This is a genomic window from Sutcliffiella horikoshii, from assembly GCF_008180725.1.
Taxonomy (GTDB): domain Bacteria; phylum Bacillota; class Bacilli; order Bacillales; family Bacillaceae_I; genus Sutcliffiella_A; species Sutcliffiella_A horikoshii_B.
On the sequence record NZ_VTEV01000001.1, the window covers coordinates 1 to 57,671 of the forward strand.

54 protein-coding genes (1 of these 54 running past the window's edge) are annotated in these 57,671 nt (G+C 38.8%); 46 read left to right on the forward strand and 8 right to left on the reverse strand.

Translation table 11 applies throughout. The features are described from left to right. On the reverse strand, window positions 1-609 hold a 609-nt coding region (locus FZC76_RS00005), incomplete at its 3' end, for a helix-turn-helix domain-containing protein (protein WP_148986233.1). Window positions 610-1,083: 474 nt separating this feature from the next. Between FZC76_RS00005 and FZC76_RS00010 the strand changes: the two genes are divergently transcribed. Both FZC76_RS00010 and FZC76_RS00015 read left to right on the forward strand, forming a co-directional pair. Further along, complete coding sequence (locus FZC76_RS00010; protein WP_148986234.1) at window positions 1,084-1,947, forward strand: dimethylarginine dimethylaminohydrolase family protein; 864 nt, start codon at window positions 1,084-1,086, stop codon at window positions 1,945-1,947. 22 nt (window positions 1,948-1,969) lie between these two features. After that, window positions 1,970-2,830, forward strand: a complete 861-nt coding sequence (locus FZC76_RS00015) for a YihY/virulence factor BrkB family protein (RefSeq protein WP_148986235.1) — start codon at window positions 1,970-1,972, stop codon at window positions 2,828-2,830. A gap of 55 nt (window positions 2,831-2,885) precedes the next feature. Here FZC76_RS00015 and FZC76_RS00020 read toward each other — a convergent pair whose 3' ends face one another. After that, window positions 2,886-3,200, reverse strand: coding sequence for a hypothetical protein (locus tag FZC76_RS00020; protein WP_148986236.1), 315 nt, complete (start codon window positions 3,198-3,200; stop codon window positions 2,886-2,888). Window positions 3,201-3,327: 127 nt separating this feature from the next. Next, window positions 3,328-3,501, reverse strand: coding sequence for a hypothetical protein (locus tag FZC76_RS22830; RefSeq protein ID WP_169290196.1), 174 nt, complete (start codon window positions 3,499-3,501; stop codon window positions 3,328-3,330). 237 nt (window positions 3,502-3,738) lie between these two features. Here FZC76_RS22830 and FZC76_RS00025 point away from each other — a divergent pair, with 237 nt between their 5' ends. The 3 genes from FZC76_RS00025 to FZC76_RS00035 all read left to right on the forward strand — a co-directional run bounded on the left by FZC76_RS00025 (window position 3,739) and on the right by FZC76_RS00035 (window position 7,234). Next, a complete protein-coding gene (locus tag FZC76_RS00025; protein ID WP_148986237.1) occupies window positions 3,739-4,104 on the forward strand; it encodes a hypothetical protein in 366 nt (121 codons plus the stop codon). A 118-nt stretch (window positions 4,105-4,222) separates the two neighbouring features. After that, window positions 4,223-6,412, forward strand: coding sequence for a DEAD/DEAH box helicase (locus FZC76_RS00030; RefSeq protein ID WP_148986238.1), 2,190 nt, complete (start codon window positions 4,223-4,225; stop codon window positions 6,410-6,412). Between the two features lie 108 nt (window positions 6,413-6,520). Continuing rightward, window positions 6,521-7,234 (forward strand): DsbA family oxidoreductase, encoded by a 714-nt coding sequence (locus FZC76_RS00035; protein WP_148986239.1) that lies wholly within the window; start codon window positions 6,521-6,523, stop codon window positions 7,232-7,234. Between the two features lie 594 nt (window positions 7,235-7,828). On the opposite strand, the gene FZC76_RS00045 is transcribed toward FZC76_RS00035, so the two are convergent. Further along, the gene (locus FZC76_RS00045) at window positions 7,829-8,911 is read right to left on the reverse strand and encodes a citrate synthase/methylcitrate synthase (protein ID WP_148986240.1); all 1,083 of its coding nucleotides are present in this window, start codon (window positions 8,909-8,911) and stop codon (window positions 7,829-7,831) included. A gap of 111 nt (window positions 8,912-9,022) precedes the next feature. Here FZC76_RS00045 and FZC76_RS00050 point away from each other — a divergent pair, with 111 nt between their 5' ends. From FZC76_RS00050 to FZC76_RS00070, 5 genes are all read left to right on the forward strand, one after another. Continuing rightward, window positions 9,023-9,901, forward strand: a complete 879-nt coding sequence (locus tag FZC76_RS00050) for a LysR family transcriptional regulator (RefSeq protein WP_148986241.1) — start codon at window positions 9,023-9,025, stop codon at window positions 9,899-9,901. Between the two features lie 186 nt (window positions 9,902-10,087). Next, window positions 10,088-10,918 (forward strand): electron transfer flavoprotein subunit beta/FixA family protein, encoded by an 831-nt coding sequence (locus tag FZC76_RS00055; protein ID WP_148986242.1) that lies wholly within the window; start codon window positions 10,088-10,090, stop codon window positions 10,916-10,918. Then, window positions 10,915-11,937, forward strand: a complete 1,023-nt coding sequence (locus FZC76_RS00060) for an electron transfer flavoprotein subunit alpha/FixB family protein (RefSeq protein WP_148986243.1) — start codon at window positions 10,915-10,917, stop codon at window positions 11,935-11,937. The genes FZC76_RS00055 and FZC76_RS00060 overlap by 4 nt, the downstream gene beginning before the upstream one ends. Next, window positions 11,937-13,232, forward strand: coding sequence for an FAD-dependent oxidoreductase (locus FZC76_RS00065; RefSeq protein WP_148986244.1), 1,296 nt, complete (start codon window positions 11,937-11,939; stop codon window positions 13,230-13,232). The genes FZC76_RS00060 and FZC76_RS00065 overlap by 1 nt, the downstream gene beginning before the upstream one ends. Beyond that, a complete protein-coding gene (locus FZC76_RS00070; protein WP_148986245.1) occupies window positions 13,214-13,528 on the forward strand; it encodes a ferredoxin family protein in 315 nt (104 codons plus the stop codon). Before FZC76_RS00065 ends, FZC76_RS00070 begins: the two co-directional genes overlap by 19 nt. A 151-nt stretch (window positions 13,529-13,679) precedes the next feature. Here the strand turns inward: FZC76_RS00070 and FZC76_RS00075 are convergent, their stop codons facing one another. Continuing rightward, window positions 13,680-14,018: a hypothetical protein gene (locus tag FZC76_RS00075; protein WP_148986246.1), complete on the reverse strand. Its 339-nt coding sequence runs from the start codon at window positions 14,016-14,018 to the stop codon at window positions 13,680-13,682. A gap of 194 nt (window positions 14,019-14,212) precedes the next feature. Between FZC76_RS00075 and FZC76_RS00080 the strand changes: the two genes are divergently transcribed. The 3 genes from FZC76_RS00080 to dat all read left to right on the forward strand — a co-directional run bounded on the left by FZC76_RS00080 (window position 14,213) and on the right by dat (window position 16,864). Next, window positions 14,213-15,121, forward strand: a complete 909-nt coding sequence (locus FZC76_RS00080; RefSeq protein WP_262372324.1) for a DUF899 family protein — start codon at window positions 14,213-14,215, stop codon at window positions 15,119-15,121. A 97-nt stretch (window positions 15,122-15,218) separates the two neighbouring features. Beyond that, entirely contained in the window at window positions 15,219-15,983 is a 765-nt protein-coding gene (locus FZC76_RS00085; protein ID WP_148986248.1) for an exodeoxyribonuclease III, read from the forward strand. 20 nt (window positions 15,984-16,003) lie between these two features. Next, entirely contained in the window at window positions 16,004-16,864 is an 861-nt protein-coding gene (dat, locus tag FZC76_RS00090) for a D-amino-acid transaminase (protein WP_148986249.1), read from the forward strand. Between the two features lie 22 nt (window positions 16,865-16,886). On the opposite strand, the gene FZC76_RS00095 is transcribed toward dat, so the two are convergent. Continuing rightward, entirely contained in the window at window positions 16,887-17,642 is a 756-nt protein-coding gene (locus FZC76_RS00095; protein WP_148986250.1) for a helix-turn-helix domain-containing protein, read from the reverse strand. A gap of 187 nt (window positions 17,643-17,829) precedes the next feature. Between FZC76_RS00095 and FZC76_RS00100 the strand changes: the two genes are divergently transcribed. The 8 genes from FZC76_RS00100 (at window position 17,830) to FZC76_RS00135 (ending at window position 27,579) form a co-directional block, all read left to right on the forward strand. Then, complete coding sequence (locus FZC76_RS00100; RefSeq protein WP_148986251.1) at window positions 17,830-19,104, forward strand: hypothetical protein; 1,275 nt, start codon at window positions 17,830-17,832, stop codon at window positions 19,102-19,104. Between the two features lie 126 nt (window positions 19,105-19,230). Continuing rightward, complete coding sequence (locus FZC76_RS00105; RefSeq protein WP_148986252.1) at window positions 19,231-20,460, forward strand: aminopeptidase; 1,230 nt, start codon at window positions 19,231-19,233, stop codon at window positions 20,458-20,460. Between the two features lie 103 nt (window positions 20,461-20,563). After that, complete coding sequence (locus FZC76_RS00110) at window positions 20,564-20,656, forward strand: YjcZ family sporulation protein (protein WP_010199532.1); 93 nt, start codon at window positions 20,564-20,566, stop codon at window positions 20,654-20,656. 82 nt (window positions 20,657-20,738) lie between these two features. Further along, a complete protein-coding gene (locus FZC76_RS00115; RefSeq protein ID WP_148986253.1) occupies window positions 20,739-21,962 on the forward strand; it encodes an NADH:flavin oxidoreductase/NADH oxidase family protein in 1,224 nt (407 codons plus the stop codon). 127 nt (window positions 21,963-22,089) lie between these two features. After that, the gene (locus FZC76_RS00120; protein ID WP_148986254.1) at window positions 22,090-23,259 is read left to right on the forward strand and encodes a M20 family metallopeptidase; all 1,170 of its coding nucleotides are present in this window, start codon (window positions 22,090-22,092) and stop codon (window positions 23,257-23,259) included. Window positions 23,260-23,274: 15 nt separating this feature from the next. Further along, complete coding sequence (locus FZC76_RS00125) at window positions 23,275-24,279, forward strand: LLM class flavin-dependent oxidoreductase (RefSeq protein ID WP_148986255.1); 1,005 nt, start codon at window positions 23,275-23,277, stop codon at window positions 24,277-24,279. Between the two features lie 1,023 nt (window positions 24,280-25,302). Beyond that, entirely contained in the window at window positions 25,303-27,282 is a 1,980-nt protein-coding gene (locus tag FZC76_RS00130; RefSeq protein ID WP_187441908.1) for a penicillin-binding transpeptidase domain-containing protein, read from the forward strand. An 18-nt stretch (window positions 27,283-27,300) separates the two neighbouring features. Next, complete coding sequence (locus tag FZC76_RS00135; protein ID WP_148986257.1) at window positions 27,301-27,579, forward strand: DUF1871 family protein; 279 nt, start codon at window positions 27,301-27,303, stop codon at window positions 27,577-27,579. 51 nt (window positions 27,580-27,630) lie between these two features. Here FZC76_RS00135 and FZC76_RS00140 read toward each other — a convergent pair whose 3' ends face one another. Then, the gene (locus FZC76_RS00140) at window positions 27,631-28,161 is read right to left on the reverse strand and encodes a YceI family protein (protein ID WP_148986258.1); all 531 of its coding nucleotides are present in this window, start codon (window positions 28,159-28,161) and stop codon (window positions 27,631-27,633) included. Window positions 28,162-28,375: 214 nt separating this feature from the next. Here FZC76_RS00140 and FZC76_RS00145 point away from each other — a divergent pair, with 214 nt between their 5' ends. The 24 genes from FZC76_RS00145 to FZC76_RS00260 all read left to right on the forward strand — a co-directional run bounded on the left by FZC76_RS00145 (window position 28,376) and on the right by FZC76_RS00260 (window position 56,100). Next, window positions 28,376-29,149, forward strand: a complete 774-nt coding sequence (locus FZC76_RS00145) for a S1C family serine protease (RefSeq protein WP_148986259.1) — start codon at window positions 28,376-28,378, stop codon at window positions 29,147-29,149. 45 nt (window positions 29,150-29,194) lie between these two features. Continuing rightward, window positions 29,195-31,783 (forward strand): DEAD/DEAH box helicase, encoded by a 2,589-nt coding sequence (locus tag FZC76_RS00150; protein WP_148986260.1) that lies wholly within the window; start codon window positions 29,195-29,197, stop codon window positions 31,781-31,783. A gap of 117 nt (window positions 31,784-31,900) precedes the next feature. Beyond that, on the forward strand, window positions 31,901-33,388 hold the full coding sequence (locus FZC76_RS00155) for a hypothetical protein (RefSeq protein WP_148986261.1): 1,488 nt from the start codon (window positions 31,901-31,903) through the stop codon (window positions 33,386-33,388). 214 nt (window positions 33,389-33,602) lie between these two features. Next, complete coding sequence (locus tag FZC76_RS00160; RefSeq protein WP_148986262.1) at window positions 33,603-35,345, forward strand: carbon starvation CstA family protein; 1,743 nt, start codon at window positions 33,603-33,605, stop codon at window positions 35,343-35,345. A 72-nt stretch (window positions 35,346-35,417) separates the two neighbouring features. Then, on the forward strand, window positions 35,418-35,681 hold the full coding sequence (locus FZC76_RS00165; RefSeq protein WP_148986263.1) for a cory-CC-star protein: 264 nt from the start codon (window positions 35,418-35,420) through the stop codon (window positions 35,679-35,681). An 11-nt stretch (window positions 35,682-35,692) separates the two neighbouring features. Continuing rightward, complete coding sequence (locus tag FZC76_RS00170) at window positions 35,693-36,646, forward strand: ArsA family ATPase (protein WP_148986264.1); 954 nt, start codon at window positions 35,693-35,695, stop codon at window positions 36,644-36,646. 85 nt (window positions 36,647-36,731) lie between these two features. Continuing rightward, window positions 36,732-37,643 (forward strand): CBASS cGAMP-activated phospholipase, encoded by a 912-nt coding sequence (locus FZC76_RS00175; protein WP_148986265.1) that lies wholly within the window; start codon window positions 36,732-36,734, stop codon window positions 37,641-37,643. Between the two features lie 66 nt (window positions 37,644-37,709). Then, on the forward strand, window positions 37,710-38,531 hold the full coding sequence (speD, locus tag FZC76_RS00180) for an adenosylmethionine decarboxylase (RefSeq protein WP_148986266.1): 822 nt from the start codon (window positions 37,710-37,712) through the stop codon (window positions 38,529-38,531). A gap of 113 nt (window positions 38,532-38,644) precedes the next feature. Beyond that, a complete protein-coding gene (locus FZC76_RS00185) occupies window positions 38,645-39,082 on the forward strand; it encodes a YrvL family regulatory protein (protein WP_148986267.1) in 438 nt (145 codons plus the stop codon). 109 nt (window positions 39,083-39,191) lie between these two features. Beyond that, the gene (locus FZC76_RS00190; RefSeq protein WP_148986268.1) at window positions 39,192-40,694 is read left to right on the forward strand and encodes a helix-turn-helix domain-containing protein; all 1,503 of its coding nucleotides are present in this window, start codon (window positions 39,192-39,194) and stop codon (window positions 40,692-40,694) included. 161 nt (window positions 40,695-40,855) lie between these two features. Next, window positions 40,856-42,670, forward strand: coding sequence for an IucA/IucC family protein (locus tag FZC76_RS00195; RefSeq protein WP_148986269.1), 1,815 nt, complete (start codon window positions 40,856-40,858; stop codon window positions 42,668-42,670). After that, entirely contained in the window at window positions 42,648-44,360 is a 1,713-nt protein-coding gene (locus FZC76_RS00200; RefSeq protein ID WP_148986270.1) for an IucA/IucC family protein, read from the forward strand. The genes FZC76_RS00195 and FZC76_RS00200 overlap by 23 nt, the downstream gene beginning before the upstream one ends. Window positions 44,361-44,363: 3 nt before the next feature. Then, complete coding sequence (locus FZC76_RS00205) at window positions 44,364-45,602, forward strand: AMP-binding protein (protein WP_148986271.1); 1,239 nt, start codon at window positions 44,364-44,366, stop codon at window positions 45,600-45,602. Beyond that, on the forward strand, window positions 45,599-45,892 hold the full coding sequence (asbD, locus tag FZC76_RS00210; RefSeq protein WP_148986272.1) for a petrobactin biosynthesis protein AsbD: 294 nt from the start codon (window positions 45,599-45,601) through the stop codon (window positions 45,890-45,892). The genes FZC76_RS00205 and asbD overlap by 4 nt, the downstream gene beginning before the upstream one ends. Beyond that, window positions 45,889-46,860 (forward strand): DUF6005 family protein, encoded by a 972-nt coding sequence (locus FZC76_RS00215; RefSeq protein WP_148986273.1) that lies wholly within the window; start codon window positions 45,889-45,891, stop codon window positions 46,858-46,860. The genes asbD and FZC76_RS00215 overlap by 4 nt, the downstream gene beginning before the upstream one ends. A gap of 14 nt (window positions 46,861-46,874) precedes the next feature. Further along, window positions 46,875-47,711 carry a sugar phosphate isomerase/epimerase family protein gene (locus FZC76_RS00220; protein WP_148986274.1) on the forward strand — a complete coding sequence of 279 codons (837 nt, stop codon included), beginning with the start codon at window positions 46,875-46,877 and terminating at the stop codon, window positions 47,709-47,711. A gap of 226 nt (window positions 47,712-47,937) precedes the next feature. Next, a complete protein-coding gene (locus FZC76_RS00225; RefSeq protein WP_148986275.1) occupies window positions 47,938-49,275 on the forward strand; it encodes an alkaline phosphatase in 1,338 nt (445 codons plus the stop codon). A 116-nt stretch (window positions 49,276-49,391) separates the two neighbouring features. After that, entirely contained in the window at window positions 49,392-50,516 is a 1,125-nt protein-coding gene (locus FZC76_RS00230) for an NAD(P)/FAD-dependent oxidoreductase (RefSeq protein WP_148986276.1), read from the forward strand. A gap of 71 nt (window positions 50,517-50,587) precedes the next feature. After that, the gene (locus tag FZC76_RS00235; RefSeq protein ID WP_148986277.1) at window positions 50,588-50,962 is read left to right on the forward strand and encodes a nucleotide excision repair endonuclease; all 375 of its coding nucleotides are present in this window, start codon (window positions 50,588-50,590) and stop codon (window positions 50,960-50,962) included. Window positions 50,963-51,117: 155 nt separating this feature from the next. Further along, window positions 51,118-52,032, forward strand: a complete 915-nt coding sequence (locus FZC76_RS00240) for a hypothetical protein (protein WP_148986278.1) — start codon at window positions 51,118-51,120, stop codon at window positions 52,030-52,032. 36 nt (window positions 52,033-52,068) lie between these two features. Beyond that, window positions 52,069-52,704, forward strand: a complete 636-nt coding sequence (locus tag FZC76_RS00245) for a DUF4129 domain-containing protein (protein WP_148986279.1) — start codon at window positions 52,069-52,071, stop codon at window positions 52,702-52,704. Between the two features lie 18 nt (window positions 52,705-52,722). Beyond that, the gene (locus tag FZC76_RS00250; protein ID WP_148986280.1) at window positions 52,723-53,862 is read left to right on the forward strand and encodes a DUF4350 domain-containing protein; all 1,140 of its coding nucleotides are present in this window, start codon (window positions 52,723-52,725) and stop codon (window positions 53,860-53,862) included. After that, window positions 53,859-54,788 (forward strand): AAA family ATPase, encoded by a 930-nt coding sequence (locus FZC76_RS00255; protein WP_148986281.1) that lies wholly within the window; start codon window positions 53,859-53,861, stop codon window positions 54,786-54,788. The genes FZC76_RS00250 and FZC76_RS00255 overlap by 4 nt, the downstream gene beginning before the upstream one ends. Continuing rightward, window positions 54,739-56,100: a DUF58 domain-containing protein gene (locus tag FZC76_RS00260; RefSeq protein ID WP_148986282.1), complete on the forward strand. Its 1,362-nt coding sequence runs from the start codon at window positions 54,739-54,741 to the stop codon at window positions 56,098-56,100. Before FZC76_RS00255 ends, FZC76_RS00260 begins: the two co-directional genes overlap by 50 nt. Here the strand turns inward: FZC76_RS00260 and FZC76_RS00265 are convergent. Then, entirely contained in the window at window positions 56,092-57,054 is a 963-nt protein-coding gene (locus tag FZC76_RS00265; RefSeq protein WP_148986283.1) for a stage II sporulation protein M, read from the reverse strand. The two genes, FZC76_RS00260 and FZC76_RS00265, sit on opposite strands and share 9 nt — an antisense overlap. A 108-nt stretch (window positions 57,055-57,162) precedes the next feature. Between FZC76_RS00265 and FZC76_RS00270 the strand changes: the two genes are divergently transcribed. Further along, on the forward strand, window positions 57,163-57,671 hold the 5' portion of the coding sequence (locus FZC76_RS00270; RefSeq protein WP_148986284.1) for an RDD family protein. It continues 295 nt past the right edge of the window; only the first 509 of its 804 coding nucleotides appear in the window; the start codon lies at window positions 57,163-57,165; the stop codon falls past the right edge of the window.

The window sequence follows — 57,671 nt, forward strand, 5'->3', positions numbered from 1 at the left end:
ATTTTCCCTTTCCAGCCTCTGCATCTCACGTTTTATCTTCTGTTCAGGAGAAAGTTCCACTTCTTCCTTTTTCCTCCCACGTTTATCCTGGAGGGCTTCTTCGCCACCATTCTCATACTTTTTCACCCATTGATATACTTGTTGGTAAGAGACCTTGAAGGTCTCCGCTGCCTTATGAAAATCCATGCCGTTCTCTAGATAATAGTGCACTATCTCTATTCGTTCATTTAAGGTAGTTTTTCGTTTGTTAGTCATAGTGAATTTCCTTCCTTTTGAAGTATCCTTTAACTCTCTATGACTATTATAATTCTTAATCCATTTTTGGAGGACAGATTTACTTGATATTTCATACTTCCTAACAAGTTCTTTTTGAGAGTACCCCCCGTTAAGGTATTCACGGACTACCCTCAGCTTATATTCCTTCGTATACTCCTTCGAGGTAGGGTATAAACCTTTCTCCCCCAGACTCTCATACCTATCTATCCAATTATATATAGTGGAGGGACTAACATTATTTATATGGGCTAAATCTGTAATAGTGTGCGTTCGTTTTTCCCAAGCCTTTATGACATTGATCTTGACAGAGAAAGAGCTGGCATTTTTTGACATAATAAATACTCCCCTTAGCGGAAACAGATTTTTGTTTTTTTATCTGTCTACTTAAAAGGGAGCATATCATGATGAAGACCTCAGTGACGAGAAAAAAGGAGTAAAGAGGTCCTCATAGAGGTGATGAAGACCTCGGTGACGAGAAAAAAGGAGTAAAGAGGTCCTCATAGAGGTGATGAAGACCTCCGTGACGTGGAAAAAAGAGTAGAGAGGTCCTCATAGGGATGATGAAGACCTCGGTGACGAGAAAAAAGGAGTAGAGAGGTCCTCATAGAGGTGATGAAGACCTCGCTGACGAGAAAAAACGAGTAAAAAGGTCCTCATATCAGTCAAAGATGAAGCGTAAAGGCAAGATCATCCGTCCAATATTTCAAAGCATATTACCTTTTTTATTTGAAAATGTTTAAGTGATTCTCCGTTTAGGGAATAGAGTTCATAGTACAACCTACATATAACTGATCGGAGGATTACAAAATGACAATTGATTTAGAATATTCGGATAAGATGACAAGACATACATGTGAAAATGAATTTGGAGAATTGAAAAAGGTCATTGTGTGTCCGCCAACTCATATGAGCATCACAGAAGTGATTAATGAAACACAAAAACATTTCTTGGAAGACAATATCGACGAAACGTTGGCAACGAAGCAACATCGCAAGTTTGTACAAGCCATGTTAGCAAACGGTGTGGATGTGTATAGTTTACCTCCGAGTGAGCAATACCCAGAACAAGTTTTTACAAGAGATATCGGATTTACGCTTGGTGATACTGTATTCGTCTCAAATATGGGCAGCGACATTAGATCAGGTGAAGAAAAAGTTCTAAAATCGTGGCTAGATGAACAACAATTATCGTATACGCCCTTATCAGGTTATAGTGTGGAAGGCGGAGATATCATCATTGACCGTGATACCGTTTACGTTGGAATCAGTGGCAGAACAAGCAAGAAGGCCTTAGAACATATAAGCCAATCTCTTTTTGAATATACCATTCAACCTATACCGATAGACAAAACATATCTTCATTTAGACTGCGTATTTAATGTCATTTCACCCACAGAGGCACTAGTTTTTTCGCCTGCACTAAGAGAAGAAGAATTAAACTTCTTATCAAAGAGATATGAATTGATTGAAATATCTAAAGAAGAACAATTTACCATGGGAACGAATGTATTATCTATTGGTAATAATAAAATTTTCAGTCTGCCGTGCAATGAACAAGTAAATGAGCAGCTCCGCAACAGGGGTTATGACGTGATCGAAGTAGATATTTCTGAAATCATTAAGTCTGGTGGCTCGTTCAGATGTTGCACATTGCCTTTACTCAGAGGCTGAAAAGGAGAGGTGGGTGTGAAAGTTGTCGCGAATCGTTAAGTTTTTGAAAAGATTAGGACTTGAAATGAAAAAAGACCGCGCCACAGGATTGGCAGCAGAACAGGCGTATTATTACATGCTTTCATTATTTCCTTTGTTAGTACTGGCTTTATCCATCATTCCTTATTTAAATATGGATCCGCAGAAAGTAATTGAGTTCTTGCAAACCATTATGCCTCCGGAAACTGTCGCAGTATTTGAAGAAAACATCAATGAATTCGTCAATAAACCGAATGGAGGATTGCTGACCTTCGGAATACTTGGAACAATTTGGTCAGCTTCTAACGGGATGAACGCGTTTATCAGCGCGATGAATGAAGCATTTAATGTAGAAGAAAGCAGGCCGTTTTACTTGGTAAGGCTTCTTTCTATAGGGCTTACCATTGGATTGATTTTTGCTTTCCTAATTGCGTTTTTCCTGCCCGTTTTTGGGGGGATCATTATTAATCAGCTTGAATCGTTTATTTATATTCCAGGAAGTACCGCCATCATTTTAAATATCCTAAGGTTCATCATCGCTTTCTTTGTTATTTTCACTATTATTGCGGTTCTGTATCACATAGCTCCTGATATAAGCAAGTCGTTTAAAGAGCTGTTGCCAGGTGCAATAGTTGCCACCGTAATTTGGCAGCTTGTATCCTTGGGCTTTTCGTTCTATGTTAGTAATTTTGGAAACTATTCTGCAACCTATGGAAGCCTGGGTGGGGTAATTATTTTAATGTTATGGTTGTTTTTGACAGGACTTGCCCTTGTCATTGGAGGAGAAATTAACGCCATCTATCATAAAGATCGTATTACTACCAGCTCCAATAAATATCACGATGAAAAATTCACCGCACTATAATAACAAAAGCACCGTTTTCCTTTGATTGGTAACGGTGCTTTTGCTTGATGAACGCTTATATGCCGCGTTCATACTCATGAAGTATTTGTTTTGAACTACTCTTTAATGAATTGGGAAGTTTCTTTATTTCTGCAACTGTAAAAGAAAAGACTGATTTTTTCCAATCAATATCGTTTTTGATGGCTTCTTGCTTACTTTTAAGATGATTCACTTGCTCTTGAATGGCATCGTTTTCTTCCTGAAGACGTTCACCCACAGAATTTATATAGGATAGAGTGGGGTTTGCCTTTTTTCGAAAAGAGATAAAGGAAATACAAAGCAAAATGATGGATAGTACTAAAATTCCAATACTCAAATATACCAGTAGCATTTTTTTCCCTCCTTTTATTACATATAGACTAAATACCCCTCAGTAGATGATAAAAACATAATAAGTTTTTACCACAAAAAAAGAAACCTGTGCAAGGATCTGCAGGTTTCTCGAGTTCAGTTAAATATTAATAACTTTGCTTAATCTCTTCTTCGAAATAAAAGGTTTTAGGGTTTTCTTTTATGGTGTAGGAGTATCTTTTTAAATTGGGGACGTAGTTGAATTTTAAGATGGTTACTTCCTCGCCAGTGCTCTTTAAAATGACTTTTTCATTGTCTTGGAACTTGTTTTTTTGTTTCATTAATGTTCCTACTTTCGATTTGGAATTCTAATCATTCTTTCATTATCTCATAAAATAAGAAGTAATCCCACTTAATCATTAAATAAATTTTTCTCCAATCTCGTATAATTTTAGAAAATGGTGGTAGAATCTGGCATGAAAGGTTAAACTATAAAAAGAGGTAAGTTCCTTTGGTATCCTGGTGTTAAGATTCGCCGTCTAAAGGTGTGAAGCCGACACACAGAGAGGATGACCGATATGTCATATCTATTTTTCCAAGCAAAGGCTGGAGATGGATTGAAAAAAAAAGGATTGAAAAGATCTGATACTTTCCTTGAAACTGCAGAGGATGCTGTTTCAGAAGCCCTTGGTTTAAAGGAACGTATGGATAAAGCCTACAAAAATAATATTACATGGGACTATGAAGAACGGATGAAAGGCTCAACTAATAAAGTGAAAATCCTTAAAGGGTATTTAGATGGAGATAAAAATTCCAATCCTTTTTACCTTGAAATTTCAACTTTAGAAAGTGCAGATAAGATTGCCGTTGCTCCCATGAAACCAAAGACTATTTCCAAGGAAGATAAAAAAGTACTGAAAAATGTTATAAGTTTTTACAAATAAATCGAAATGTATCGCCAGGATCCCAACAAAAATTGTTGAAGGAATCTTGGCTTTTTTATTTTGATAGTGTTTATGATATAGTTTGGGAATGAAAAATGATGAGTTGAGGAAATAAAACATGAAGACGATTCAATATATTAACGAATGGAAAAAAGCATTACAAGCAGAAATACAACATTTAAAGAAATTTGGGAGCACCAAATATCTAATAAATAATGGACACCTAATATCCACCGATGAAGGTTTTACATACTTCTTTGAAACCTATACTTCTGTAAGAATTCCTGTAGGTTCACTCGTCAAAGTTGAATGGGGGGGAATTAAAACGGAAGGGAAAATTCTCTCCTCAGAGGGAAAGAATGTCATCGTTTCCTTTGAACAATCGCTCGGAGACATTATCACAGAAGCCTATCTGTTTCATGATCCTTGGGAGCTGTTGGATCAACTTTTTCAAAGGCTGGATGAACTGAAAGGAAGTAAAAAGAAGAGAGGCCGGATAAAAAGATTGATGCATCCGGAAATGAAGCCTAAGCATCCAACAGATATTATAAAAAGCAGTGTTCATGAATTGATTCTCCGGTCCAAATACAATCCCGTAACCTTTGTTTGGGGACCACCTGGTACCGGAAAAACTTATACTTTGGCAAGGGTTGCTGCTAATAAATATTTTAAAAAGAAGAAAGTTCTGTTGTTATCCCACAGTAACCAGTCTGTGGACGTATTGATGCGAGAGATTTCAACTTTTCTTTCAAAGCAACAACGCAATAGAGAAGGGGATGTACTGAGGTATGGGTCACATAACAGTGACTTATTGGCAAACCTTCCTGCCATCACATCCTCACAACTACTACAAAACCGTGACCCGTTACTTGCTAATGACAGAGACCAACTGATGGAAGAACGGAAACATTTAAAAATAGATTTATCCAAATCCTTCAGTAAGAGAGATTCGGAAACATTGCTGAAACTCGAAACTAAAGTGGCAAGAGTTCTGGAGAAAATAAGGCAGAAAGAAGTGGATTTTCTAGAGGAAGCGTACATCATTGGCACTACGCTCGCGAAAGCTGCTATGGATCCTGCCATATATGAGAAGGAATATGATGTGGTCATAGTGGATGAGGCAAGTATGGCATATGTACCTCAATCCGCTTTTGCAGCCTCAATGGGTAAACATATCATCATATGCGGAGATTTCAAGCAACTGCCGCCTATCGCCTCAGCAAGACATGAACTAGTAGAAAAATGGTTGAAAGAAGATGTGTTTCATCGGACAGGAGTAGCAGACAATGTTCATTCCTCTCGCTTGCATGCTCATTTATTCTTATTAAAAGAACAACGGAGAATGCACCCGGATATATCTGCTTTTACTAACAAATATATCTATCATTCTCTTGTAGGTGACCATCCAAGTGTTAAAAAAAATCGAGAGCATATTGCCAGGCAGCGCCCATTCCCTCATCAAGCTTCCATTATGCTTGATACGTGCTCTACCGGAGAGCATGCCTTTATTGAAAAAAGCAGCAGATCCCGCATTAATTTATGGCATCTACTCCAAGGGTTTCAACTTATTCATGAAGCTTATATAGAGGGGGGAAGATCTATCGGTTATATTTCTCCTTACCGTGCTCAAGCTCAATGGATGGATGTGTTGCTGCAAGATATATATGGACTAGAACTTGAAACAGCCGAGATCGTAACTGCTACGGTCCATCGTTTTCAAGGAAGTGAGCAGAATGTTATCATATTCGATTCTGTCGATAGTTTTCCTTTAGAGAGGCCGGGGATGTTGTTAGTTGGGAAAGAAAGCGAACGTTTATTGAATGTTGCCATCACAAGGTCTAAAGGAAAGTTCATTCACATTTGTGACAGTCAATTTATTAAAAAGAAGGTTTCTTACAATAAGATTATTAGAAAATTGGTAGACCATCAGGAAGAGTCGCAATCACATGTACAGCCCCATCAAATAGGCTCTTGGATTAAACATCAGCATCCAAAGGTCCAATGGATGCATGCTAGAAAGTGGGATAGAGTGATGGCGGACATGAAGCGTTCTAGTCAAACTATTACAGTAGGCATTCAAAACAGTAATGCACTACCTGAAGAATGGAGAACCTACCTAACTAAGTGGAAGAACAGGGTATCCATCATCACAGAGGAAGTAACGTTTCCTTTTATTATCATCGACAACCGCATTCTTTGGCTTGGAGTGCCTGTAGAGGCAACCACCAACACAAAACCACCTTATGTTAGTGTTAGGGTGGAGTCAGAGGCACTATGCCAGAAACTTATTCACCAGTTTGGGATTTAAGAGGTTTATTTGGCCAGGATTCTGGTATCCTTCCAAGACATATTAAAAGAGGTTTCTCACACATTATGGTATGATAATACATACTAGTTTAAGAAATGAGGTGCAACGATGAAAATAGAAATCTGGTCAGATTATGTTTGTCCATTCTGCTATATTGGAAAACGAAGATTGGAAAAAGCATTGGAAGATTTCCCACATAAAGATTCTGTAACAATTGAATATAAAAGCTTTGAATTAGATCCAAATGCAAAGCGTGATACGGAATTCTCTATATATGAAATACTTGCAAAAAAGTACGGCATACCTGTAGAAGAGGCGAAAAGAATGAGCGCAGGGGTTGCAAAACAAGCTGCTGAAGTCGGTTTGCAGTTTAATTTTGATACCTCTATTCCAACAAATACATTTGATGCTCATCGTTTAGGAAAATATGCCGAAACAAAGGGTAAAGCGAAAGAAATGACCGAACGTTTACTAAGATCACACTTTACAGAGTCTAAACATATTGGCAATAAAGACTTTTTAAAAGAATTAGGCATAATCCTTGGGTTGGACTCTGGGGAAGTGGAAGAAGTTTTAGCAGGAGATGCTTTTGAAAAAGATGTCCGTTTCGACCAAAGAGAAGCAAGAGAAATTGGTGTACAAGGTGTTCCATTCTTTGTATTAAACAGCAAGTATGCTATTTCTGGAGCCCAACCGCCGGAGGTTTTTGCAGAAGCTTTAGCTAAAGTTTGGGAAGAAGAAAACCAGAAGCCAAAACTGCAGAATTTCGAGTCTAAGAATAAAAGTGAGACATCCTATTGCTCTGATGATTGTTGTGAATGAATGTTGAGATGTTGATACTTGTTGGAGCCAGAACCTTTAAATTAGGTTCTGGCTTTTCTTTAAGTGATTGGGATCCATCTAATAACCAGATGGGGTTAATATAATATTATTATGTAAACACACTTCTAGAAAATCTTCAAAATGCCGTAGATAATCAAACATATACAGTAAAGATGGGGGTGTTACATCGAAATGTCCGAAGATTTTACGATTTTGTCCAAAGTTTTCACGAAGTTGACCAAAGATTTTCGGTTTTTGACCGAAGATTCAAGAAAGTTGACCGAACCAATTTTTCAAATGACCGAACACCTCAAAATATTCGTCCGAACATACACGTCCATTTGTCCTAACCCCCCTTCAAAACAGCATGAAAATGTCTAAATTTGAGTGAAATTTGACCGAACGGTTTTAAACACCCTAAAAATGTACTAATTTCTTTAGTATTTTGGCAAATTACTTATAAATGCACACAAAAATTATGCAGCAACCTACCACCATGTTGTGATTTCCGGAGAATGTCCGAAATATTGTAAAAGTGACTAAACTAAAAATTCACCACTAAAAAGGCACCTTTTTTAAGGCGCCAGCTCAACTCTATTTCCCCACGTACCTCGACAAAGGCCGATAAATCACATTATCCTCAGCTTGTTCCAAAACATGCGCGGTCCAACCGACCATTCGACTAGCGGTAAAGGTCGGTGTAAAAAGGGAAGAATCCATTTGAATTGCTTTCATGATGGCAGCAGCATAAAACTCTACATTGGTGTATAGACCTCTACCGGGTTTAAGTTCTTCCAACACATCTATAGCCGCACTCTCTACCTCTAATGCCAAATCCAGCCATCTATCTTTTCCTACAAGTCCAGATAAGGTTTCCTTCAGTGCAATAGACCTGGGATCATGCGTTTTATATACTCGATGGCCGAACCCCATCAGTTTTTCTCCAGCCAGTATTTTTTCTCGTAAATGTGATTTTTTATCTTTAGCTTCACTCAAATCGTTCAACAGAAAAATTACCTCAGAAGGAGCGCCACCATGTAAGGGCCCTTTCATCGTTCCGATTGCAGAAGTCACCGCAGATACAAGGTCCGTCTCGGTTGAAGCGGTTACTCTCGCGGAGAAAGTGGATGCATTCATTCCGTGTTCCATTGTCAGTATCATATACGTCTCCAATGCACGGACATGCTCGGGGCTTGCTTTTCTTCCGTTTAACATATACAAATAATTCTCAACATGGCTTAAATCTAGCCGAGGAGAAATTATTTCTTTTCTTTCTAAAGTTCTTTTTCTACAGGCAATGATCGTAGGTATAACCGCTGTCAGTTTCATCGCATCTTCAACGGTAGGTTTCCACTTCATGGATTGATCCCCGGCACTGGAAATCACTGTTCTTATGGTACTCATCATATCCATATCCTCCGGAAGAGCAAATAAGACTTTTTCCATCGTTGGGGAGAGGCTCCTATAGGATGTAAAAGTAGATGTAAATTTTTCTAACTGTACACCAGTAGGCAGTTCTCCAAACCATAAGAGATGCGCAATTTCCTCGAAAGAATAGGTACTTGAGATGTCTCTAATCTCAAATCCACGATAAACTAAACGGCCATTTGTTCCATCCACTTCGGCAATCCTTGTTTGAGCAGCAATGACACCTTTTAATCCTCTTTGTACATCCATTCATAATCACCCTTTCTTTAGTTATCTATATTTTATAAAATATAATTGATTATGAAAATTAAAGATAATAAAACATATTGATTAATAAAGGTAATCAGAGGAGGAGGTTGTATGGAGCTCAATTGGCTCAAAACATTTGTAATCGCTGCAGAACATAATAATTTCAGAAAAGCATCTGAATTATTGTATATTTCACAACCAACAGTGACTGTACATATTAAGCAATTGGAAAAGGAAGTCGGGATTGAACTGTGTGTTCGAGATGGTAGAAAAGTAATGTTGACAGAGGCAGGGCGAAGTTACTTAAAACATGCAAAATCGTTACTAGCTCTTTATGAAGAAGGAATTTCGGAGTTGCATTCTATTCAACAGGGGTTCACATCACGACTCACAATTGGAATTTCGCCATTGATTGCAGATACGATTTTGCCTTTTGTGCTTAAACAATTTATTCGGTCCCATCCTACAATAGAAATATCCGTTAAAATCATAGAATCAATTAAAATTGAACATGCTGTGGAATTGGAGGAAGTTGATATCGGTTTATCATGTCTGCCTAACATAAAAACAGACCTGGAATGCCACCCCTTATATGATGATCCCCTAGTTTTGGTTGTGCCCCACGATGGCTTTGATTTGGAGACAGGATATCCACTGGAAGAAGAGGATATTTTTCGTCACCATACCTTGTTGACTCACAATCACCCTGGGTATTGGGACGAACTATGTCAGCAGATTAAGGCTAAGTATCCTCACACAAAAATGATGAAGGTGTCCCAAACTCATATTACTAAGCGGTTCATTATAGAGGGGTTGGGGGTCTCCATTTTACCTAAAACCACTGTGAGGCGTGAACTTTTAGAAGGTAGGCTACTTGTAGTAGATTGCCGCTCGATAAATCTACCAGATGCCAAAGCATATGCACTGATGAAATATGAGCATTCGTTACAAAAGGAGTTTTTGAGATTTTTATCACATTACAGAATATAGCAGTAAGCAAAATGGAAGCATTACTCCCACGAAAAGGAGTAATGTTTTTTCTTTTGCCCCGGCTTGTCAACAAATCTATAAAAATCGGTATTTTCTCTTTATCTAGTTTATATAGTAATAGTAGTGGGACGAATATACATTACTATACATCATGACAAAATAGATAAAGGGCAGGAGGGAATAGATTTGCTTCACATTGTTGCCTGTATAAAGCAAGTACCGGATACAAAAGTAATTAAGATGAATCCAAAAACGAATACGATGGACCGTGCCAGTGCCCCGGCGATATTAAATCCTTACGATGCCCACGCGGTAGAAGAGGCAGTACGCCTGAAAAACAAATATGGAGGAACCGTATCGGTCGTCACGATGGGACCACCACCAGCAGTTAAGGCTATTCGGAAATGCATCGAAATTGGGGCCGACGAGGGATACATGATTTCAGACAGAGCTTTTGCCGGAGCGGATACCTTAGCAACCAGTTATGCATTAACAAAGGCAATCAATAAAATTAGTGAAATAAAGCCGATCGATTTGATCATTTGCGGAAAAATGACCATTGACGGTGATACAGGACAAGTAGGGCCCGGTATTGCCCGGCGTCTTGATATACCACCATTGACTTCTGTTAATAAAGTTGTCGAAATCCAAAAAGATGATGGCTGTATGGTGGTTCATAGGAAACTAGAAGATGGATACGAGGTTGTACAAACTACCATGCCTTGCTTACTTTCAGTAGAAAAAGAGATAAACGAGGTACCCTATTCTTCTTTTCCGAACATGCTAAAGGCTGCCCGATATCAACCTGTTATTTGGTCTGTCAATGATCTTGAGGATATAGATCGAAAACAGCTAGGTTTAAAGGGCTCACCAACCATTGTTGCAAAAGTTTGGGCCCCTCCTAAGCCAGAGGGTGGGAAGATACTTGAGGGTGACGCGGACGAACAAGTGCAGCAGTTGCTTTCCGTAGTGTTGGAAAAGAAAGAGTTGTTTGCAGAAATGAGGGGATCAAAGTGAGTTTTGAGGATTATAGCGGGGTCTGGGTTTTCATTGAAGAAAATGAAGGGAAGATTGCACCGGTTTCCTTGGAACTACTTGGGGCCGGACGAACGCTTGCAGACAAACGTGGAGTGGAGCTTGCTGGAATCGTCATTGGTGAAAATGTCACAGGACTTGCTGATACAATTTTTGAATATGGAGCAGACAAGGTTTATGTATATGACCAACCGATCTTCCAATTGTATCGTACGGAATCATTTATGAAAGCACTGCTCCATTGCAGTGAAAAGTACAAGCCGGAGATTATTTTGTATGGGGCTACATCAACTGGAAAGGACCTTGCAAGTGCTGTTGCAACAGATCTTCCAACAGGCTTAACTGCTGACACAACTGAACTGGATGTTGAGGAAGATACAGGGTTACTATTGGCAAGTCGCCCGGCATTCGGTGGGAATATCATGGCGACCATCCTCTGTAAAAAGTACCGCCCACAAATGGCGACTGTCCGTCCGAAAGTGATGAAAGCGCTCCAACCTGAAGAGGGTCGTACGGGGCAGTTAATTGCAGAGCAAGTTGATATCAAAGAAGAAGATATGCGTACAAAAGTATTAAAGATTGTCAGGGAAACCAACAAAAAGATAAGAATCGATGAAGCGGATATAGTCGTCGCTGGCGGAAAAGGTCTTGGAAGTGAACAAGGATTTGAACTTGTTCATCAACTTGCAAAAACCCTTGGAGGAGTAGTTGGGGCAAGCCGTGATGTAGTAGAAGCCGGCTGGGTGGAGCACCATCATCAGGTCGGGCAAACAGGAGTAACGGTAACACCTAAGATTTATTTTGCTATTGGTATCTCTGGGGCGATTCAGCATATTGTGGGAATGAAGAATTCAGGATTGATTATCGCCATTAATAAAGACCCGGATGCAGCCATTTTCCATTCATGCCATTATGGGATCGTCGGAGATGCATTTGAAATTGTCCCGTTGCTTGTAAAGGAATTCCATAAAGCTTTACATGGAGAGGAGGTAGAAGTTTAATGCCTGAAAAGTTTGATTGTATCGTGGTTGGTGCAGGTCCTGCAGGTATCTCATGTGCATATGAACTTGCTAAGGGCGGTGCGAATGTTCTTTTGTTGGAAAGAGGGGAATACCCAGGATCTAAAAATGTTATGGGTGGAGTGTTATATAGAAAGATGATGGAGGATATCATTCCTGATTTTCATAAAGAGGCCCCGCTTGAAAGGCCCATTGTCGAGCAACGCTTTATGATGATGGACAAGGAATCCGCCGTTACATTCGGTTACAAAGGCCTGGAGTGGGCACAGGAACCTTTTAATAATTTTACCGTTTTAAGGGCGAAGTTTGATCAATGGTTTGCCGGAAAAGCGGTGGAACAAGGGGCATTACTTGTCAATGAAACGGTCGTTCTAGAATGTATTGTGGAAAACGGAAAAGTGGTGGGGGTAAGGACAGATAGGCCTGATGGTGAAGTCTATGCAGATGTAGTGGTTCTTGCAGATGGTGTGAATTCCTTACTGGGTAAATCGCTCGGTTTTCACAAGGAATACCGGCCAGATGAAGTGGCCCTTGCCACGATGGAAATCATTAAGCTCGACAGTAAGGTGATTGAGGATCGTTTCAACCTGGAAAAGAACCAGGGTTGTACGATAGAACTCTTAGGAGATGCCACAAAAGGCATTCTTGGTACAGGATTTCTGTATACCAACAAAGACACTTTAAGTATTGGGGTCGGAACACTTCTATCCGGATTAATTGAGCATAAGATAAGACCATATGAACTGTTGGAATATGTGAAAACACATCCGATGGTCCGACCTTATCTTGCTGGCGGGGAACCTGTCGAATACCTGGCCCACTTGATTCCAGAAGGTGGGTTGAAATCAATGGGGCGTATCGTGGCTGACGGGGTATTAGTGGTAGGTGACGCGGCACAGCTTGTGAATGCCATCCACCGTGAAGGATCGAACCTTGCCATGACTTCAGGGAGGCTGGCGGCATCCACTATTCTTGAAGCCATGGCAGTTGGAGATTTTTCCGAACGGACGCTGGATCAATACAGGGTCAATCTCATGAAGAGCTTTGTTGGCCAGGATATGAAAAAATACAAGGATTCCACCCATCACTTTAATAAGTTTCCACAATACTTTGATCAATACATCCCAATGGTAAACAGAGCAGCCAGCCAGATGTTTACAGTTGATGGTAAGTCCAAGTGGGAAAAGCAGAAAAAGATCTGGAAGGATCTTGGCTCACCGAAAGAAAAACTTAAACTAGCCCGAGATGCATACCGGGCATGGAAGGTGATGAAATAATGAGTGAACAGAAAAAGGGTCAGTCTATCGAAGAAAAACAATATCTGGTTCGCTTTAATGCTGACACCAAATCACATTTGACAGTCATGGATGAAGATATTTGTTTAACAAAATGTCCCGATAAGATCTGTACTATCTTTTGCCCGGCGGAAATTTACAAATGGGAAAACATTAGGATGCATGTGGGTTACGAGGGTTGTCATGAGTGTGGCAGTTGCCGAATTGGTTGTCCCCATCAAAATATTAAATGGGAGTATCCAAAAGGCGGTCATGGAATTGTGTTCCGTTTAGCTTAGAAGTCTATCGCATTAGCGGTGGGCTTTTTTTAATTGTAAAGGGGAGGGGGTCTTTAAAAAAAGGGTACCTAGGGGCATCATATGTATAATCTTTCACAAACATCTGCAAAAAGAAAAACGTAGTGTTTTTCTTTTTTTACACTTTTCTTTCTTAACCAGCGATTGTATAAAGCTGACCGTCATTTGCAATTCGTTCCACTTCTGAAGTGTAATCTATAGCCTCATCAATGGATAAGAAGAAGGACGAAACATATAGAGGATGCTTATAGTCAAATCCTCCACCTATTTCTGCCGGGAACACAACTACTTGCCAATGGTAATAATCATCTCCCGTCCCCATTGCTCTGCCTTCAAGGGCAATCAACCAGTGACTGTAATTATCACAGCACTCAAAGTCCGTCACTTTTTCTAAAAAAATTACAAGATCATCCTTATTAATTGGAACCAAAGACTTTGGGTAAAATTCTCCGTAATTAGGAGCTTCTCTCATAAACATCTCTCCTTTACATGAAATATGGGTAAGTAGTAGTTGTATTATTATATGAAGGAGCACTTGAATTATTTTGTGTTTTTTGAAAATTTAATTTTATTTCACATCAAAGGTTGTATAATAGATAGATAGATCACTATCAGGAGTGAAAAGGCCCAGGTGACAAATACAGTCATTATAGGAATGGAGTGATCGTGTTGAACCAAACGGAAATGTTAACAGAAATTCAACAACTCGAGATGGAAATCCTCGAAAAGAAGAAGCAGTTAGCAAAAATGAAACGCAACATAGAAAAAGAGAAAGTCGATAATTATGTCTTCTCGTCTTTTCAAAATGGTAGGGTAAGCTTGGCAGAGTTATTTGAAGATAAAAATGAATTATTCGTGGTTCACAACATGGGGAAAAGCTGTTCCTATTGCACAATGTGGGCAGATGGATTTAATAGTGTATATCATCATATCCGCAGAAAGGCTGCGTTTGTTGTATCAACCCCAGATGCGCCAGATGTTCAAGAGAATTTCGCAGAGGAAAGAAGTTGGAATTTCCCGGTTGTTTCTACAAAAGACACGACTTTTAAAGAGGACATGGGATTTGTGGTGAATGGTGGCTATTATCCTGGTGTTACCGTCTTTACAAAAGATGAAAAGGGAGATATTTACCGTCATTCAAGCGCTTTTTTCGGACACGGAGATGATTATTGTTCGGTATGGCCATTATTCGATCTTCTACCTTCCGGATATGAAGATTATAAACCAAGTAAAAAAATCAATGACCGTTCCCCTTATCAGTTGACAAATAACATAGCAATACAAGTGAAAGATTATGAGAATGCTATTGAATTTTATCACCAAATCCTTGGGATGAAACCAGAAAAAAGTACAGATTCTGAAACACTATTTACTATGAATGGCACGAATTTATATGTAGAGAATCATAATAAGGGTGATGATTCATCCGTATTTTTCGAATTCGCAGTTGAAAACATGGAAGATGCTAAAAAAGTCTTACTGGCAAATAACTGCATCATTACGAAGGAGTTTAACGAGAAGAGTATGATGATAAGTGACCCCTACGGATTAAAATTCCATCTATTTCAAGTGTAATGACGAAGGTTAGGATCGCTTTTCTTTTTGAAAAGCGGTTCTTTTTGATATACTGGGCTAAATATAGTAATAGTTTAGAAGGGAATTACGTGCACCTATGAAATTAGTATCTTGGAATGTAAATGGAATTAGAGCTTGTGTTAAAAAAGGATTCATGGATTATTTTAATGAGATGGATGCGGACATTTTCTGTATTCAAGAAACGAAACTTCAAGAAGGGCAAATCGACTTAGATACGCCAGGGTACTATCAATATTGGAACTATGCAATCAAAAAAGGATATTCAGGCACAGCTGTTTTCACAAAAATAAAACCTCTGCATGTACGTTATGGATTGGATGAGGAAAAGGTTGAAGAGTGTGAACCGGAAGGTAGGATACTGACTCTTGAGTATGAGGATTTTTTCTTAGTGAATGTGTACACCCCAAACTCTCAACGAGATTTGGCAAGACTTCCTTTTCGATTAGATTGGGAAGACCGTTTCTTGGCTTACATAAAAATGCTAGATCAGGAGAAGGCAGTTATTTTATGTGGAGATCTAAACGTAGCACACTCGGAAATTGACTTGAAAAATCCTAAATCTAACCGCAACAGTTCTGGCTTTACAGAAGAAGAAAGAGGTAAGATGACCAGGTTGCTAGGAGAAGGATTCACCGATACATTCCGCCATTTTTATCCTGACTTGAAAGACAAATACACATGGTGGTCCTATATGAATAAGGTCCGCGAAAGAAATATCGGTTGGCGCATTGATTATTTCATCGTTTCCGATAAGTTAAAGGATTCATTGAAGGACGCTGAGATACACTCTGATATTATGGGAAGCGACCATTGCCCTGTGGTACTTGTAAGGAATAAATAACACATCTGGAGGTATTGAAAATGAAAGTATTGGTGAATGGTGAGATAATTAACAGAAGTGAAGCAAAGGTGGACATTGAGGACAGAGGGTACCAGTTCGGCGACGGGGTTTATGAGGTTGTCAATATATACGAGGGGATTCCTTTTACCCTAAAAGAACATATTGCAAGGTTGTATAGGAGTGCTAACGAAATTGGCATTCAATTATCCGAGCAACCAGAACAGCTTTGTAACAGGTTAATGGAACTTATTGAAGCCAATAACATGACAAATGGAGGACTATACCTTCAAATTTCTAGAGGAGTCTCTAACAGGTCACATCATTATGATCAAACATTAACCCCCCAACTTGTTGCATATCCACTTCCTTTTAAAAATGTATCGGATGCCCAGGCAAAGGGAGTGGAAGCCATTACTGCAGAAGACTTGCGCTGGCTTCGATGCGATATAAAAAGCCTGAACCTGCTTTACAATATTATGGTCAAGCAAAAAGCAAGCGAGGCGGGGGCGTTTGAGTCCATACTTATTAGAGACGGGATTGTGACGGAAGGTTCATCTTCTAATATTTTCATCATAAAAGACGGGATTCTCCTAACTCACCCAGCGAATAACTTGATTTTGAACGGGATTACGAGAACGAAGCTGTTAGAAATTATGGATGCGAATGGGTGGGACTATAAGATTCAACCATTTCAAAAAGAGGACCTGATGAAGGCAGATGAAGTTTTCCTTACTTCAACAACGAGCGAAGTCATGCCAATCATCAAAGTTGATGGCGTCACATTTTCACAAGCAAAGCCTGGCCCATTTACACGCAAATTCCAAACAGCTTTCCGCGAAGTAGTCAAAGCCGAAACAAAAACCACCACAGAAAAAGCATAGAGTCCACTCTCTATGCTTTTTCTTAAGTCTTCTTGACTTGTGAAGGGGGTATTCCCATCCACTTTTTAAACATCCGATTAAAATAGGACTGGTCACAATAACCTAAATGCTCCGCGATTTCCTTGATCGTCATCTTCGTGGTACTTATTAAATTCCAAGCATTATTGATTCGCGTCTGATGAAGATACTGAATAGGGGTGATACCTAATACCTCTTTAAATAAGACTGTTACATAATTCGGAGTCACTCCGATTAAAGATGCCAACTCTTCTATGGTAATATTACGACGATAATGCTGAAGAATATAATCTTGCATATTACGAACTGAAGATTCTTTTACAGGAGAAGTATGCCATTCTGCTCTTTCCTGAGCACTCATGATTAAAAGCTCCAATAAAATATTTTGAGACAATTCCTCATGAAATAATCTTTTACTATGCCACTGCTCATTTAAAAAGGTCAGTCGTTGTTCATAATAAGCAGACTTACGAGGTTTAAATAAAATTATCTCATCTTTAATAAAGTTTTGGTAGGTTGTCTCACTTCTCTCAAAAACGACGGTGTATTTGCGATGACCTGCATCTTTATCGTTTTTCCATGACCTTGTGCTTGTGGAAGGAATCAATAATAGATCTCCTTTTGTTAAATGCATCACTCTTTCTTCAACCTGATATTGAACTTTGCCTTCTGTTACATAAACAAGCGTGTCTAGACCTTTTGCTTTCTTCACATCCCAATGTGGAGAAATATCGTAGAAAACCCCATGAATATCGGGCATCACACTCACTCCATTCTATATAAATCGATGAATTATCCAACAAGTGAAGTTTTATCTATTTTCACAGAATAAGAAATTTTGTATGATTATTATATCATTTACAGTAAGAAATTGAATTGCATTACGAATAAAAAAGCATGAAATATACAAGTTTCTTCCCATATAATGGATGAAAGGGGCAAAAGAGATGCCAACCAATGAATATCATAATCTACCAACTAAAGTGAAAAAGTTTTTTGATCGTCAATTTCATGATTCCTACGCATTATTTGAGGCTTCACGTAATCAACGTACAGGACTTTATGCAGATGGATATATGACCCTTGGAGAAAATCCGGATTTTCGCTGTTCCATAGCGGCCACAGGTGTCGGTCTAATCAGCCTTGCTATTGCAGATTTGGAAGGCTGGGATAATCATGCTTCTACTAAAGCTCTATTGACCTTGCAAGGAGTTTCTGGAGAAGTTGAAGGCTGCGAGGTTGCAAGAGATGATAAATCTGGTTTCTTTGCCCATTTCGTCGATATGGAAACAGGAGAGAACCTTGATTCGGAGTTTTCTACCATTGATACGACTCTACTTTTAACGGGAGCTTTATTTGCAGGAAATCATTTTGCAAAAAAAGAGCCAAGGATTCTGGAGATGGCTGAAAAACTGCTTTACTCTATTGATTGGAGTATCGTAGTTGCAGACAAAGATAAAGGTGTCATTAACATGATAGCAAAGGACGGGGAAGGGATTGCACCGCTACCGGCCTATAATGAGTATGTAATGGTCTCTTATCTTGCTCTATTAGGGAAACCTCATGATGAAAACATCCAGGCACTTTGGTTGAACAATTTTGCAAAAGATAAAATTAAGGAGCTTCCACAAGAAGATTTTCGTGGATTAGCTGTTCTAAACGATCATCCAGGCGCCTTTTTATCATCCTTCGTTCATCAATTTCCTTATTTTCTAGTTCCGGAATACGCAGAAAGTACGACTTATCTGGACTACTATAAAAATGCTTGTTTGGCTGACAGAATGAAATGGAAAGAGCTCGAAGATGTTCCTTCATATATATGGGGGTATGGTGCAGGCCCGAATGACGGGTTATTCGGCGGATACCATGCTGACAGAATTAACGATGCCCCACACAATATTGCCTCGTCCTACATTATTGGAGGTTATCTGCCGGTGTATCCTGCAGGGATCTATGACCTGTACGCTCAATACTCCCTGCACATTCCATATGATGTGTACTCTAACCCAGAAGATAAAGAGGACGAAGAAAACTTTAAAGCGGCTTACAAATACGGACTGCACCGTATTTCCTGGTGGCATCTCGAACAACCAAACCGCTGGTATCCAACAAAAGTAACCCTAATTGACTGGAGCAGCATGCTGTATGGATTAGCAGGATTCAAACATGGTATGTCACTTTTCAATACAAACCTCCCGAGAGTCAGTACGGTTTTGAAATAATACAAGCTATTTAAAGGCAGGACCAACTATGGTCACTGCCTTTTTTCCTCTAGAAAACTAGACAAATTGATGGGAACGTGATATTTTTTGGGAACATAGGAAAATTCTTAGGGGGTATACATAATAATGAGTAATCTTCACACAACCATGGAAAAATACGCTGAACTTGCCGTCAAAGTCGGAGTAAATGTACAAAAAGGCCAAACCCTAATTGTAAACGCTGACATCGCAACAGCACCTTTCGTTAGGCTTGTAACAAAAAAAGCATACGAAGCAGGTGCAAAGCTCGTTCAGATTGAATGGACAGATGAGCAAGTGACAAGAATCCGTTACGATGAAGCACCAGAAGAGTCCTTTGAGTATTTCCCTAGCTGGAGAGCGGAAATGTTTGAGAAAGCATATGAAGAAGGAGCAGCAATGCTTGCTATCACTTCTGTAAACCCAGATTTGCTAAAAGGTGTGGATGCTTCTAAAATTGCAAACTTACAAAAGGCAGCAGGTGAAGCAACCAAAGGCTATCGTAAAATGGTCATGGCTGATAAAATCAGCTGGTCTATTGTTGCAGTTCCGTCTAAAGGCTGGTCCGCAAAGGTATTCCCTGATTTATCGGAAAACGAACAAGAAGAAAAATTGTGGGAAGCTATTTTCCACGCAACAAGAGCAAATCTCGAGGATCCTGTCAAAGCGTGGATGGAACACAAAGAAAAACTTAGTGAGAAAGTGGAATTCCTCAATAACAAAAAGTTTAAATCCCTACACTATAAAGCTGAAGGTACAGATTTGACAATTGATTTAGCAGAAAAACATGTATGGATTGGACCTGAGAGCATTAACGAAAACGGTGTAGCCTTTATAGCCAACATGCCAACCGAGGAAGTCTTTACCACTCCACTTAAAACAGGAGTAAATGGTACGGTGAGAAGTTCCAAGCCATTGAACTACGGGGGAAACATGATTGATAATTTTTCTATCACTTTTGAGAACGGAAGAATTGTCTCATTTGAAGCGGAAGAAGGCCATGAAACACTTCAAAAATTGATTGAAACAGATGAGGGATCACACTATTTAGGTGAAGTTGCACTTGTGCCACATGATTCTCCGATTTCCAATACAAATCTTATTTTTTATAATACGTTATTTGATGAAAATGCATCTCATCATTTGGCGATTGGAAATGCTTATTCTTTCGCACTTGAAGGTGGCAAACAGATGTCAGAAGAAGAGCTTGAAGCAGCTGGGGCGAATTCAAGTATTACCCATGTTGATTTCATGATTGGATCAAGCGACATGGATATTGACGGTATTACTAAGGACGGCGAAAGAGTACCGTTGTTCCGCCAAGGTAATTGGGCATAAACCACTATAGAACATTCCCTGCCTAAAAAACATTCCATAGCCTATACGTAGGACGAGTATCATGCATAAATTGTATTGTAGTCTACGTGAAGGAGGGAATTGTATGTCAGGTGGAAATTATGGTGGAGGCTTTGCACTGATTGTAGTGCTTTTCATTATCTTGATTATCGCAGGTGCTGGTGCGTTAAGATACTAATTTAACAAATAGAGTAAATGGTTGGAGTGTCTTCCAACCATTTTTTCATATCCATGTTAGGACAAGAGTAGGGGGGAAAAGAATGGCACAGTTACATGACAAGTTGTTGTTGCCAAATGGAGTTGAAATAAAAAACAGATTTTTTAAAGCAGCGATGAGCGAAGGGATGGCAGACGAACACAATAGACCCACAAGAAAACTGGTCCGACTATATGAAACTTGGGCACAAAGTGAAGCTGGCATTGTTGTGACAGGCAATGTCATGGTCGACAAACGTGCACTAGGTGAACCCCGAAATGTCGTAGTCGAAAATGAACAAGATCTAGATTTATTGAAAAGTTGGGCAAAGGCAGGAACAAAGAACGGAACTCATCTTTGGATGCAAATCAATCATCCGGGGAAGCAAGTGTTTAAAGGAATTGTAAAAGAGGCTGTTGCCCCGTCCAAAGTAGAATTTGATCCAAAACTTCAACGCTACTTCCCTGTAGCGAGGGAGCTGCAAGAAGAAGAAATAATCGACATCATTCAACGTTTTGCCAACACAGCAAAAATTGCCAAGAAAGCAGGATTTACAGGTGTTCAGCTTCATGGTGCCCATGGTTATCTTATCAGTCAGTTTTTATCACCCCGACATAATAAAAGGACAGACCAATGGGGAGGATCACTCGAAAACCGAATGAGATTTCTGGTGGAAATCTATAAAGAGGTTCGAGAGAAAGTCGGTGACTCTTTTCCGATAGGAGTTAAACTAAATTCTGCGGACTTTATGAAAGCCGGATTTTCAGAGGAAGAAGCCTTAAAGGTTATTAAATCATTGGACCAGCTGGGAATAGATTTAATTGAAATTTCAGGGGGTTCTTATGAAAGTCCACAAATGACAGGGATGAATGTAAAAGAGAGAACCAAAAGAAGGGAAGCGTACTTTCTTGAGTTTGCAGCAGAAGCTAGGAAGGTATCAAAAGCACCACTCGTTGTAACAGGAGGATTCAGAACGTTAAGTGGAATGAAGGAAGCGATTCTTGAAGGAGCAACATCCATGGTGGGATTAGCTCGTCCAATGGCCGTCTATCCTTACCTTCCTAAAGAACTTCTACAAGGGAAAAGGGAATCTATTGAACTTGTACCAAGAAAGACAGGAATTAAATTAGTGGATCAAACCGCTATGCTAGAATTGACATGGTATAGTAACCAGTTAAAACGTATTGGAAAGGGCAAGAAACCAAAACCAGAACTTTCCCCTAAGGTGGCTCTATTGCAGACACTATGGAAAAATGGTTTAGATGTTTTTCAAATGAGAAGAGTATAATGAAGAGGGAGCTTCCATTAATTGGAGAGCTCTCTTCGCTTATTGGAGGCAAATAATTATTATTTAAATAAACTTCATGTTACTATATTTCCATTCACTAAATAAATTGTCCAAAGGGGATTAATAAATGAAGCAAATCATAACAGATTTCCTTGATTCAAACAAAAATGACTTTTATGAGATAAGTACATATATAGGAGAAAACCCTGAACTTGGACATGAGGAATTCAAATCAGCCAAAGTTCTTTCTGACAAACTTTCAGAACACGGATTTGATGTTCGATTGGGGATTTGTGGGCTGGCAACTGCTTTTGAGGCTGTTTTTGACAGTGGGAGACCGGGCCCAACTATCGGATTTATGTGTGAATATGATGCCCTTCCTGAGATCGGCCATGCTTGCGGCCATAATTTAATAGGCACGATGGGTATCGCAGCCGGCATTGCCACTAGTAAAGTATTACAAGGAACTGGCGGCAAAGTTATTGTTTATGGTACCCCTGCCGAAGAAACTAAAGGCGGCAAAGTGACAATGGCGGAGCAGGGTGTTTTTGATAACTTGGATGTTGCCATGATGGTTCATCCACTGCATTCCTATGTGAAGAGTGGGTCTTCGCTTGCAATGGATGCAATACAATTTGAATTCCTCGGGAAACCTGCCCATGCTGCGGCAAACCCTGAAAAAGGAATTAATGCATTAGATGCTGTGATTCAAACTTTTAATGGAATTAATGCGCTAAGACAACATGTAACTAGCGATACACGCATTCATGGAATTATTCCTGAAGGTGGAAAAGCGGCCAACGTGGTGCCGGATTATGCTGTCGCTCAATTTTACGTACGTGCCAAAACACGCAGTTATGTGAATGAATTGGTAGAAAAAGTGAAATCAATAGCAGAAGGCGCAGCGATGATGACTGGTGCAACAATGAAAATGTCCAACTATGAATTATCCTACGATAACATGGTTACAAATGAAACACTGTCCGATATCTTTACAGAACAGTTGGTTTCGCTAGGAGTGTCTTCTGAAGAGATTATAGAAAATAGAGACGGATCTGGTTCACTAGATATGGGAAATGTAAGTCTAGTAGTTCCTTCTATTCATCCGTACATTAAAATTTGTAATGAGTTATATAGTTGCCATACCACTGAATTCCGTGACGCTGCATTGAGTGAACAAGGAAAAGAGGCAATGATCCTTGGAGCTAAAGCAATGGCATCGACCGCTTACGAACTTTTAACCAAACAAAAGCTATTAAAAAATATAAAAGAAGAGTTTGATAAGGCTCCAAAGTAAGAAAGGAGAATAAATATGACCGTAAGAAATAACCAGGTACCACTATCTGTCTTGGATCTGGCCCCAATTGTAGAAGGAAGTACTGCTCAAACTTCATTTAAAAACAGTGTGGAACTTGCAAAGCATGTGGAAAAACTAGGATTTACCCGCTATTGGCTTGCCGAGCACCATAACATGAGAGGAATTGCAAGCTCTGCCACTTCTGTTGTGATTGGTCATATAGCAGGCGCAACAAAAACGATAAGGGTTGGGTCCGGGGGCATTATGCTACCTAATCATGCCCCGCTTGTCATAGCAGAACAGTTTGGGACATTAGAATCCATATATCCTGGAAGAATTGACCTAGGCCTCGGCCGGGCACCTGGAAGTGACCAACTGACTGCGGCGGCACTTAGAAGGGAACGCAGAACAAGTGGAGACGATTTTTCTAATCAATTAGCGGAATTGCGTTCTTATTTTCACCCTGATGGAACCACAAGAGTAAAAGCGGTACCCGGAGAAGGATTGGATGTTCCGATTTGGTTGCTTGGTTCAAGCGGTTTCAGTGCAAAGCTATCTGCAGAGCAAGGACTCCCTTTTGCTTTTGCCAGTCATTTTTCACCAGACTATACGTTGCCTGCACTTCAAATTTATCGCAGTTCCTTCAAATCATCTGAGCATTTAGAGAAGCCTTATGCCATGATCGGTGTGAACGTAATTGCTGCCGATAGTGAGGAGGAAGCCGAATATTTAGCAACCTCAATTCAGCAACAATTCCTTAATTTGATCCGGGGTAATCCAGGCCAACTGAAGCCACCAGTGGAAAATATGGACTCGCTTTGGAGCGAGTATGAGAAACATGTGGTTGCACAACAGTTGAAATATACCGTTACTGGGAATGCAGAAACAGTAAGGAAAAAGCTTTCCGCAATACTAGAAGAAACACAAGCAGATGAACTTATTGTGAATACTCATGTTTATGACCAGCAGGCAAGGTTGAAATCTTATCAGATTTTGGCAGATACTTGGTTTGGACACTAAGCAGACATCAACCTCTACTTTTTCGGTAGGGGTTTTTTGTTTTTTAGGAAACAAGAGGGACGGGAAGGTTTGCTTTTGCACTAGTTGTTATTAAACTTGGAAATGAAGACCTCTTTCTTAAAATATCCTTGAATCAGAAGTCTTCAAGAAGCTTATGAGGACCTCTCTCTGCTGAAAACTGGCTCACTGAGGTCTTCATAAAGGCTATGAGGACCTCTCTCTGCTGAAAACTGGCTCACTGAGGTCTTCATAAAGGCTATGAGGACCTCTCTCTGCTGAAAACTGGCTCACTGAGGTCTTCATAAAGGCTATGAGGACCTCTCTCTGCTAAAAACTATCTCATAGAAGTCTTCATAACGGCTGCGAGGACCTCTCTCTGCTGAAAACTGGCTCACTGAGGTCTTCATAAAGGCTATGAGGACCTCTATTTGTTAAAAACAGGCTCACTGAGATCTTCATAAAGGCTATGAGGACCTCTCTCAGCTGAAAACAGGCTCACTGAGGTCTTCATAACGGCTATGAGGACCTCTCTCAGCTGAAAACTGGCTCACTGAGGTCTTCATAAAGGCTATGAGGACCTCTCTCAGCTGAAAACAGGCTCACTGAGGTCTTCATAAAGGCTATGAGGACCTTTCTCTGCTAAAAACTGGCTCACTGAGGTCTTCATAACGGCTATGAGGACCTCTCTCAGCTAAAAACAGGCTCACTGAGGTCTTCATAACGGCTATGAGGACCTCTCTCAGCTAAAAACTGGCTCACTGAGGTCTTCATAAAGGCTATGAGGACCTCTCTCTGCTAAAAACTATCTCATAGAAGTCTTCATGAAGCTTATGAGGACCTCTCTCTATTAACAACCGCTTTCCCTTAGGTCTTCAAAATGGTTTTAAGACAACTCTTACAATCAAGAATATTTATATGATGCTATGCTGGCTATTCCAAGAAACAATAGAATCATTTTCCTTTTATCAAATTGGAAATTCATGTATCCTTTAACTAAACGGACAAGAGAGGATGGGGGCTTCATTGAAAAAGATAGTATTTATAATAGTTATGTCGATGATACTAGCCGGGTGTCAAAAAGAACCCGTCAATCCTTATGAAGTATTAAACGACTACATAACCACATGGGAGGAACAAGATTTCTCCAGTATGTACGAGGAATTTCTCCAATCAGATTCAAAAGAAAACGTACCGCTGCAACTTTTTGAAGATAAACATAAAGAGGTTTATGACCTTTTTGAAATGGAAAACTTAAAAATAGAAGTGTTAGATCAAGATATCGAATGGGAAGAACAAGAAACCGTCACTATCCCAGGTAAGATCACGTATGACACATTTGCTAGAAAAATAGATTACGAAGTGAATTTTGTCATGGATAAAGTAGTAGATGAAGAGGAAAACGAAGATTGGTATATCCAATGGGAGCCAAGTTTTATTTTTCCGGAATATGATTTGACAGATGAATTTGTGATTGAGTACACCAAAGCGACACGGGGTGAAATCTTAGACAGCAACGGGAACAAGCTTGCTGCTAATGAGGAAGTAATGAATTTGCAAATTGTTCCAGGTGAGTTTAATGCAGAAAGAGATTTAACAAAACTTGCTGAGATGATTGATATGTCAGAAGAAGAAATAACAGGTCTTTATACGTTAAGCTGGGCACAGCCTCATTATGCCATGCCTATCAAAGATTTCCGTGAAGACGAGAGGGATTTAGTTTTACAATTAATAGAAATTGAAGGAGTTACAAATGGAAGGTCGATGGAACGTGTTTATCCATTTGCAGAAGCAACAGCTCATTTAGTGGGTTATATAGCTGAAGCTACTGCGCAAGATTTAGAAGATTATGAGGGATATGAGCAGGGTGATAGATTAGGTGTTACCGGAATTGAAGGATTATATGAAAAGGAATTAAAAGGCAAGAAAGGCTTGGAAGTAACCCAAGTAAAAGAAGATGGCACTGAAAAAACAATTGCGAGAACAGAGCCAGAACGTGGTAAAGACATTACCTTGACAATTGATGCGAATATGCAACAGAAATTGTATGATGTCATGAAAGATGATGTAGGGCATGCAGCTACCATTGACCCTAGTACCGGAAGGGTGTTAAGTCTTGTGAGTACGCCGGCATATGACCCAAACACTGTTACTATGGGAACTTCACTGAGCAAGAAAAAGAGGCTGGATGAGTTAAAGGAGGCAGGGATCAAGGCTAGTGAAAATCGCTTCCGTGGTACGTACTCCCCAGGCTCCACCATGAAACTCCTAACTTCAATAATCGGTCTCGAAAGCGGCAAGCTTGACCCAAACCACCAATATGACATTCCAGAAAAACAATGGGATATCGGGGGCAGTAAAGTAACCAGGGTATATGAAGACGATACGAAAGTAGATTTAGTTAGTGGATTGAACAACTCAGACAATATTTATTTTGCAAAGGCTGCGATAGACATTGGAAAAGAGGATTTTGAAGAAGGATTGGCGAAATTAGGTATTGGGGAAGAACTTCCTTTCGCTTATCCACCTGTAAGCGACTCTCAAATTTCCAACTCAGGCTCCTTCGACAATGATGTCCTGTTGGCCCACACCGCTTATGGCCAAGGCGAAATTTTATTGAACATTGTCCACCTTGCAAGCATTTACGGTGGAGTAGTAAATGAGGGGTCAATGATGAAGCCATTACTGTTAGAAGAAGAAACTTCTGAAGTATGGAAGGATATTGTGTCGCCTGTGAACGCAAAACTCCTTCAGGATAATCTTAGAAAGACTGTTACAGAAGGGAAATCTAGTGTTGCAAATGTACCAGGACGTGAGATTGCAGGAAAGACCGGTACTGCTGAGATTAATAAAGAAGAAAGATTGGAAAACGGATTATGGGTATCTTACGATCAAAAGAACCCGACATTTTTGACAGCAATGTTGATTGAGGATGTGATTGACAGAGGTGGAAGCAGATACACAATAGAATTGACAAATAAATTTTATGAGGCTCTTTCAAACTAATTAGGGCAGGTGTTATAGATGGAAAGTTTTATTGGTGTGTCTAAGATAAAAAAACAAGAAATTGTCATCCAGATTATCAATGAATGGGATCCGATGGACCTTCTTGCGATGGGAGCGGGGGAAGATAGATACCGAAATGAAATTGATAAAATTGTAGATGCGCTAGATGAAGTTGATTCAGTAGACGAATTAGCAAGGCATATTAAACTGTATATGGACGCTTCTTTTTCCACTGATTTCCCCTCTATAACATGCTTGCAAGTAGCGGTTTTAATTTGGGAAGAAATTAATAAATAAACAAAAAAGGGAATTGCTTTTATTTTTTTAGCAATTCCCTTTTTATTTTATTTATCCTTTAGCAGCTTGTAATTGTAGTGCTATCTTTATTTGATCCCCAACAAGTACACCACCGGCTTCAAGTGGAGCATTCCAAGTCAAGCCATAGTCACTGCGCTTGAGTTTTCCTTCTACTGCAAAACCTGCTTTCTCATTTCCCCAAGGGTCTTGACCAGTTCCTTCAAATACAACAGAGAATGTTTCTGATTTTGTCGTCCCACGAAGAGTAAGATCTCCTGTTACGTTGTATTCGTTTTCGTCTGTTTTTTCAATAGTTGTAGCTTTGAAAGTCATTTTTGGATGGTTATCCACATCAAAGAAATCTCCAGAGCGAAGGTGAGCATCACGGTCGCTACTGCGTGTATCAATACTTGCCACATCCACAATAAACTCAATATCAGCTGTTGTTAAATCTGTTGGATCAGCAACGATTGTTGCATCATATTCATGAAATCCACCTTTTACTGTAGCGAACATCATGTGCTTCACCGAAAAGTCCACTGTGCTGTGGGATTTGTCAACATTCCAAACTGTTTTAGCCATAATAAAATTCCTCCTAAATTCCCTTTTAGTAAAATATCTTTAATTCAAGATTTATAACTTCAAGATAAATTATATGCTCGGTATGTTAAAATGTCAACAACTATTTTTTCCTATTATTTACTCTGTTTTAGAAATATAAGATACAACTCGTGACAAGGGAATATTCTTATGATATGTTGCAGGAAACACCAAATTTGGGAAGAGAGGTGGAGCAGTGAAGAAGGACGAAAATGAAAAATTAGAGGAGTATGGGGAGCCTTCGTTGGAGGATTTCCAAACAACCGAAGAAGAATTAGCAACAAAAGCAAGGAAAAAAGAAAAACGGCAAAAGACAATAAAGTACATAACACTTATTATCATATTGGCCCTATTAGTGAATATTTGGGGCATCTTTCCCCGTATCATGAATATCCCATCCATTCAATTTTTGTTAAAATCCCATGAATTATCAAAAGATAGTGATATACAGGTATGGAAAGAAGCGGTTGTAACCATTAACGGAAATGGGCGAAAAGGAACAGGGTTTGTCGTTTCTGCTGCTGGAATAATTGTTACAAACTTTCATGTTATCGATAATATGAAAGATATACAGGTTTCCTTTTCAAATGGAGAAATTTACTCTGCAGAAATGTTTAAGGAAAATCCTGAAAATGATCTTGCACTATTGAAGGTTGTTGAACTTAAAAAGGAGCTTTCCTCCCTTCGGTTAAGTGAGCAAAAAGTTAAACCAAATAGACCTATATATATTATTGGAAACCCACTCGCACATACATTTATAGTAAATGAGGGTACTTCTGGAGAAATGATTCGTTCCTCTTTACAATCGGAGGTTTTACTCATTGATGTTCCTGTTCATTCAGGTAACAGCGGGAGTCCTGTCCTTACAAAGGATGGACTAGTGGTAGGAGTGGTATATGCAACAACAGAGGAAAACAAGGGATTGGCAATACCAGCTAAACAAATACTAGAGCTTTTAGACATGTATTAAGTCAAACATCTAAAGTCTCTAAACATATATAAAGGAGACTCCACTATGGACAAATTGACCATTATTCATTCTACTTCATTGGATTTAACAAAATACAAGATAGAAGAAGATATTCAACAATATTTTGAAACGAAAGAAGACCTTCCAACCTTTGCAGAATATATGGAAGACCGCAAGCATTATGTGGAACAGATTTGGTACAATGTATGGCTTAATAAAGTAACTAATGATGTTGCACGAAAAGAGAAAAAACACATTTTGAGTGAATGCGGATTTGAAACAGAAGGGGTTGACAAAAAAATCATCAACCAACTGTTTAAAAATGAAATGCGGGAATATGAACCTTTTCATGCAGTAGAGTGGTTACGGCAATCCTCATATACGAATCCGTCAGTATGGGCAGAAAAATACATCCAGGCCCGTAAAGATTTCCAAAAAAGAATGGAAGAAAAACGTTTGCAACTTCGAATGGATGCTGTTACAGATAAGGTTGATCAAGCTGCTCATAAGATAGTGGAAGAAAATCAAGCGAACTACTTCTTATATGTTAGGCACTTTGTAGCCAAGAAAGTAAGAGATGACTTGTTGAACAACCCGAAGTTTGAAGAAACAGAATCCTACAGAAGAGAAGATGTGTTAAAAGAGGCAGGCCCTATGGATGCATCAGACTATCACACTTTGAAGGGTTTTTTCGGTGAGCTGACAGGTGCTGTTCACCAGAGCTTTGATTATTATGAAGAATATTTGGAGTATGAAACATATTATTTTTACTATGAAAAAAGGATTACGGATTATCTGTTTGGTTTTCTTCCCGGCCTTATAATAAATGAGCTTCCTAAAGAAATTTTAACAGACTACGATACCGTGACTTCTGAAGAATTTACAGTATCTAAGCTTAGAAAGTTACTTGCAAACTCTTTTTACTTAATGGTCAATGATTATATGGAACAACTACAAGATGAATTTATTACGGACCTGCTTGAGCTTGCAGAGCAACCTTTTAACTTAGAAATTCACGAGCAATATTTGCAACGAGATATTAATGATCGGAAACGAAAAGAAGAGGAGATTTTGGCAGAGATCCGCCGGAAACAAGAAGAAGAGGAAAGGATGTTAGACGATATTTTCGGAAGGGAGTATATTCCTTCTAACGGTAGGAGCACACGGTATGTTATCCATATTGGAGAAACAAACACAGGAAAGACTTTTCAGGCTTTGCAGAAAATGAAAGAAGCGAAAAGCGGATTATACCTTGCTCCATTACGGCTATTGGCTTTGGAGGTCTATGACACATTAAATTCTGATGGAGTGCCATGCTCACTTAAAACTGGGGAAGAAGAGAAGTTGTCTCTAGGAGCTACCCATTTCTCTAGCACGGTCGAAATGTTTTATGAAAAAGATCATTATGAAGTTATCGTAATTGATGAGGCACAAATGATTGCGGATAAGGACCGTGGTTTTTCTTGGTACAAAGCTATTACAAAGGCCAATGCGGATGAAGTACACATTGTTGGTAGCTTCAGTATGAAAGAAATGGTACTGCAGCTTTTAGGAAATGCGGACATTGAAATTAACGAATATACAAGGGATACACCTCTTCAAGTTGAAGATCGGCCATTCACTCTTAGGGATACAAAAAGAGGGGATGCACTTGTCTGTTTTTCTCGTAAACGGGTTTTAGAAACGGCATCGATTCTTCAGAACAACGGTCATCAAGTCAGCATGATATATGGAAGCATGCCTCCTGAGACGAGAAAGAAGCAGATGCAGCGTTTTATTGATGGAGAAACAACGGTAATCGTTGCTACAGATGCAATCGGGATGGGCTTGAATTTACCGATTAGAAGAGTGGTCTTCTTGCAAAATGAGAAGTTTGATGGTACGCGACGTAGACGTCTGACCTCACAAGAAGTAAAGCAGATTGCCGGTCGGGCTGGCCGTAAAGGAATGTATGAGGTTGGGAAGGTTGCTTTTACAGGAGACATTAAAGCAATGGAAAAGCTTATAGGTGGGAAAGATCGTCAGGTACACACTTTTGCGATTGCCCCAACTAGTTCGATATTAGAGCGATTTCAAAAGTACTCAAACAAGCTTGGTCATTTCTTTGAGCTATGGGATAAGTTCGAAAGTCCTGCGGGTACAGAGAAGGCCACCCTTAGCGAGGAACAAATTTTGTATGAGACAATTGAAGACACCATCATTGAAGCTAGGCTGACGGTTAACGATTTGTATGGTTTTTTACATCTACCATTTTCTACAAAAGAGCAGACCCTAATAAACCAATGGCAGCAAACAATGGAAGCGATTGTCACAAGGGAAGAACTGCCGGAGCCGTTCATGAATAAGGATAGCCTGGAGAATGTGGAGTTATCCTATAAATCCATCGGTCTTCATTTGCTGTTTTTATATAGATTGGACAGAAGGACGGAAGCAACATATTGGGAAAGAATAAGAGAATCATTTAGTGATGAAGTGCATGAACGACTGCAAACAGATGTCAAAATGCGGACAAAGCAGTGCACCAAATGCGGGAAGAAGTTGGATCCTGATTTCAAATATGCAGTATGTGATGCTTGTCACTTTTCCAAACTTCGGAAAAAGCACAAGAACTTTACTATAAAGCGTCCATTCTAGGCTATAATCTTTAAGTTAAAAGAGAGGTGCTACCGCTGGCACTTCTTTTTTTTGAATGTTTTATAAAAACAGTAATACAGTATACAAAGGAGCAACTGAGGGAGAGGTGTGTTCATCGTGTCTACTTGGATTCTACGTGGTGAATCAAAGAATGTACATACAAACACCATTACTTATCATTTAGATATGTATGAACTTGTTCATATAAATCAAATGAAGCAAGGGGACAAAGTATACTATTGTGATCATACTGATTTTATCTGCATTTGCAAGGTAAATACAATTACCATGTACAATCAAATTATCATTACATTAGATGTAATAGAACAGGGAGAGCCACTGCCATTAAAGTTTGTCAGGAAGCTCTGGGGTTTAAAGAATCTGGATATTTTTAAAATAGAGGATATTAAGGTACTGGCACTTGAAAAAGATGAGGATGAAATATTAAATACTTATTGGAAAACACCCGGACCAGTGGAATGTTTGGTGAAATATGATTATCTAGATATATATTTGTTTTTGTACAGTCGAGTTGCAGAAGTTTGGATTGGAGACATTGAAAATCAAAAATCAAAATATCAGTTCTTCAATGCTTTTAGAAAAGAAGAACATTTGTCGATTATGAACTGGGAGGATTTCCAACAATTTAGAAAGCAATCGTCTTTTTTACAAACAACTCTGCCAGTGGAAAGTTTCTTTACTGAACAAAAAGCACCGATCGAACGCTATAGACAATATTTTTTAGATCTTCTTTTTGGTGACGATAGTATTGATAAACGTTTAGACAGCTTCTACAAAGACCCTATACGAAGGTTAATCGGTTTTGGTCATAAAGAAATCGGTGAGTTGATTCATTATCTTTTCCCTAACTTCTTTTGCCGATTTACCAATATAGAGATTATGGCATTAGAAAGATTGTTTAAAGAAGCATCATCCTTGCAGAGTACATATACCATTGGCTCTAAAATTTACCATTACCAAAAACTAATCAACGAAAGTTATTTATTAAATAAGTATTTAAATATTGTAGGTAGGAAAACTGAATTGCCGATATATTATGAGATCAACTGTTTTTTACAATATGTATACGATACACACTCTGAAACTGAAAAAGAAAATGGTGTAAAAAAAGAAGCCTATAAGTCGAAAGAAAAAAAGAAATATTGGATTTACACTATTCAAACTGGAGTTAATACCGATTCTTTTTTTGAAGAAGGCATGCTTACGTTCAATCATGGGAAGCTTGGGAATGTAAAAAACTATTCATCTCGAAAAGAAATATGGAATAGTTACCGGCAAATTTATAGCTCAAAAAAAGTACCTTATATAGAGACTTCAGCTTTATATCAATTTTGTCATGAGATGGAAGAGGACGATTATGTTTTTATTAAGAATGATAAAGAGCAGATTATGGGCTTGGGAAGGGTGTGCTCTCCATACACGTTCCCAAAATTCCCTAACTCTCCATCTTTCAGAAAAATAGAATGGATTCGAACAGGAACCTGGACTGTAAACGGGATGCTATTTTCTAAAAAGCCCCTTGTTAACATTACAGCTAACCAAATCTCATTATCATATCTGCTGGATATAGTTCTTGATAGGTAAAGCACCTCACTAATACCAAGTGAGGTGCTTTTGGCTACTTTAGTGCTTCCGACACATTCAGTTATTAATTGAAAACATGCTACTTTACACCCAGTTTATGACCTGATTATAAAACTAGCGTGCATTTAGTATGAATTTTCAGAATTCTATATTGACAACGCTTTCACTCACTAGTAATCTTTTCTTGTATACATAGAAAGAGGGAGGAATTAGGGTGAATTCTGTTTGGTTGGCAATCATCGGTTTTATCGTATTTGCTCTGGGCTATCGTTATTATTCCAAATTCATCGCAGAAAAGATTTATCGCCTAGATCCTGATTATGTAACACCTGCCCATAAGTACAATGATGGGGTGGATTTTGTACCAACGAAGAAGGTGGTCCTGTGGGGCCATCACTTTTCCTCAGTGGCGGGGGCTTCGCCAATTTTAGGGCCTGCTATTGCACTATATTGGGGATGGGGACCTGCTTTCCTATGGGTCATACTTGGTACTGTTTTTGCAGCTGGTGTTCATGATTTCGGTACACTTGTGCTTTCTGTCCGAAATAAAGGACAATCTATTGGTACCTTAACAGACCGTCTAATCGGAAAGCGCGCAAAAATGCTCTTTTTATTTATCATTTTAATTTTAGTTCTGATGGTAAATGCCGTGTTTGCTTGGGTTATCTCAAACTTGTTCATTAAGTTCCCGGCAGCAGTACTGCCAATTTTCATTGAAATACCAATAGCTATTTGGATTGGGTATGCAGTCTATAAAAGAAAAGCAAAAATGCTGATTCCATCCATTATTGCCCTTGCAGTTATGTATGGTACAGCTGTATTGACAAGTAAGGTTACATTCCTTCAAATTGATTTGGTTCGATACTTTGGAGGAGCGGACAATACAGTAATATTTGGATTAGATGGAGTATCGATGTCATTTTTTATATGGATTATGGTTTTATTAATTTATTGTTATTTTGCTTCGACATTACCTGTTTGGAAATTACTGCAGCCACGTGACTATATCAATTCTCACCAATTAGTCGTTGGCTTATTGATGCTTTACGCAGGTTTACTAGTACTCAGACCTGAACTGACTGCTCCGATAACAAATGAAGTTAGTGATGTTTCTTGGTTCCCATTATTATTTATCACCATTGCCTGTGGGGCCATTTCTGGGTTCCATGGACTAGTTGCTTCGGGTACTACTTCGAAACAACTGGACAAAGAAACAGACGCACGCTTTGTTGGTTATTTGGGATCGGTAGGAGAAGGGATTCTTGCATTAATCTCCATTATTGCGGTTGCGACTTTGTTTGCCAATGCTGGTGATTTCAGGGCAGCTTACTCCGACTTTGGTGCAGCAAGCCTAGGAGGGATGTCCAATTTTATTAACGGTGCGGCACAACTTGCTACAGGTATAGCGATTCCAGCGGATATTGCCAGAACCATTGTAACCGTAATTGTTGTAAGTTTTGCTGCAACTAGCTTGGATACATCCTTACGTCTCATGAGATACATCATTTCTGAAATCGGAAGTGAATATAACTTTAAACCGTTAACAAACATGCATGTCGCAACATCTGTAGCAGTCGTTTCAAGTGCTGCATTGGTGTTGATCCCCAAAGGTCCAAATGGATTTGGTTCAGGAGGTTACTTACTCTGGCCCCTGTTTGGTACAAGTAATCAGCTTTTGGCAGGAGTAAGTTTACTGCTTATATCAGTTTGGTTAAAGAAGCAGGGTAGAAATTTCTTCTATACTTTTGTACCGATGATTTTCATTTTCTCTATGACTCTTTATGCTATGTTTGTACAAGTCGTCTTTCAATGGTCAGGACTGGGTGAAACAGATGCGAACATGTTACTTTTCATTTTAGGTGGAATTATTTTCGTGTTTGCGTTTTGGATTATTTTAGAAGCGTTCAGAGTATTCTTTAAAACTGACAAGTCGCCTCCAATAGATCCGTCCATGTAACATTTAGGCGAGAGGATGAAGCATGTTGCTCATCCTCTTCTTTAATAAAACCAGAAAGGGGTTTCCTTAATAATGGACATTCTGGAAAAATTCAAGAAAGTCATCACTATTTATGATGAAATACTTCAACAACCCCACCGAACTGAGATCGCAAGGGAATTGAGGGAGGAAGAGGACCTGTTCACTTTATTATGTTTTTCAGAAATGCTCGGTCTCCCTAATCCTGCATTTTACTATACGTTGGAGCTATACCCATTTGTCATTGAGAGGTTTCATGATTGGCACCTAAGAATGGGGATGGAGAAATCACCACTAAATGGAATACGCTGCTGTTAGGAGGTAGAAAAATGAGCAAGCTTTTCAACTGTAAAATTATGTTTATCGGTGGCAAAGGGGGGGTTGGAAAATCGACCACAGCTTCTGCTATTGCACACTTCTTATCGGAAGAAGGCAAAAAGGTTTTATTAATATCAACAGATCCAGCCCACAATATTGGGGACATCTTTCATGTAAAGCCAAAAGATAAGGTATTATCGCTCAACACGTACCTTCATCTCTTAGAAATTAGCCCTCAAGCTGAATCAAAGAGATACATTGAAGAGGTAAAAACTAATCTAAAAGGATTAGTAAGAGCAACCATGGTACAAGAGGTACATAGGCAAATTGATTTGGCAAGCGCATCGCCAGGGGCTGATGAGGCCGCACTATTTGATAAAATTACTTCTTTAGTGTTGGAAGAATACCATTCTTTTGACCATATCATATTTGACACTGCTCCAACCGGCCATACCATTCGGCTTTTAACATTACCTGACCTAATGAATGTATGGATCAGCGGCTTGTTGGAAAAGAGAAAAAAGGTTCAGAAAAACTATAGCCAGCTATTAAACGATGGAGAGCCGGTGGAAGACCCGATATTTGAAAAATTACAGGCTAGAAAGCAAAAGTTTGTAAAGGTACGGGATATTCTCCTTGATAAGAAGGTGACGGGTTATGCTTTTGTCCTAAATGCCGAACGACTTCCCATACTGGAAACCCAAAAAGCGATAGATATGTTAGAAATGCAAAACATGGAGGTTTCCACTGTTTTTGTAAATAAGGTCATCCCAGACCATGCAGATGGTGAATTTATGAAAAACCGCAGAGAAAATGAAAGACCATATATACAGAAGATTCATGAAATTTTTCATAAGCAAGAAATAATTAAAACTCCACTTTTTGAACATGACATTTCTAATATAGGCCATTTGAGGAAGTACGCAAATACTCTAACCAATCATTTAACAATGAAGAACTCTTAAGAAAGGAACAAATTACTCCTTTTCTTAGGAGTTTTTTCTTGGTTGAAGGAAAGCCTAAAAGGAAATGAGTACGGGAGATAGGTACATGAAAATGTTATGTCTTGATGGTGGAGGTATCCGGGGAGTATTTGCCGTTTCTATTCTTCAGGAGATGGAGAAAGATTTCAACCAACCAATAGCTGACCTAGTAGACCTTGTTGCAGGAACCAGTACTGGGTCTATTATCGCTTCTTCGATTTCCATCAAAAAGCCAATGAAAGAGGTATTATCAGGTTATAAAAAATACGGAAAACAAATATTTACTCGCCAAGCAAAAATAGGCATTTTTAAAAGCATCTATAGTGATCGTCAGCTTAGACAGTTTATTATACAAGCCTTTGGGAATCGAAAATTGAAGGATATAACAAGTCCTCTGTTAATACCTGCTGTTGATTTAACACATGGCCGACCATTTGTTCACCGTTCCAACTATGGAAACAAGGCAGTAAAGGATTTGACCATTCACTTATGGGATGCGGTGCTTTCCTCTTGTTCTGCACCAGTATATTTTCCCCCAAACAATATCGGCAACGACTATCTCTCCATTGATGGAGGACTGTGGGCAAATAATCCATCTCTGGTTTGTATTACAGAGGGGTTGGAATATTTTAAACTGAAACTTGAAGACATAGAAATTCTCTCTATCGGCACTGGACTTCAAAAAATTGACTTTACCATTCAAAAGGATAAATATTGGGGGGTAAAACAGTGGCTACCGTTTCAATTCCCTTCCATGAAAGTTACGCCAAAATTATTGGACCTCGCCTTGCAATTATCATCAGAATCTGTGTCCTATCAATGTAGGCATCTATTAGGAAGTAATTATATCCGTCTTAATAAGGAATTGGGTGAGGAAGTACCTTTTGATGATGTAACCTATATGGACGAGCTGATCCAACTTGGGCAATCTGTTTACTGCGAACAGAAAAAAGTGATAAGTGAATTCTTGAGTACCTGATTTGTTTTTTTCTATATCAGAAGGGGTACTATAACTGTAGAAAATAAATGAAGGGGGAATTTTGATTTGTCTTCGGAAAAAAGAATCACGCTGCATGAGTTTAATAATTTAACAAAATCCCTGAGTTTTAATATGTATGATATCTGTTATACAAAGACAAAAGAGGAAAGGGAATCTTATATTGATTATATTGACGAACAATATAATGCCGACCGGTTAACAAAGATATTAAAGAACGTCGCCGACCTGATTGGTGCACATGTGCTGAATGTCGCAAAACAGGATTATGTTCCACAAGGAGCAAGTGTGACGGTACTCGTTTCGGAAGGACCCGTAGTGGAAGTACCAACAGAGTCTTATGAAGAATCTCCAGGACCTCTTCCAGATTCCGTGGTATGCCAGCTTGATAAGAGTCATATTACGGTACATACCTATCCGGAATATCATCCTGTCGAAGGGATAAGCACATTTCGGGCCGATATTGACGTATCCACTTGCGGAGAGATTTCACCGTTGAAAGCCTTAAACTATCTGATCCACTCTTTTGAAACAGATATCATGACCATGGATTACCGAGTACGTGGCTTCACAAGAGATATTAACGGTAACAAGCTGTTTATTGACCATGATATCAATTCAATCCAAAACTACATACCAAATGATGTGAAAAGTCATTATGATATGATTGATGTAAATATCTATCAGGAAAATATTTTTCACACAAAGTGCCGCCTAAAGGAGTTTGACTTAAATAATTATTTGTTCGGGTATTCTAAAGACAAACTCTCAGATGATGAAAGATATGAAATTACCAACAAGCTAACAAATGAAATGGACGAAATATTTTATGGCAAAAACATTAATTTTGGACACCGGGAAGAAGAATGAATAACGATTAGTCTGAAAAAGCGATGAGTCCAAGACTTATTGCTTTTTTTGTTGGAATGAATTCCTCTTTAGAAGAATAACTCCTAATAATAGGGTGAAAAGGGGAGATCATTATGGGACAACACAATCATGATCCAAATTTAAGCGGTTCCGATAAACTGATTTTAGCGATTTCTATGACACTTCTTTTTGCATTTGCCCTGCTTATTGTGGGTGGAGCCTTTTTGTTTGGTTTTGCCGGCCTTTTTCAACTCTTTAGTGTCCAATATGAGACAAAAAGTTCGTTGATTTCCTATATTGTTTTACTCATACCATTAACTTTAATTTTTGAAATAGCAACCATGACCTTTTTAATTCGAATTTTGCCCCGATTAAGGAGGAGGTGGATTATTACTGTTTCACGAATAGGGATTACATTTCTTTTCATATGGATTCCTTTATATCTTACAGACGAATGGATAAAGGGGATCACAGTCCCATTGTATACAGAATTGATTGCAACTAGTTTGTTGCTTGTTTTAGATAGCTTGGTAGAAAAAAAGCATTTCTAAGAATGAATTTGAACCTTTAGAACCAAATCCTTATCACTCTATTGCAATTGATAATCATTATCATGTATAATAGGATAATCTTAAAGAATGAATGTAAGGGGAAAACGTAATGTACACAATTACACATCACTTATTAGAGGAAGGAGAAGAGCTAATTGCACCTCCTTCCATTATTTATGTTGCAGCTAATTCAGCTGCTGTTAAAAATATAAACTTGTCTGATATACAGCAACTATCCAAGGGAAAAGCCTATTGGTTGAAGAACGGCTCTATCGTGTCACCTGCAAACAAATATTTAAAGATATATATCATTGAATTAAAGGATATGAAACAAGAAAATATTTATTTCACCGTTACGGAACCCAGTAAAATATGCCCAATTTTAGATGAGCTGATTATCCTTCAAAAAAGCAAATCATTTTTGGACCGTTGTAATTTTCAAGCAAAGCTATGGAATTTGATTGGTAGCATGGCAGAAGTGCAACCGTTAGATGATATTGAACAAACCATAACCTATATTTACAAGAACTCTCATAAACATTTTACTGTTCAGGATCTTGCTGCTAAAGCTCGTATGACGCCCGTTTCCTTTGCAAGGGCTTTTAAGAAGAAAACAGGTATTCCACCAAAAGAATTTGTTCTTGATACGAAAATAAAAAAAGCCAAGGAATTAATTGTGCAAAATAAAGGGATAAATATTAAAGATGTGGCTCTTCAAATAGGTATCCAAGACGAGTTTTACTTTAGTCGTTTATTTAAAAAACGTGAAGGGTTATCGCCAACTATTTACATAAAAAAAATTCAAGATCGAGTGGCAGTGGTCAGTCAATTATTTTTACAAGACCACCTACTATCATTAGGCATTCAACCGGTGGCCGCTCCTGTGTATCCTAGTATTTATCCAAAAACAAATGGAATTCCCTCTTACCTAGAAAAACCTTTAGAGGGTACATTACTTTTAAACGCAGAAAAAACTATTAACTCCAAAGATATTATGACAGTCGATCCTGATTGTATTATAAAGACCTCTCTTCACCATGGGGAACAACAGACACTTACATGGATGAAAAATAAGGATGTTCACTTGATAGATTTTCAGAAATCATGGGATGATTATTTAGATCAAATTGCTCAATTTTTTGGTAGAGAAGAGGCGGGAGCTACCATCAAGAAAGAAATGAGGCTAATAGAGAAACGCGCAAAAGAGATGCTTAAAGGTGTAGCCAAAAGTGGGGAATGGGCAGTAGTATGGGTAAGAAGTGAGGAAATTAGACTTTACGGTGCTTCTAATCATGCTTGCATGGATCTGTTGTATAAAACACTAGAATTTACACCTCATCAAGGTTTGCCCAAGAGTGGGTATATTACCATAACTGTTAATGATCTATTGGAACTTAACCCGGATAAAATTCTATTCTTATGGAGTACTAAAGCAGCGGTAGATAAGGTTGCAAAGGATCCTGTATGGGACAAACTAAGAGCAGTTGAGAATAAGGAAATTTATATACCAAGCAGCCATGAATGGGATCCATGGGGACCATTGGGAAGAAAACATATGATTGAAGGACTAATTAGCTATTTTAACTTAGATAAAAAACTTCTTTATATGTGATGAGTAAATTTTGTCTATGTCGAAAGATAGATTTGTGCATGGATACTTTAATTGATAATAGTTATCATTGAGAATGAATTTCACCAAGAGATTCATTCTTTTTTAAATATAAATGATAATCATTATCATTAAAATAGTAGAAAATTAGAAAGGGTGGCATTATGCATAATTCAGCTAAAAAAATTGCAGAAAAGGCCTCCTACGAAGCCTTTATGAATTGTTATATTCGTGAGGTTGGAGATGTGAATTGGGTAAAGAAAAACGATTTGCTTAAGGTGTTCAAACTGCCCTACATATTAAATGGTAAAGAAGGATTGGAATTGGTACTTCCTTTACAACATATAAGCATGATTATAGAAGTCAATTATCGTTCACTAGTAGGTAAACATAAACTAGGAAGGGTCTACAAATTCTATGATAAAGAAACAGTATGGAAAGAAGAAGAACCTTTAAATTGTATGATTTCATGCATTCAAGAATTGAATCTTCAAGCCAAAAACAATAATTGTCATGAGATGACATCTCATTATGATGAACTTATTTTACGGTTGATTGATAGCTATCATACCATTTGTACATATATGGAAAAATCGGATTTTAAAAATAATAATAAGAATGTAGAAGAATACAGCTTTTTAGAATCAGAGCAATCGCTTTTATTTGGTCATTGGTTGCATCCAACCCCAAAAAGTAGACAAGGGATGGCCACTTGGCAGCATGATCTATATGCACCAGAACTTAAAGGATCCTTTCAGTTACATTATTTTGAAGTAGACCAATCGATTTTGAAAGAAAGGTTCTATGGAGGAGAAGATTCCTCATTAATGAAGATTAAGATTCTGAAGATGACAAAGGAAGGTAAATACCTTTTCCCCATGCACCCATTACAGTCTCAATGGCTTCTGCAACAGGACTACGTACAACAAGCAATGCAGGCTAATCTACTGAAATATGTAGGTCCTATGGGAGACACGTTCTGTGCCACCTCTTCTATAAGAACGGTTTATAACAAAAAGGACAACTGGATGTACAAGTTTTCCATTCCTGTAAAAGTAACAAATTCGATGAGAGTAAACAAGGTGCATGAACTTGAAGCAGGTGTTGTCATGGCGGAATTGTTCAATAGAATAGACTTTTTACAAAAGCACAAATGCTTCCGTGTATTGAATGATCCGATTTCCTTGTCTCTTAACCTTCCTGGGAAAATAGAAAATGGTTTTGAAGTTATTCTTCGGTCCAATCCATTTAAAGATGGTGAAGGGAAAGGGGTTCATTCCATTGCGGCATTGGTTCAAGATCCACTCCCTGAAGAACAATCATTAATGGAACAATTAGTTCAAAACATTTCCCGTACGTATCAACTAAACACGGAAGAAGCGAGCTTTCAATGGTTTCAAAAGTATTGGCACTGTTCGGTTGTGCCAATGATTTCTTTGTATGATGAATTTGGATTGGCATTAGAGGCACACCAGCAAAATAGTTTGGTGGATGTATCAAATGGGTTCCCTACTCACTATTACTTTAGGGATAATCAAGGTTATTATCTATCAAATTCGAAGAGAGAAAAGCTTGAGAGAATGGTTGTTAACTTGAAGAACGCACCGGAACTATTTTACGACGAAGAAATGATTCAACATCGTTTTACCTATTATCTTTTTATTAACCATATCTTTTCCATCATATACAGGATGGGAGAGGATGGTTTGATAGCGGAAGAAAAATTAGTCCAATGGATGATCAAAGAACTGAATAATCTTAAACAGGGATTGTCTGAGGAAGGAAAAAGATTTGTCCATTTTTTATTAAACAACAAGGTACTTCCTTGCAAAGCAAACCTTTTAACACGTTTTCATGATGTAGATGAACTTTTGACTGATTTGGAACAGGCCGTCTATACTTCCATGCCAAATCCAATTTACTTCATGCAATCCATGGAAAAAAAGGAGAAACATTATGCCACAGCAAGTAGCGTCTAATACGGAAAAGAGGGTAATCAAACAGTTGTTAGAGGCGATAGTCTTTGAAAAGTTGCTCCCATTTAGAGTAATGGAGGAAGATTCCAAAACTCATATCACCATATTTGGTAGTAATATTCGTATTTACTCAGAAGCGACGCACTCTTCTTTTGGAAGAATTCGACTAAATGAATGCACGATTAATATTACAGACCTACATGGGCATCAAACACCTGAACCAATAAGGGAAATTGTCTCACAGCTAACAAGTAATCAAAAAATGCAAGACAACTTGATAGAGGAGTTACAACAAACCATTTTGCTTGGTGACTGGAATGAGGAAAATCTTGAGCAACCATGTAGGCATGAACTTTCCTATGAAGAGTTGGAGTCAGCCATCATGGAAGGGCACCCCTACCATCCTTGTTTTAAGGCAAGGACTGGTTTTAATACATATGATCATGAAGTATATGGTCCAGAGGCGCGTCAATCTTTTCAGTTATGGTGGGTTGCTGTCAAACGGGATTATGTGAGAACCTCCCTTCCAAACTCAGAAGAAGCATTCTTACAAGATGAAGTCGGTGAAAAAACTTATTCCTTACTCCTTGATCGTCTGAACATGGCGGGAGGTACAATCAAATCTTACTCACTGTTTCCTGTGCATCCTTGGCAATGGAAGAACAAAATTCAACAAGAAGTAAAATTTCTTAGACCGGATGATATTATCCCACTTGGATATGCTGGTGACTTTTATCGAGCAACGCAATCTGTTAGAACATTGTGGAATGAGACACAGCCTGAAAAGGCACACATAAAACTACCGTTAAACATGGTGAACACTTCATCATTAAGACTCATAGAACCTCATTCCGTCTGTACCGCTCCCACACTTTCCACCTGGTTGGTGAATTTGATAGAGTCTGATAGTTATCTGTCAGAGAGTCTGGCTATTTTGCCTGAATATGCCGGTATGGTGGCTATGGAGGAATTTCCGAACATTTCTGGTCACTTGGCCGCTATCTGGAGGACCAGTCCAACTAGTTCCGTTATGGGATTAGAAAGCGCCGTACCAATGAATGCAATGGCATTACTAGAAAAAGACGGAAAGCCCTTTATCCTGCCTTGGCTTGAGCGTTACGGTATGAAGAAATGGGTGGAGCAATTTGTAAAAGTTACAGTTGTCCCAATATGGCACTTGCTCGTATCAGAGGGAGTGGCTCTAGAAGCACATGCTCAGAATATGATTCTTGTGCATGAAAATGGCTGGCCGAAAAGAGTGATCTTGCGGGATTTTCATGAAAGCTTGGAATATGTGTATGATTTCCTGAAACAGCCTGAGTTAGCTCCGAATTTTACAGAACTACATCCATGCTATGAACATGCACCGAATGATGAGTATTATTGGATGTCCTCGGTAGAAGGATTAAGGGAATTGATTATGGATACTTTATTTGTTTTTCACTTAAGTGAACTATCCTTCCTACTAAGTCATCACATGGATTTTGCAGAAGCGGATTTCTGGAAAGAAGTTCGAGATGCAATACAAACTCATTTTCTACATCACCCTCCATTACAAGAAAGAAATAAACAACTTTTCGCTGACAAAGAAAAAATCTTCACAGAGTCTCTTTTTACTAGAAAAGTTGGTATGGATAAAAGGGAATATCGTCATCCTGTTAACAACAGCTTATTTAATGAAGGGAAGTTATAATAGATGTTTTTTATTAACGACAAGTACTATTCAAAGAATGATGTTGAAAAACAATTTGAACACTTTGATCAAATGAACGTACTACATGATTGCAGAAAAAAAAGAATCTCAGTGTGTACAGAAAACGTCTTTGAGGGCTTGGCACTTTGTTTATATATAAAAGAAAAAGGTGGCTCCGTTGTACCTATTCATGCTGCTACCCCAAGAGATGCAGCAATACGCATCGCACACAAAAGCTCTAGTCACATTTTGATGTATGATTCTTTTCAAGCTCCTATTTTAATGATAAATGACAGGGAAGAAAAGCAAGGTGTACTTGTCCAAATGAGCTCAGGCACAACAGGTGAACCTAAATGTTTAGAACGACCATGGGAAGACATTCAGGAAGAGATAGAAAACTATAATGAGAGTTTGCCGGTGGATATAGGGACTATACCGATCATTGCATGCCCTACCTCCCATTCATACGGCTTTATCAGTGGAGTACTTACTGCTTTAGAGCGAGATATAGCTCCTATCATTATTAGTAACCTGAACCCCAAATATGTTTTAAAGAAATTAGTGGAAACGCCAAACCATATTTTATATGCTTCGCCTGCATTTTTACATACTTTAACCAAGCTCTCACCTCAAGGTTTTTCCTTTCAATATGTCATGACATCAGGCATGTTAATGTCTGCTGTTTGTCTGGACGACTTGAAAAGAAAATCCAATCGAGTTTTGCAACAGTATGGGTGTTCAGAAGCAGGGTGTATTGCCATTAACCCTGATGTACAGAGTCCATGTGAAATGGGATTTCCGCTGGAGCATTTTAAAGTTAGAGCAGGAAAAGATAGGGACCATCCCAAAGAGGTGATACTGCAAGGAAGATCAATATCTATCCATACGAATGATATAGGTTATTTTAACGAAGTAGGCTCTTTATGCCTTCTTGGAAGATTGGATGACATGATTAACGTAGCGGGACTTAATGTATATCCACAAGAGGTAGAAGAAATAATTCTGAAGGAACCAAACATCGAAGAAGTGATTGCCTACAAAAAACCAGATGCATTTGCAGGGGAGAGAGTATGTGTTCAATTTGTGGCTTCATCGTTTGTAGAAGAGTCCCAATTAAGGGATTGGTGCGTAAAGCAATTGGCCCCACATCAAGTTCCAGTTGAATTTACACAGGTTGAAAAAATTCCAACACTGCCAAATGGAAAGATTAGTAGAAAGCTAGTAGGAGAGATGATGGGATGAAAGAGTGTTTAAGCAGAGAAGAACTTTATCATGCTGTTTACGATATTTTAAAACATAAATTAACTATACCAACATGGAAATCTTATAAGGAAAGCGCAAGATTGAATGAGGATCTTTATCTGGATTCCATAATGATATTACAACTTATTTTACATGTAGAGTTAGATCTGGGAATAAGCATACCAGATGACATGCTTGCGCCTAAAGACTTCCATACCGTTGAATCATTATTGAATTTTTTGGAGAAAGTGAGTTCCGAGCGATCTCTAGAAAAGGAGGGCCAAGTATGATTAAAGTTCATTGCTTTGTAAGCTGTGTATGTGAAGTTATCAAAAAAACGGAAGGCGTGGACCATCGCCCCTTTTACTTTGGAGTATGGGATGCTGATTTTGATGTCACACCAGATGGCACCTTAAGCTACCATTCTGAAAACATTGATCACGACTTTTTTAAATCTTGGTATGAATTGCTTTATGGTATTAAGATACAAAGATGGTATGACGAAACAAAGACAAAATCTACTAATATGATGACTTTGCTGGAATTGATAAAAAATAAACCGAGTTACCGCTCCATCATGGTTATGCTCGATCTTTCCATGCTTCCTGAGCGTGAAAATAAGTTTCATCAAAGTCCATTCCCACACTATGTCATGTTAGAGGAAACAGAGGATCCAGATGAATGGTTTATGTTTGATCCAGATTTTAGGTGGGAAGGTAGATTGTCTAAACAAAAAATAATGGATGCTATTATGGCTCCGGCAGTAAAGGGCGGGTATTACTTTGATGCGGAGCATATTAATCCAACTAGTCCTGAAACCATACAGGCTTATTTTCAAACATGTATGAAACTTAATGAAAATCCAATGTCTGAAGCAATCCGCCATATAGTAGACTTATTTTCAAAAGGCTCACAAAAGCATAGAAGAACTGAACTTAAGGATGCCCTTAAGCAAATACCTGTCTTGGCAATTAGAAAATATGCCTATGAACATGCCTTCGCATTCTTCTGGGAGGCTAACGGTTATACAGAGGAATGGTTTGAAGAGTGGTGCGATGAAATAGAAAAGCTTGTAAAAGGGTTTACTGCCATACAATATCGTGCGATGAAATATGCGATGACTGGTGATGAAAACGTGTTAAATGATATCCATATAAAATTAACTCAACAAGAAAAACTGGAATATTCGATTAAGGGCGGCCTTAGAGATTGTTTTGAAGCTTGGATGATCATGAATCAATCCAAAGTACTGGCTTGAAGGAGGTAATGTATATGAATTTATCTTTATGTACCATCTCATTTCGACACCATCTCCAATCTATGAAAGACATAGCAGAATGGGCACAGTCAAACAATTTTCAAGGTATAGAGATTTGGGGCATTCATGCTAAGCATATGAAAGACGATCCACACTATAATAGTGATTGGTTGGCATCGTATAACCTATATACAAGTATGTTAAGCGACTATCTTCCTCTTCACATGTCACATAAGGAACTTCTCCGTGCAACGATGGAATTGAGCGAGCTTGGTCACCATTGGGGAACACATAAGTTAAGAACTTTTGCCGGGCACCGTGCGAGTTCCTCGTTGAATAAGCAAGAGCGTAAATCAATAGTTGCGAAATTAAAATTAATTTGTCAGGAGCTAGAAAGAGAAAATCAACTTCTACTATTAGAAACGCATCCTAATACCCTGACCGACACGGTACCATCTACATTAAAACTATTGGAGGAAGTAAATCATCCTGCTTTAAAAATTAACTTTGATGTATTACACATATGGGAATCAGGAGCGAATCCAATAGAAGCTTTATTTGAACTAAAACCATTTATTAAGCACTTTCATTTTAAAAATATTTCCTCTAAAAGCAAACTAGATGTATTTAATCCACACAATGTATATGCCGCAGCAGGCTCAAGGGAAGGGATGACCCCTTTATTTGAAGGAATCCTTGACTATGAGGAATTTGTAAAAACCGCTTCCTGCATGACAGAGGTTGATGCGTCTCTAGAATGGTTCGGTGGCAATGTAAAAGAGGTGCTAGAGAAAGATGCAAAAAGAATTATTCATTTAACTAAAGAGGTCAATAGGTTGTATGTTAGTTAAACAATTTATTAACTCTGTATTTACACATGTTACGGTCAAGAAATAAATTTTAGCCCTTATTTCACTTGCGTTATTATAGAAGACTATATATACTTTCCGACGAATCGTAAATTAGTAGAAAATACCCTTATTTTTGTAAAATAGCATTAATAGAATCTTCATTCCTCCTTTACTTTTACTTGTTAACCTGAGCATGTAGCAAAAATTGCTGAGGGAGGAAAAAGTCATGTTCAAAAAAGTCGCAAGTGTGGCAGTCGCAGCAGGATTGGTATTTTCAGGTGTACAAGTAAGTGTGGGAATGGATAAAGCGGAAGCCAAAAAAGAAGCTGTCAATGTACAACAGAAACAAGGCAAAGTCAAAAATGTCATTTATATGATTCCAGATGGATACAATGCCGGTTATGCAACAAACTACCGGTGGTATAAAGGCGAGGAATCTTCTTTCGATCAACATGTAAAAGGATTGATCAAAACGCATTCAGCAGACACCGAAGTAACGGATTCTGCAGCAGCAGGTACCGCAATGGCAACTGGCGTAAAGACAAATAACGGGATGGTGGGCGTGACTCCTGATGGCGAAGAAGTAGATTCCATTTTAGATGCCGCAGAAGCATCTAAAAAATCAACCGGACTAGTTGCAACATCTACTATTACTCATGCAACTCCTGCAGTATTTGGAGCAAGTGTTGCTTCTCGTTCTGATGAATCCTCTATTGCCCCGCAATATTTTGATAACGGCGTAGATGTCATACTTGGCGGGGGAAGAGACTACTTTCTTAGTAAAGAAAATGGTGGAAAGCAACCTGAGGGCGACTTGGTTGAGCAAGCAAAAAAGAACGGCTATCAATATGCTTCGAACAAAGAAGAATTAAAAAATGCAAAAGGAGAAAAGTTACTAGGTTTGTTTGCCAACGATGCGATGTCTCCTGAGATGCACCGTAACGAAACGGATGAACCAAGCCTGGCTGAAATGACCAACACAGCAATTGATACATTGAGCAAAAATAAACAAGGTTTCTTTTTAATGGTAGAAGGTTCTCAAATTGATTGGGCAGGGCATGCTCATGACTCGGCATGGGCCATGACTGATTCCGAATCATTTGACAAAGCTGTGGAAGCGGCTTTAGAATTTGCAGAAAAAGATGGAAATACATTGGTTGTTGTAGCAGGTGACCATGAAACAGGTGGAATGTCCGTCGGTGCTAACGGTGAATATGACTTAAAAATAGATGTCCTAGATAGCGTAACAGCAACAGGTAACAAAATGGCAAGCGAACTTAATAACGATAAAAGTAATATCAAAGAAGTGGTAAAGAAATATACTTCCATGGATTTAACAGAAGATGAAGTAGAGAAAATCAAAATGGCAGAAAAGCCTTATATTGCAATTAATGAAGTAGTAAGTGACCGTGCTCTTATCGGATGGACAACTACGGCACATACAGGAACAGACTTACCGGTTTATGCCTTTGGACCACACTCAGATAAATTTAGCGGATTATTGGACAACACCGATCTTCCTAAATTAATGGCAGAAGCAATGAAAATTAAGTTTAATAGGTAATTTGCAAACCCTTTTCTTGTAAAAGAAAAGGGTTTTTCTGTAGAGAAAAATTGAGCGCGGATTAAAAATCCTGTACACTTATAAAACAAACATATCAGAAAAGGTGCTATTTAATAATGAAAAATATCGTAATTATTGGGGCTGGGATTCTTGGGGCCTCCACCGCTTATCATTTAGCAAAAGCTGGCGAGAATGTAACAGTAATTGACCGTTTTGATAAAGGACAATCAACAGATGCCGCTGCAGGAATTATCTGCCCTTGGATTTCGCAGCGTCGTAATAAAGCCTGGTATAACATGGTGAAAAACGGTGCGAAGTATTATCCAGCTTTAATCGATCAGCTAGAAAAAGATGGAGAAACAGAAACTGGATATAACCGTGTTGGGGCAATTAGCTTACATAATGATAAAGAAAAACTCGAGAAAATGGCAGAAAGAGCCATTAAAAGAAGAGAAGAAGCTCCTGAAATTGGCGAGGTGACAATCTTAAGTACAGAAAAAACGAAAGAACTCTTTCCAGTGTTGTCAGAAGGTTTCGGCTCCGTCCACATTTCCGGAGGAGCAAAGGTCAATGGTCGCGCCCTTCGCAACGCTCTTAATAATGGTGCTAAAAAGCATGGGGCTAAGTTCATTGATAGCGATGCTTGCCTTGATGTCAAAGATAACCAGGTGACAGGTGTAAAGCTTGGAGAACAGAGAGTAGAAGCAGACTTAATCATTGTGACGGGTGGTGCCTGGTCACAGGAACTCTTTCAAGAGTTGGGAATGAATTTTGATGTGGTCCCTCAAAAAGCACAAATTGTTCACTTGGAGATCGATACGAAACAAACCAAAGATTGGCCTGTCGTCATGCCTCCAAATAATCAGTACATCCTAAGTTTTGATGAAGGTAGGATTGTGGTAGGGGCAACACATGAAGACAATACAGGATTTGACACAAGGGTTACTGCAGGTGGCATGAATGAGATCTTGAGTAAGGCTTTGGAGATTGCACCAGGTTTAGCAGAGGGAACCTTACTGGAAACGAGGGTAGGATTCCGTCCGTTTACACCAGGTTTTCTTCCGGTAATCGGCAAGCTTCCAAATCACGATAATGTCTTAATTGCCAATGGCCTTGGGGCTTCAGGACTAACCAGCGGGCCCTTTTTAGGAGCTGAGTTAGCTAGGCTCGCCACTGGACAACAAACGGTTCTTGATATCAGTAACTATGATGTAGGAGGAGCCATTAAATCCCTTGGATAAAAACAATTATAGCTATTATTATTTCGTTGTGTTACCATGAATTTCTACTGAAAAAGAGGACGTGACTAACTATGATAAAAATCACCATACCAAATCCTAGTGTATCCATTACGGAACGCCAGCAGATTCGTACAAATGATGAACCAATTATTACACCGATAAATGGCTTTATTGATTTTCATAAAATTCCACGGGACCAAGGCGGAATCTATATGTTTTATAATATCAATGAAGATTTATTGTTCGTTGGAAAAGCGAGAAAGCTTCGCCAACGAATCAAAAAACATTTTGAGGACAATGTATCCCCAATCAAAAACCACCGCGATGAAGTATATCGCATAGACGTGTGTATCGTAGAAGACCCTATGGAAAGAGAAATTTATGAAACATACATCGCTAACACACTTCAAGCAAAGTATAATGTTGAAAAAGTTTTCTATAAATAAACTCAAAATGAAAGGCCGTTCTCCCCACTAGAGAACGGCCTTTCATTTTTTCTAAATCTGCATATTTTTTCGCAATATTGTTCTCGAATTATGCTAGATTAATGGTAAAATAGTCGATATGACAACATTTGGAATAGTTAAAGGGAGGAAAAGAAGTGAACAGTAATTTTAATAAACCAAAAGGGTTCGGTGAGATTCTAGATCAGACGTTTAAAATCAGTAAATACAAGTTTAAAGACTTTTTCTTCATTTTATTACTTTTGGTTGGTCCCATTTATCTTCTGCAAGCAATGATTGAATTGGCGGCAGGGAAAAGCTTCATAAGACAAGAAGGCGGCGGGGGAGCTTGGTATGAAGAGATGATAAGGAATATGGAGATGTCGGAAGAAGTCTCTTTATCTTCTAATCTTGCAGCTGACATTGGAATATTATTTGTTTCATTATTGGTATTGTTTACATATCCTGTCGCTCAAGCTGCAATTATCTTCGGCGTTAATCATATTAACCATAATCGAGAGTTTACCGTCAGTACAATAGTTAAACAAGCATTTGGACGGTTTTTTCCAATGATTGGTTCTTCTCTGTTATATGTACTTATAGCGTTTGGTATCATATTTGGATTCACGATGACAGGGATATTTACTTCCGTTCTTGTGTTTGCAATAGATGTGATTGCAGGAATCATTGTATCCATCGTTATGACTGCTAGTTTATTGCTAATCGGCGCATTTCTCCTTACAAGATGGAGTTTCTTCTTCGGATCTGTTGTATTAGATAAGAATTCTCCGGGTTTAACAAGAAGCTGGCGTTTATCCAAAGGTAGAACATTTAAGTTAATGGGTCTTTACATTATTTTCTTTCTTATAACTACTTCCATAGGTGTAGCAATTGAATTATCGTTCTCAGCTTTCCTTGGAAACAGTGTACTTCTTGGCTTAATTGTCAGTTTTACCACTCTTTTTACAACACTCATAATGGCAGTAGGGTACGCTGTCATGTATCTAGATTTGAAAGTTCGTCATGATGCAGATGATTTGAGAGAGCTCATTGATGATTATCATATTGGATAAACCCCGACTCCTTTGGAAAAGGACAGGTGATATAACGTGCTTAAAGAACCAAAAGCAAGAGAACAAATAGAAGAAATCCTAGATCAACAAGAATATCAAGCGTTTAATAATGATTCTAGAAATACCTTGCAAATTTGGTGGGATGAATTAAAAGCATGGCTCGCAGATTTACTTTCAAGACTTTTCCCTTCCATGGAAAATACAAGCGGAACAGCAGGGAATATATTGATTTTTGTCATCATCCTTGTAATCGTACTATTAGCGGCTTGGATCATTACTTACCTTGTAAGTAGTAATCGAAATAGACGTAATAAAGTCACTAAACCTTTTCAATCAGGTGAGGAGTTAGATTGGTCTTTTCACCAACATGTTGCGGAAGCAAAGAAATACGAAGATGTGGAAGACTATTCACTTGCAACTAGACATCTATTTTTGGGATTATTACTCAACTTCCATGAACGCAATTGGCTTGTAGCAAAAATTTGGAAAACGAATTGGGAGTATTATGATGAGTTAAGAAGAGAACAGAGAGAACTGGCTGAATTTTTCTTTAATTTTGCCCTTTTGTTCGACAGAGGAACTTATGGCAAACAAAAAATTGGAAAAGACGACTATTTATCTTACCGTGATATCGCATTGAAGTGGATAAATGATACAGACCAAGATCTTTAAAAGGAAGGAGAGGGGGACTTGAACGGAATTACCACTAAGAAAAAAGGTTGGATATGGCTTGGAGTTCTACTCGTTCTTTTTGCAATCTGCTCCTACCTTGTTCTATCCCAAAAGCAGGAAGAATTCTCACCATATGATTCAGAATCTCCTTCACCTACTGGTTTGAAAGCTTTCTACAGCTATCTGCAAAACGAAGTTGAGATGGTGAATAGATGGGAAAAACCCCCGAATTTGTTGCCTGATAAAGAAAGACGACAGGTATTGTTGATGGTTGAGCCATACTTTACTCCAGATACAAAGACGATGGAATCTTATATTGATTTCTTGGAAAAAGGGAACACCATCCTTTTATTTAAAAATAATCCAAAAGGATATTTTGATATTCGCACAACCTTTGTTGATTCAATGTTCCCTGAGCAAACCATCAATGATGCAAGTCAAACCAACTTTGTAGGGGATATTCATTCTCCTGTAAGGATAGAGCCGGCAGTAGAAGATGAAATACTTTTTTCCGATCCACTCGGTGATGTATCCGTTAAGCGGAAGTATGGAGATGGAACACTCATCGTAGCATTAACGCCTCATTGGCTAACCAATCAAGAAATTTTAAAAAAGGATCATCTCCCTCTTGTACTCAGCCTAATTCAAGAAGAAGGGTTAAATAATGACACAATCATTCTCTTTGATGAGTATAACCATGGGGAAACTGGCACATCTTCTATAGATGTCTACCAAGACTGGTTCTTGTTGTTACTCTTCCAGGGAATGCTAGTGGCAATTTTACTTCTTTGGAACCAAGGCAAGAGATTCGGACCGATATTACAGCCTCGTGAGGAAACAGTCAGGTATAGTGATGAAAGTCTTCGAGCTTTAGCTGCATGGTACCTAAAAGGAAATGCTTATCAGGATTCTCTGAGCAATCAGGCGGAATATGTAAAATACTTGCTGCAAGAAAGATGGGGAATTCCATATAACAGGGACTGGAAAGAGTGTGCAGTCTTCTTGCATAAGAGATGGAAAACAAAAGAAGATGAGAAAATAGATTTATTTACTTATCAATTAACACAGGTGTTGGCAAAAGAGAAAATTACAAAACAAGAATATCTTGAATGGTCAAAACAATTAGATACCTTAAGGAAAGAGGTGGAAGAGGGATGAAAGTAGAATTAGCATCTCTTCTTGAGAAATATGAGGAAAGAATACTAGGTCAACATTTGAATTTGAAACTTTTACTTTCTTCCGTACTGGCAGGTGGCCACGTTTTATTAGAGGGGGTACCAGGTACCGGGAAAACACAAATGGTGCGAACCCTTGCCAGCTTGTTGGGCGGTAAATTCAATCGCATTCAATTTACCCCAGACCTTTTACCAAGTGATATTACGGGAAGTTCCATTTACAATATGAAAGAAGGAAACTTTGAAACATTGAAGGGACCTATTTTCAGCAACATTCTCCTTGCAGATGAGATTAATAGGACCCCTGCAAAAACGCAGGCTGCCCTGCTTGAGGCGATGGAAGAGAAACAAGTTACAATTCATGGCGAGACATTTCCTTTAGCTGATGTGTTTTTTGTGGTTGCCACCCAAAATCCAATTGAATTTGAAGGAACATATCCGCTACCGGAAGCACAGCAAGACCGCTTTCTTTTCAAGCTACGTATTGATTTCCCTAGCCTTGAAGAAGAAACGGCAGTTCTGAAACAAGTAATGGAAAATAAATTTACTCAAACAGATAAAAAGCCAGTATTAGATATGGAAACTTTCCTAAACATTAGAAAAGAGATTCAGCAAGTTACCCTAAGTGAAAGCATCCTTGATTATGTCATGCAAATCGTTCGTAACACTCGTGAGTCGGATTCTATCAGGTTCGGAGCCAGCACTCGTGCAGGAATTTCCATCGGAAAAGCGGCACAGGCATGGGCTTACTTGAGCAACCGCAACTATGTAACTCCTGATGATATTAAAATGGTGACAAAACCTGCACTTCGTCACAGAATTCAATTATCTCCTCATATGGAATTGGAGGGAGCGACTGTTGAACAAATCATTGAAGAACTTGTGGGGTCGATTCCTGTTCCGAGATAAAGGGATTCTTCCAACTAGTAGACTAGTTCTCTTACTTTCTTTACTTTCTTTGACTTTTATTCTATTGAGTCTTTTTGTGAACATTTCTTGGCCAATTATCTTCCTATCAAATCTATTTGTTATTCTTTTTAGTTTGGTGGACCTTGTACTTACACCAAATAAAAAAGCACTCAATATGACGAGAACGATTCCTAGCGAAATGGAAAGGGGAGTTAGCTATCCTGTTAACATAGTGGTGGAGAATCCAACGGAATATGATATGAACGTTGAAATAAAGGATGGTATTCCTCAGTCCTTTTTTCGGCCGTTTCCTTTTACCGGTAAGGTAGAAAAAAACACTAGAAAGCAACTTACCTATCACACCACTGCGCCTGTTAGAGGAGAGTATCTTGTTTCACACCTGTATTTACGATATCAAAGTAGGATTGGCCTTTGGCAAAAGCAAATGAAATTTGTAAAGGAAGATACGATAAAAGTAATTCCGGATATGACAGAAACCAAACAGTACTTGGAGAATGCCCAAAAATTTCTGATTCATGAAGGTATTGCTATTCGAAAGCAGAAAAGCGGCGTTGGGGAATTTTCTAAAATACGCTCTTACGTGGTTGGAGATGATCCAAGGAAAATTAACTGGCGTCAAACGGCCAAATTACAGGAAGTCATGACAAATGAGTATGAACCAGAGCACGGTAAATACATCACCATCCTAATCGACTGTGGAAGAATGATGGGGGCAGAACTGAAAAAGGGCAACCGTTTGGAGCGGTCATTAGAAGCAGCCTTGACGGTTGCTGCAGCTGCATTGCAAAAAGGGGATTATGTCGCGGTACTTGCTTTTTCTAAAAAGGTGAAGGCATATATCCCGCCGGCAAAAGGGTTGTCCCACTTGCAAACTATCCTGAAAACTATTTATAACGTTCAAGTCGATGCTGCAGAATCCAATTATGCTGAAGTCTTTCAATACTTACAGCTTGTTCAAAAGAAGAGAAGCCTTATCCTATTATTCAGCGACGTTAAAACATTTCTGTATGAGGAAAGCGCCTTAATCTACCTTAAGAAGGTAAGGCAAAGGCATTTGTTCTTGATGATTGGAGTAGAGGATGAGATATTGCGTAAAAGAGCAGCGAACCCTGTAACCTCCTTAGATGAAACAATGGTGAAAGGGGTCGCACAGCAACAACTATTAAGGAAGAAACGAGAGAAAGCAAAGTGGGAAAAACAAGGCCTCCTGATGACGGAGACCCGTGAGGAACGGCTTTCAACAATCGCTGTATCTCATTATATCGATACTATGAACAGAGGATTATTGTAAATGGGTTTTACGAAGCTTAAGACTGCCTAAAGCAACATAAAGTATTAATCCCATTACAGTCAGTCCAGCAACCAAATACTTGGCTTCCAACGATATGGCAGCAGGGGTAATGAATCCTTCAATTATCCCTGCTATGATAAACAATGGTATCGTTCCAAGTAACAATTGCACAGAACGTTTAGCATTCCACTTCAACTGATAGCCTCGCGAATATTCACCAGGTACAAAAAGCTTGTACCCCATTAATAACCCAGCGCCGCCGGCAATGAAAATCGCTGTCAGTTCAATCATCCCATGTGGAACAATGTAAGCCCAAAACTCGTATGTTTTATCATAATGCCAAAACAGTGCAGCGATCGCGCCAACAATGATTCCATTGTAGATTAATACATAAACTGTCAACAACCCAAAGGTTATCCCGCCGGCAAATGCAAGGATAGCAACTTGAATATTATTGGTCAGTATACTTGCGGACATGACAGGGGCATCCACCATCCCGTCACTGTCACCCAGTTTTTCAGGATCAAAGTTTTGTGCCATGTCTCCTGGTAGAATGGAATACAGATAGAGTGGATCATACAGGACGGCAAAATAACTTCCAAGTCCCCCAATTGTAAAAAGAAGCATAGCTACCATAACAAACTTCCATTGCTCGAAAAGGAGTCCAATAAACTTATGGCCCAAAAAGTCGCTTGCTTGCTTCCAACTCGTTATCTGATCTTTGTATAGAAGATTATGAGCCTTGGATACAAGTCCATTTAGGTAAGATGTGACTTCTTCCTCTGGAAAATATGTTTGACTATAAGATAAGTGCTGTGCCGCCTTTTGGTAGAGACTGTGAAATCGTTCGAGGTTCTTTCCCGTAATATTCTTTCGCTTATGTAAATCAGATGCTAGTTTTTCTAGCTCCTTCCACTGGCTGCGGTGTTGTTTAATAAATTGTTTGACATTCATCTTTTACACCTCGTGTCTCATTTTCACCTATCTTCTTTATTATAGTAATATTATAGATAAATAGAAACACCCTAAAGTAAAATTTATCCATAGAGAGTGGGAATCAGCTTGAAGACAGAACCAGTGGATATCAAAACTCCCGAATATGTATCTTTACAGTTTCACGTTGCAGGCCTAGGCAGCCGTGCAGCAGCCTTTATTGTTGATACGATATTGTTGGTGATTATAAATATTCTAATTGTTATTGCACTAATTTTCGGCTTGAATGCAAGTATATTTGAGTATATGGAAACGGACATGCCGTCCTATTTGTTTGCAGGAGTCCTTATATTAATGTTTTTACTAAATTGGGGCTATTACGTCGTTCTTGAGTACTTTACAGGTGGTCGAACATTAGGGAAGAAGATGGTTGGAATACGTGTCATTCAAGAAAATGGGCACAGCATCACCTTGCTTGCTAGCGTCATTCGTAACTTCCTTCGAATCATCGATATTTTGCCAGCAAACTACTTTGTGGGGATGTTGATGATCTTCTTTCACTCCAAGCATAAGCGGTTAGGGGATCTAGTTGCAGGTACCATTGTGGTGCATGAAAGAAGGGGAAAGAAAAAAAAGAA

Bases quoted from the DNA above. Each gene is read 5' to 3' on its own strand.
- FZC76_RS00140 (WP_148986258.1), bottom strand. From the start codon at position 28,161: ATGGCTAAAACAGTTTGGAATGTTGACAAATCCCACAGCACAGTGGAC.
- FZC76_RS00235 (WP_148986277.1), top strand. From the start codon at position 50,588: ATGATAAAAATCACCATACCAAATCCTAGTGTATCCATTACGGAACGC.
- FZC76_RS00175 (WP_148986265.1), top strand. From the start codon at position 36,732: ATGAAAATGTTATGTCTTGATGGTGGAGGTATCCGGGGAGTATTTGCC.
- FZC76_RS00125 (WP_148986255.1), top strand. From the start codon at position 23,275: ATGACCGTAAGAAATAACCAGGTACCACTATCTGTCTTGGATCTGGCC.
- dat (WP_148986249.1), top strand. From the start codon at position 16,004: ATGAAAGTATTGGTGAATGGTGAGATAATTAACAGAAGTGAAGCAAAG.
- asbD (WP_148986272.1), top strand. From the start codon at position 45,599: ATGAAAGAGTGTTTAAGCAGAGAAGAACTTTATCATGCTGTTTACGAT.
- FZC76_RS00070 (WP_148986245.1), top strand. From the start codon at position 13,214: ATGGAAGGTGATGAAATAATGAGTGAACAGAAAAAGGGTCAGTCTATC.
- FZC76_RS00120 (WP_148986254.1), top strand. From the start codon at position 22,090: ATGAAGCAAATCATAACAGATTTCCTTGATTCAAACAAAAATGACTTT.
- FZC76_RS00135 (WP_148986257.1), top strand. From the start codon at position 27,301: ATGGAAAGTTTTATTGGTGTGTCTAAGATAAAAAAACAAGAAATTGTC.
- FZC76_RS00020 (WP_148986236.1), bottom strand. From the start codon at position 3,200: ATGCTACTGGTATATTTGAGTATTGGAATTTTAGTACTATCCATCATT.
- FZC76_RS00030 (WP_148986238.1), top strand. From the start codon at position 4,223: ATGAAGACGATTCAATATATTAACGAATGGAAAAAAGCATTACAAGCA.
- FZC76_RS00225 (WP_148986275.1), top strand. From the start codon at position 47,938: ATGTTCAAAAAAGTCGCAAGTGTGGCAGTCGCAGCAGGATTGGTATTT.
- FZC76_RS00010 (WP_148986234.1), top strand. From the start codon at position 1,084: ATGACAATTGATTTAGAATATTCGGATAAGATGACAAGACATACATGT.
- FZC76_RS00220 (WP_148986274.1), top strand. From the start codon at position 46,875: ATGAATTTATCTTTATGTACCATCTCATTTCGACACCATCTCCAATCT.
- FZC76_RS00215 (WP_148986273.1), top strand. From the start codon at position 45,889: ATGATTAAAGTTCATTGCTTTGTAAGCTGTGTATGTGAAGTTATCAAA.
- FZC76_RS00050 (WP_148986241.1), top strand. From the start codon at position 9,023: ATGGAGCTCAATTGGCTCAAAACATTTGTAATCGCTGCAGAACATAAT.
- FZC76_RS00045 (WP_148986240.1), bottom strand. From the start codon at position 8,911: ATGGATGTACAAAGAGGATTAAAAGGTGTCATTGCTGCTCAAACAAGG.
- FZC76_RS00085 (WP_148986248.1), top strand. From the start codon at position 15,219: ATGAAATTAGTATCTTGGAATGTAAATGGAATTAGAGCTTGTGTTAAA.
- FZC76_RS00105 (WP_148986252.1), top strand. From the start codon at position 19,231: ATGAGTAATCTTCACACAACCATGGAAAAATACGCTGAACTTGCCGTC.
- FZC76_RS00025 (WP_148986237.1), top strand. From the start codon at position 3,739: ATGTCATATCTATTTTTCCAAGCAAAGGCTGGAGATGGATTGAAAAAA.
- FZC76_RS00100 (WP_148986251.1), top strand. From the start codon at position 17,830: ATGCCAACCAATGAATATCATAATCTACCAACTAAAGTGAAAAAGTTT.
- FZC76_RS00150 (WP_148986260.1), top strand. From the start codon at position 29,195: ATGGACAAATTGACCATTATTCATTCTACTTCATTGGATTTAACAAAA.
- FZC76_RS00255 (WP_148986281.1), top strand. From the start codon at position 53,859: ATGAAAGTAGAATTAGCATCTCTTCTTGAGAAATATGAGGAAAGAATA.
- FZC76_RS00195 (WP_148986269.1), top strand. From the start codon at position 40,856: ATGCATAATTCAGCTAAAAAAATTGCAGAAAAGGCCTCCTACGAAGCC.
- FZC76_RS00190 (WP_148986268.1), top strand. From the start codon at position 39,192: ATGTACACAATTACACATCACTTATTAGAGGAAGGAGAAGAGCTAATT.
- FZC76_RS00075 (WP_148986246.1), bottom strand. From the start codon at position 14,018: ATGAGAGAAGCTCCTAATTACGGAGAATTTTACCCAAAGTCTTTGGTT.
- FZC76_RS00185 (WP_148986267.1), top strand. From the start codon at position 38,645: ATGGGACAACACAATCATGATCCAAATTTAAGCGGTTCCGATAAACTG.
- FZC76_RS00230 (WP_148986276.1), top strand. From the start codon at position 49,392: ATGAAAAATATCGTAATTATTGGGGCTGGGATTCTTGGGGCCTCCACC.
- FZC76_RS00165 (WP_148986263.1), top strand. From the start codon at position 35,418: ATGGACATTCTGGAAAAATTCAAGAAAGTCATCACTATTTATGATGAA.
- FZC76_RS00095 (WP_148986250.1), bottom strand. From the start codon at position 17,642: ATGCCCGATATTCATGGGGTTTTCTACGATATTTCTCCACATTGGGAT.
- FZC76_RS00205 (WP_148986271.1), top strand. From the start codon at position 44,364: ATGTTTTTTATTAACGACAAGTACTATTCAAAGAATGATGTTGAAAAA.
- FZC76_RS00170 (WP_148986264.1), top strand. From the start codon at position 35,693: ATGAGCAAGCTTTTCAACTGTAAAATTATGTTTATCGGTGGCAAAGGG.
- FZC76_RS00265 (WP_148986283.1), bottom strand. From the start codon at position 57,054: ATGAATGTCAAACAATTTATTAAACAACACCGCAGCCAGTGGAAGGAG.
- FZC76_RS00110 (WP_010199532.1), top strand. From the start codon at position 20,564: ATGTCAGGTGGAAATTATGGTGGAGGCTTTGCACTGATTGTAGTGCTT.
- FZC76_RS00115 (WP_148986253.1), top strand. From the start codon at position 20,739: ATGGCACAGTTACATGACAAGTTGTTGTTGCCAAATGGAGTTGAAATA.
- FZC76_RS00065 (WP_148986244.1), top strand. From the start codon at position 11,937: ATGCCTGAAAAGTTTGATTGTATCGTGGTTGGTGCAGGTCCTGCAGGT.
- FZC76_RS00035 (WP_148986239.1), top strand. From the start codon at position 6,521: ATGAAAATAGAAATCTGGTCAGATTATGTTTGTCCATTCTGCTATATT.
- FZC76_RS22830 (WP_169290196.1), bottom strand. From the start codon at position 3,501: ATGAAACAAAAAAACAAGTTCCAAGACAATGAAAAAGTCATTTTAAAG.
- FZC76_RS00200 (WP_148986270.1), top strand. From the start codon at position 42,648: ATGCCACAGCAAGTAGCGTCTAATACGGAAAAGAGGGTAATCAAACAG.